Consider the following 57,671-nt stretch of genomic DNA (forward strand, 5'->3'; position numbering starts at 1 on the left):
GAGATGGGGTGGATGCCGCTCTCACCCTGACGGCATCGCGATGTGCCATACTCGTGGTGTCGAAGCACAAGCTGAAGGAGAGGGCATCCATGGAAGAAGTTAGCATTATCGGGGTCGATCTGGCAAAGAACGTGTTCCAGCTGCACGGGGCGGCAGCGGATGGGGTGGTTGTTTTCCGCAAGAAGCTGTCGCGACTGCAGTTTGCGCGATTCATGACGGACCATCCCGCATGCGACGTGGCGATGGAGGCGTGTCCCAGCGCGCACCATTGGGCGCGGGAATTGTCCGCCTACGGGCACAGCGTCCGGCTCATTGCGCCGCATTACGTCAAACCGTTCATCAAGCGCCAGAAAAACGACGCCGCCGACGCGGAAGCAATCGTTGAGGCAGCGATGCGTCCGACCATGCGGTTCGTCGAACCCAAGACCGAAGCCCAACAGGCCCGGGCGGTGGCGTTTCGCGCCCGCGAGCAGATCGTGAAGCAGCGGACCGAAGCGATCAACGCCCTTCGCGCGCACCTCTATGAATTCGGGCATGTGGCGCCGGAAGGGGTCGGATATATCCCGCGGCTGGCGAAGGTGGTCGAGGATCCTGGTTCGGGCCTGCCTGACCTGGCGCGAGACATCTGCCGCATGGTTCTGGAGCAGATCGAACTGTTGACGTCCCGCCTTACCGCAGTCTCGGCAAAGCTCGCCGCCGCGTCCAGGGCGGCCGCCATGCCCCGGCAGTTACAGACCATGCCGGGTGTCGGACCGATCACTGCGCTCGCAGTCGAAACCTTCGCGCCGCCGATGGACCAGTTCCGGCGTGGCCGCGATTTTGCAGCTTGGCTCGGGTTGGTGCCGCGGCAACATTCTTCTGGCGGAAAACAGAGGCTGGGGAAAACATCGAAGATGGGGCAGCGGGACATCCGGCGACTGCTTGTCACCGGCGCGATGGCGGTGGTCCGCTGGGCGCTGCGCCGTGGCGCACCGCAAAATCCCTGGCTTGAGCGCATGCTGGAACGCAAGCCACCGATGGTCGCAGCCTTCGCGCTGGCCAACAAGATGGCGCGCGGCATTTGGGCGATGCTGACGCGCGGCGAGGACTATCGCGATCCGGTGATGGCCACCGCCTGATCGGGCGCGTCGGCAGGAACGGAACGCAGAGTTGTGAGGAAGGCATGATCCGAATGGGCAAATGATCGACATGATCCGGGTTGGGCAAACCAGGAACCTTCTCAGAGCTTCGAGCTCGCTGTTGGAGATTTGGCCCCGGTCCGCGCATCACCATCCCGGCCAGCGGCATCTATCGGGCCGCACTAACAGGCCTGACAAGAGTCCGCACTCGATCACATGTCTAATGTTCAGAAATTCCTTGCAAATGAGGGCGGCATCCACAAGAGAAGGTTGGGGACAATCCCATTGAGGCGGCGCTGAATACGCTGCTGGAGGGTCTGGAGAAATAGGGGGTCTGCCGGAACCCTGGGGGCTCCGGCAGTAAAGTCGTGTGGATCAGCCGGTCAGGGACCAGCGTTCCATCCAGCGTTCGCCGTCCTGGTCGAAGTTGGAGGCCATGTCGCCGTGGACGACGCGGGCGCCGGTGGCGAAGACGAAGTTCGCGAACATGGGCAGGACCGTGCCGCCGTCGGTTGAGGCGATCTGCTGCATTTCGCCATACATCTCGCGGCGTTTCGCCTCGTCCAGTTCGGCGCGGGCCGCGACGAGCAGCTCGTCAAAGCGGTCGTTCTGCCAGTAGCTGTCGTTCCAGGCCGCACCGCCGGCATAGGCCGTGGTGAAGATCTGGTCCTCGGTCGGGCGTCCGCCCCAGTACACGGCGCAGAAGGGATCCTTCAGCCACACATCCGACCAGTAGCCGTCATTTGGCACGCGCTTGACGTTGACGTTGATGCCCGCGGCCGTGGCCGAGTTCTGGTAGAGAACCGCCGCATCCACCGCGCCGGGGAAGGCTGCGTCGGCGGCGGAAAGCTCGACATCGAGGCTGTCGAGACCGGCTTCCTTGAGGTAAAACTTCGCCTTGTCCGGGTCGTAGGGGGTCTGGGCCAGGTCCGGGTCGTGGAAGCGGTAGCTTGGGCCGATGGGCTGGTCCTTGCCCACGGTGCCGTGGCCGAAGAGGATTTTCTCGACCAGTTCCTCGCGGTTGATGGCGTGTTTCAGAGCCATGCGCACGTTCACGCTGTCGAGCGGGCTCACGTCGCAACGGGCGGCGAAGCTGTAGTACTGTGGACCGGCGATGGAGTGGATGCCGACGTTGGGGTTGCGGCCCAGAAGGCCCACGGTTTTCAGGTCCAGCTTGTCAATCGCGTCCACATCGCCGGAGGTCAGGGCCGTGGTGCGGGCGTTGAGGTCGACGACCGAGAGCATTTCCACGGTCTGGATGAAGCCGCGGTCCTGGTTCCAGTCATTCTCGAACCGCTCAAACCGTGCCACCACGCCGGGATCGAATTCCACGAGGCGGTAGGGGCCGCAGCCGTCGCCGGAGCGCCAGTCGATGCCGCCCGCGCCGTCGGAGGGGCAGATGGCCATGTGGTAGTCGGTGAAGACGAAGGGGAAGTCGGCGCTGCCGGTTTCAAGCTGGAAGACAACTGTGTCGGAGCCGTCCTTTGTGATCTCGACAATCGGGTCCACCAGAGGTTTGGCCACGGAGGTCGAGTTCTCGCCGCGATGGTAGTTCACGGAGTCGATCACGTCGTCGAGGGTGACCTCCTTGCCGGAATGGAACGTCGCGCCGGAGCGGATCCTGAAGCGCCAGGTTTTGGCGTCGGGGGTGGCTTCCCAGCTTTCGGCAATGTCGGGTTCGGCGGTGCCGTCCACGGCCACCTTGGTCAGGAAGCCCTGCATCCCGAGGGAGAGCGCCACGGTAAAGCCGTTGGTCCAGGTTGCCGGATCGAGCGTGTCGCTGGTGTTGCCGTGACCTTTTGCCACGCGGATGGTGCCGCCACGTTCCTGCGCCCGCGCGGGCCGGACGCCGAGCAGTGTCCCGGTCGAGGCGAGACCCGCGGCCGCGGCCGTCGCGCCCAAAAACGCGCGGCGCGTCGGCTGGGCAAAGGTTGTCGGTTTCCTGATCAGGGTCATGTTTCCCTATTCCTTCCTGTTTATCGGGAGCGGTGGGCGCTCCCTTTTCGTTGTGTTCCCGCGTCGCCGGTTTCACCGGTGGTAATCCCATTATCGCGGTCGGCAAATCCGCCGGCCCGAACCGGGGTTCGCCGGTTTTGGGCCCTGCATGACACAGCCGGAGATGTACGCTGTTGCGGTGGGATGGTTACAGACGGGGGCATGCGCGTCAATGGCGCAGGGGCGGCATCAGTCGTAGAGGCGGATCAGGAGGCGCGCGAGCTGATAGCCCTCGTCGGGGCTCAGCCGCGTGCCGATGACCTGGTGTATGGCGTTCTCGTAGATGGGCCAGACCTCCGTATCGACGGCCTTACCTTCCGGGGTGAGGTGAAGAACCTGGCCGCGGCCCTTGCCCGACGCGGCGCTGCGCGAGACCCAGCCGCGGTCCACAAGGCGGGAGACGTGACGCGAGAGGCTGTACTGGGGCACGTAGAGGTGCTTTTCCACGTCATGCATCCGCCGGCCCGCCTCACCCGCGCGGCCGATGTCGATCATGATCTCATGCCAGATCGGGTCCTCGATCCCCGCCTCGCGCAGGTGGCGCGCGACCTGGGGGTGCAGATGGCGGTGGACGCGAAGCAGGTTGAACCAGGCGCGGTTGTGCCCCATCCGCTCCGGATCGGCGTCCCCGGCGAAGGGTTGGGGCGGTCGTGTGGTGTCCTGCAAAGTGGTCTCCGGCTGGATCAGGTCTTTGGTCGGGCGGGCCAGTGTGCAGGGTGTATCCGTTTCCGCCCGCGGAGTGTATCGGGGAACGTGGAGGCTGTTGTTATTTTGTGCGGACTCAGAAAGACAGTGCGCCGTGGGCCGCGGAGGCCCGGCAGTCTTAAGGGGATAATATGGGTTTTCCGGTGATGCGCGTGCGCGAGCGGTTTCCGTCGCTTGCGGTGAGGGATGAGGGACGGGAGCGGGTCTATCTTGACAACCCCGCCGGGACGCAGGTGCCGCAGACGGTGGTCGAGGCCATCGGTGACTACTTCCTGAACCATTCCAGCAATTCCGGAGGCATGTTCGCGACGAGCCAGGCCACGGACCGGATCGCCGAAACAGCCCATGAGGACATGGCGCTGTTCCTCGGGGCTGCCTCCGCGCGGGAGGTGGTGATCGGGCAGAGCATGACCTCGCTCACCTTTCATCTGTCGCGCAGCATCTGCCGGGATTTCCAGCCGGGCGATGAGATCGTCATCACGCGCATGGAGCACGAGGGCAATGTCGGCCCCTGGCTGGAGGTGGCGAAGGAAAAGGGCCTGCGCATCATCTGGGTCGATTTTGACCGGGAGACCTGGCAGGTCAGACCGGAGGACCTGGCTGAGGTGCTGTCCGACCGGACGCGGCTCGTTGCGCTGAACTACGCGAGCAACATGACCGGGGCCATCAATGACGTGCGGGCGCTGGCGGAGGCGGCGCATGAGGCGGACGCGCTGGTCTATGTGGATGCGGTACAGCTTGCGCCGCATCACCTGGTCGATGTTCAGGGGCTGGGCTGTGATTTTCTGGCCTGCTCGTCCTACAAATTTTTCGGGCCGCATATGGGGATCGTCTGGGGGCGTGAGGCGCTTCTGGCGGAACTGCATCCCTACAAGGGCCGGTGCGTTACCGATGAGTTGCCTGGCCGGTTTGAGGCGGGGACGCCGCAATATGAGCTGTTGGCAGGTTTGTCGGCGACGGTGGCCTGGTTTGAGGAACTGGGCCGGATGTGTGGCGGGACCGGATCACGGCGTGGCCTGATCGCGCAGGCCTACGCGGCGGCGCGGGAACATGAGGAGGCGATGACCCTGCAGCTGATCGCGGGGCTTGAGGCTCTGGATGGCGTGATGGTCTATGGCATTACCGACCCGGCGCGGGTCGGGGAGCGTGTGCCGACCGTGTCGTTCCGCCATACGCGGGTGAAGCCGCTGGAAATTGCGACGGCTCTGGGCGGGCAGGGCATATTCGTCTGGCACGGCCACAACTATGCCTGGGAACCGGCGCGGGCGCTTGAGCTGCCGCTGGATGAGGGCGTGGTCCGGATTGGTCTGGCGCAGTACAATACCACTGGGGAAGTCACGCGGGTCGTGGATGCGGTTGCGGCGGCGATAGCGGGAGGCTGAGATGTCGGAGGCTTTGGAGACGGTCGCGGCCCGGTCCGTGCGGGCGCGGGAGAGGATCGCGGATCTGATCTACCGGACGCCGCTCCTGCCCTCGCGGGGCGTGGGAGAGGCCCTGGGCTGTGACCTGCGATTCAAGGCGGAGAACTTTCAGCTGACCGGATCGTTCAAGATGCGTGGCGCGGCGAGCCGGATGACGGCGATGGAGCCGGGCAGCCGGTTGATCACCGCGTCCTCCGGCAACCACGGCATCGCCTCGGCCCGTGCGGCGTCCCTGACCGGGCAGAACCTGACGGTGGTTTTGCCGACCACGGTGGCGGAGGCGAAGCGGTCGCGGATTGCCGGGTATGGCGTGGAGATCATCCAGCACGGTGAGGAATCCGGTCTGTCAGAGAAACACGCCCAGGACCTCGCGGCGGACGGGTCCTGGCGGTACGTGTCGCCCTACAATGATCCGGAGGTCATTGCGGGGCAGGGGACGATTGGCCTGGAACTGCTGGAGCAGGCGGAAAGGATCGACGCGATTTTTGTGGCGATGGGCGGTGGCGGGCTGATCTCCGGGATCGGGTCGGTTCTGAAAAGCTTCCGGCCGGGGACGCGGGTCTATGGTGTCGCGGCGAAAAACTCCGACACGCTCCGGGCGTCGCTGGAGGCGGGGCGCGTGGTTGAGACCGAGCATTTCGAGACACTGGCCGACGGGATTGCCGGGGGCATGGATGAGGACAGCCTGACCCTGCCTCTCGCCATGGAGGTCGTGGACGAGGTTGTCTCGTGCAGCGAGGCGGAAATTGCTGAGGCGGTGCGCCGGCTTGCCCAGGAGGAGCAGATGCTGGTGGAGGGCGCGGCGGCGCTGGCGCTGGCGGGGTTCCTGAAGGTGGCGGGAGATCTGCGAGGGAAGACGTCGGTGGTGGTTTTGTGCGGGGCGAATTTCGATCGCGCTAAAATACTCGGGCTTGCCGCCGGATAATGCTGGACGCGAAGCGGGACAGGCTCAAATATGACTGTGGTTGAAACTGGTCTGTAATTTCGGCGATTGGTTCTATTGGAACATTATCGACGGAAAAACGAACAAAAACGAAAATACCCTCTTCACATGACGACGGAATTTTGTCACATGTGTTGAGCCTGACCCCTCGGGAGTCGGGAAAAGAACAACGGGCGTCGGCAGGACACGGCATAAAGACGCCACGCAGGGGAGGCTGAATGACATTCGAACTCAAGGGTGTTTCCAAGCTTGTCGGGGGGGAGACGCATATCCACCCCACCGATCTGACTCTGGAAAAGGGCACGATGAACGTGCTGCTTGGTCCGACGCTTTCCGGCAAGACCTCCCTCATGCGGCTGATGGCCGGTCTGGATGCGCCTTCCGAGGGCAGCATTTTCCAGGACGGTCAGGACGTGACCGGCGTGCGGGTGCAGGAACGTAAGGTGGCAATGGTCTACCAGCAGTTCATCAACTACCCGTCCATGACGGTCTATGAGAACATTGCCTCGCCCCTGCGGCTGACCGGCGCGTCGAAGGCCGAGATTGAGGCCGCAGTGGGCAAGGCGGCGGAGCTGATGCAGCTCACACCGATGCTTCAGCGCAAGCCCTTGGAGCTGTCGGGTGGACAGCAGCAGAGATGCGCGCTGGCCCGGGCGCTGGTGAAAAACGCGGGGCTCGTGCTGCTCGATGAACCGCTGGCCAACCTCGACTACAAGCTGCGCGAGGAGTTGCGGGTCGAGATCCCGAAGATCTTCGAGGAGTCGGGCTCGATTTTCGTTTACGCGACAACCGAACCTGAGGAGGCGCTTCTGCTCGGGGGCAATACCGCGACGCTCTGGGAAGGGCGCGTGACGCAGTTTGCCCCGACGCCGACCGTTTATCGCCAGCCGGTGGATGCGACCACGGCGCGGGTGTTCAGCGATCCGCCGATGAATTTCCTGCCCATCACCAAAACGGGCGGGCATCTGGAATTTGGCGACGGGCTGAAAACGCCGGCCACCGGTGCGCTGGCCGACATCGCCGACGGCAAATACATGGCCGGGTTCAGGCCCAATCATCTGGAAATTTCGCGGCATGGCGATGAGGCCATCCGGTTTGACGCGAAACTCGTGGTGACGGAGCTGACCGGGTCGGAGACCTTCGTGCATCTCGACCACGGTGGCGCGCGTTGGGTTGGACTGGTGCATGGTGTGCATGACCTGAAGCCGGGCAGCGCTCTGCCGGTCTATCTCGATCCCGCGCATGTCTACGTGTTCAGCGAAACCGGTGAGCTTGTGGCGCCCGCGGCTTACGCGCTGGCGGCCTAGAGGGGGGATCATGGCAAAGATCACGCTGGACAACCTGGCCCATTCCTACCTTCCGAACCCGAAGGGCGAGGATGATTTCGCGCTCAAGGAACTTAACCACGTCTGGAATGACGGTGAGGCCTATGCGCTGCTCGGCGCGTCGGGTTGCGGCAAGTCGACGCTGCTCAACATTATTTCGGGGCTGTTGCACCCAAGCCAGGGGCGCATCCTGTTTGACGATGTGGATGTGACGGCGGCGACCACCGCGGACCGCAACATCGCGCAGGTTTTCCAGTTCCCGGTGGTCTATGACACGATGAGCGTGCGCGACAACCTGGCCTTCCCGCTGAAGAACCGTGGCTCCGACCCGGCCTACGTGGCGGAGCGGGTGCAGAAGATCGCGGAGATGATCGGCATGGAGGCCGAGCTGGATCGTCGTGCGCGCGGTCTGACGGCGGACGCAAAACAGAAAATCTCGCTCGGGCGCGGCATGGTGCGGGAGGACGTGAATGCGCTCCTGTTCGATGAGCCGCTGACGGTGATTGACCCGCACATGAAGTGGGAGCTGCGCACTCAGCTGAAATCGCTGCATCACGAGTTCGGGCACACGATGATTTACGTGACCCATGACCAGACCGAGGCTCTGACCTTCGCGGACCGGGTTGTCGTGATGTATGACGGCCGGGTGGTGCAGATCGGCACGCCGCAGGAGCTGTTTGAGAAACCCGCGCATACCTTCGTGGGCTATTTCATCGGCTCGCCCGGCATGAACGTGATCCCGGCGACGGTGGATGGCACGACCGCGACGGTGGATGGAAACGCCGTGCCGCTGGGCCGGTCCTATGGCGCGGTTCAGGGTGGTGCGACACTGGGCGTGCGGCCCGAGTTCGTGAGCCTGACCGATGAGGGCGGGCTGCCCGTCACGGTGCGGCGCGTCGAGGATGTGGGGCGGCACCGGATCGTGCGCGCCGATCTCTTTGGCAATGACATCAACATCGTGGTGGGCGAGGGCCGCGCCATTTCGCCGGACATGAACCGGGTGGTGTTCGATCCGGCGCATGTGAATGTCTACGTGAATGAATGGCGCCAGGAAGGGGAGGCGGTCTGATGGAGAAGACGGTCAATCAAAAGGCCTGGTTTCTGGTCCTGCCGGTTCTGGTTCTGGTGGCGTTTTCCGCGGTGATCCCGCTGATGACGGTTGTGAACTACTCGGTGCAGGACACGTTCGGGCAAAACCAGTTCTTCTGGGCGGGCCTGGAGTGGTTCAGGGAGATGCTGGAAAGCGAGCGCATGTGGAACGCGCTGGGGCGGCAGCTTCTGTTCTCCGGAATTATTCTGGCGATTGAGATCCCGCTTGGGATTTTCGTGGCGCTCAACATGCCCAAGAGCGGGTTCTGGTCGAGTGTGTGTCTGGTGCTTATGTCGCTGCCCCTGCTGATCCCGTGGAACGTGGTCGGCACCATCTGGCAGATTTTTGGCCGCGTGGATATTGGCCTGCTGGGCTATACGCTCGATGCGGTTGGCATATCCTACAACTATACGCAGGACGTCTTCGCGGCCTGGTTCACCATCATCATCATGGATGTGTGGCACTGGACCTCGCTCGTGGCGCTGCTGGCCTATGCCGGTCTGAAATCCATTCCGGACGCCTATTACCAGGCGGCCAAGATCGATCAGGCCTCGCGCTGGAACGTGTTCCGCTACATTGAGCTGCCGAAGATGATGGGCGTTCTGATGATCGCGATCCTGCTGCGCTTTATGGACAGCTTCATGATCTATACCGAGCCGTTCGTTGTGACCGGCGGAGGGCCTGGCAACGCGACCACGCTTCTGTCCATTGACCTGGTGAAGATGGCGCTGGGGCAGTTTGACCTCGGACCGGCGGCGGCGTTCTCGCTGATGTACAACCTTGTCATTCTGACCATGGCCTACGTGTTCTATACGGTCATGACGACGCTCGAGAAGCGGGGAGGGTGAGGCCAATGCGGATCAACAAAAGCGCAATCGTGATGGGGCTTTACCTGCTGTTCCTGCTCCTGCCGATCTACTGGCTTCTGAACATGAGCCTGAAGACCAACACGGAGATTTTGAACACCTTCACGCTCTGGCCGAACAGTCCGACGCTGGACAATTACCGGACGATCCTGACCGATCCGGCGTGGTACATGGGCTATGTGAACTCGCTGATCTATGTGGTGATGAACACGGTGATCAGCCTGGCGGTGGCGCTGCCCGCGGCCTATGCGTTCAGCCGTTACAACTTCATGGGTGACAAGCATCTGTTCTTCTGGCTGCTGAGCCAGCGGATGGCGCCTCCCGCGGTTTTCGCGCTGCCTTTCTTCCAGTTCTATTCCTCGGTGGGGCTCTTTGACACGCATATCGCGGTGGCACTGGCGCACTGCCTCTTCAACGTGCCGCTGGCGGTATGGATCCTGGAGGGGTTCATGCGGGGTGTGCCCAAGGAGATTGACGAAACGGCCTACATCGACGGGTATTCCTTCGGCCGGTTCTTCGTGAAGATTTTCATGCCGCTGATTGCCAGCGGGATCGGGGTGGCGGCGTTCTTCTGCTTCATGTTCTCCTGGGTGGAGCTGCTGCTGAGCCGCACGCTGACCACTGTGGATGCAAAGCCGATTTCCGCGATCATGACCCGCACCCAGGGGGCCTCCGGCATTGACTGGGGCGTTCTGGCGGCGGCCGGGATCCTGACGGTCGTGCCTGGTGCGCTCGTGATCTATTTCGTGCGGAACTACATTGCCAAGGGCTTCGCCCTGGGGAGGGTGTAAACATGGCATGGATGGCATGGACATGGCCGACGGCGGCGTTTTTCGCCTTCATCGCCTGCACGCTGATCGTGTTCTCGGTGCTGGCGATAAAGTATCCTGAGACGCCCCGACGGGGTATCCTGGGGACCGAGACGACCCGCGGGGACCGGGTGTTTATCTCGCTGCTCGGGTCGGCCTTTATCAACCTCGCGTGGCTGGGGATCGTGGGTGAGAACCAGCCCTGGGCGCTGGCGGTGTGCCTGGTGTACGCGGCGGCGGTGTTTCGGTGGGTGTAGGCATGGCCTTTCCCGCGTTTCCGCCAACAGACGAGGGCAGGGGCGACCGCGGGCGAAGCGGAGCGCCGCCCATTGGGGGCGGTCGGCGCTGCCCGGCGTAGCCGCCGGGCGGGACGGATGAACCTGATCCGCCACCCCCAAACAGAATTTCAAAGTCAACCAAAAGGGAGAGAAGAATGAGACCCAACCTTAGATCAACGACGGCGCTGGCGCTGTCGCTTGGGCTGCTGAGCGGCCCGGCGATGGCGGACATGGACGCCGCGCGTTCGTTCCTGGACTCGGAAATCGGTGACCTGTCCGTCCTGTCCCGTGAGGACCAGGAAGCGGAAATGCAGTGGTTCATTGATGCCGCCGCTCCTTATCAGGGCATGGACATCAAGGTGGTGTCCGAGACCATCACCACGCACGAGTACGAGAGCCAGGTTCTGGCCCCGGCCTTCACCGCGATCACCGGCATTCAGGTCACGCACGACCTTATCGGTGAGGGCGACGTGGTTGAAAAGCTGCAGACCCAGATGCAGTCGGGCGAGAACATCTATGACGCCTATATCAACGACTCCGACCTGATCGGCACCCACTGGCGCTATCAGCAGGTGCGCAACCTGACCGACTGGATGGCGGGTGAGGGCGCGGACGTGACCAACCCCGGTCTCGACCTTGAGGACTTCATCGGCACCTCCTTCACCACCGGCCCGGACGGCAAGCTGTACCAGCTTCCCACCCAGCAGTTCGCGAACCTCTACTGGTTCCGCTACGACTGGTTCAACGACGACAAAAACAAGGCCGACTTCCAGGAGCAGTACGGCTACGAGCTTGGCGTTCCGGTGAACTGGTCCGCCTATGAGGACATCGCCGAGTTTTTCACCGGCCGTGACCTGAGCCATATGGGCGTCGAGGGCGAGGTCTTCGGCAACATGGATTACGGCAAGAAGGACCCGTCGCTCGGCTGGCGCTACACCGATGCGTGGATGTCCATGGCCGGCATGGGCGACGTGGGTGAGCCGAACGGCCTGCCCGTGGACGAGTGGGGCATTCGTGTGAACGAAAACTCCCAGCCCGTTGGCTCCTGTGTGGCCCGTGGTGGTGCAACCAACGCCCCGGCCGCCGTCTACGCCGTGACCAAGGCGATCGAGTGGCTGCAGAAATACACGCCGCCCGCCGCTGCCGGCATGACCTTCTCCGAGGCCGGTCCGATCCCCGCACAGGGCAACATCGCGCAGCAGATGTTCTGGTACACCGCTTTCACCGCCGACACGGTACAGCCCGGTCTGCCGGTGATGAACGAGGACGGCACGCCGAAATGGCGCATGGCTCCGTCCCCGCATGGCGTTTACTGGAAAGAAGGTCAGAAGATCGGATACCAGGACGCCGGTTCCTGGACGCTGATGGAATCCACCCCGGTCGACCGCGCCCAGGCCGCATGGCTCTATGCGCAGTTTGTGGTCTCCAAAACGGTTGACCTCAAAAAGTCCGATGTGGGTCTGACCTTCATCCGCGAGTCCACCATCAACTCCGACCATTTCACGGAGCGTGCGGACAAGCTGGGTGGTCTGGTCGAGTTCTACCGCTCGCCCGCACGGGTCCAGTGGTCGCCGACCGGCACCAACGTTCCCGACTATCCTAAGCTGGCGCAGCTGTGGTGGCAGAACATCGGCGACGCCATGTCGGGTGCGAAAACCCCGCAGGAGGCACTCGACCAGCTCTGTGCCGACCAGGAGCGTGTGCTTGAGCGCCTTGAGCGTGCCGGTATCCAGGGCGATCTTGGCCCGGTCATGAACGAGGAAATGGACCCCGAGCACTGGTTCTCCCAGGAAGGTGCGCCCTATCCGAAACTGGAGAACGAGGACGAGGAGCCCAAAACCGTGTCCTATGACGAGCTGATCGCCTCCTGGCAGTAAGCCGTCCCTGACCACAGTTGATGGCCCGGACCGCGCCTGCGCTCCGGGCCATTTTTTTGTGTGCGGGCATGGACGCGGGAAGGCGCGTGGGAGTACGGTCCGTCGCAAACAAAAAACGGCCGCCGCGGCGGAAGGGTGAGGGCATGACAGACGCGTATGATCCAGGCCAGGACGGGGCCAAAATGTCCTTCCGGGAGGACATGAGCTATGGCGATTATCTGGGCCTCGACATGATCCTGGCCGCTCAGAAGCCCCTGTCCGACGCCCACGATGAGATGTTGTTCATCATTCAGCACCAGACCTCGGAGCTGTGGATGCGGCTGGCACTGCATGAGCTGTCGGCGGTCCGGGACTGTCTTGGCGGGGGCGATGCCCGGCCCGCGTTCAAGATGCTGGCTCGGGTGTCGCGCATTTTCGAACAGCTCAATGGGGCCTGGGATGTTCTGCGCACAATGACGCCGAGCGACTACACGACCTTTCGTGAGCAGCTTGGCGCCTCATCGGGCTTCCAGTCGCATCAGTACCGGCTGATCGAGTTCATGCTTGGCAACCGCAATGAGGCGATGATGCGGGTGCATGAACATCGCGCGGATCTGCTGGGGCTTCTGGAGGCGGAACTGGCGCGGCCCACGATTTACCACCTGGCGCTGCGGACACTGGAGACTGAACTGGATGTGCGGTTCGCTCCGGAGGTCTACCGGATGCGCGCGCCCCATGCGGCGGATGACGCCGTGACCCAGGCCTGGACGCGGGTCTACCGGGAGCCGGAGCGGCACTGGACGCTCTATGAACTGGCCGAGAAGCTGATGGATCTTGAGGATTATTTCCGGCGCTGGCGTTTCAACCATGTCACCACCGTGGAGCGGGTGATCGGGTTCAAGCGCGGCACCGGCGGGACGAGTGGCGTGAAATACCTGCGGCGGATGCTGGAGGTCGAACTGTTCCCGGAACTTTGGAACATGCGTGGAGGACTGTAGGAATGGCTTTGCCGCGAAAGGATCTGTTCGATTTGCCGGAGGGGGTGATTTATCTCGACGGAAACTCTCTCGGCCCTCTGCCGAAAGGCGTGGCGGAACGGGCGGCGGAGGTCGTCTCGCGTGAATGGGGCGGGGAGCTGATCCGGGGCTGGAACAGCTGCAACTGGATGGAGCAGCCGGCCCGTGTGGGCAACCGGATTGCCAAACTGATCGGTGCACCGGAGGGCAGCGTGGTGATGGGCGACACCCTGTCGATCAAGGTGTTTCAGGCCCTGTCTGCTGGCCTCGCCATGCGCCCGGACAGGCGGGTGATCCTGTCCGACAACGGCAATTTTCCGACCGATCTCTACATGGCCGAGGGTCTGGTGGCTATGAAGGGCGCGGGGTTTGAACTGCGCGTCGTGGACCCGGAGCAGGTGGCCGGGGCGATTACGGACGAGGTCGCGGTGGTGATGCTGACCGAGGTGGATTACCGCACCGGCCGAAAGCACGACATGGGTGCGCTGACGAAGCTGGCCCATGAGGCGGGGGCCGTGATGCTGTGGGATCTGGCGCATAGTGCGGGGGCGGTGGAGGTTGATCTGACCGCGTCGAACTGTGAGTTCGCCGTGGGCTGCACCTACAAGTATCTCAATGGCGGTCCCGGTGCGCCCGCGTTCATCTATGTGCGGCCCAACCTGTCGGAGGAGGCGGAGCCGGTTCTGTCGGGGTGGCTCGGGCATGGGGCGCCGTTTGCGTTTGAGCTGAACTATCGCCCCGCGCGTGGGGTGGAGCGGATGCGGGTGGGCACGCCGCCGGTCATTCAGCTCTCGGTGCTGGAGGAGGCCCTGAAGGTCTGGGACGGTGTGACCATGGCCGGGGTGCGTGCGGCCTCGGTGGCCCTGTCGGAGCGGTTCATTGCGGAGGTCGAGGCGCGGTGTCCGGAACTGACCCTGTGCAGCCCGCGCGATGCGGCGGTCCGGGGCAGCCAGGTGTCGTTCCGGTTCGAGCATGGCTACGCCGCGATGCAGGCCCTGATCGCGCGCGGCGTGATTGGTGATTTCCGTGCGCCGGACGTGATGCGGTTCGGGTTCACGCCGCTCTATCTGGATGAGGCCAACGTGGTTGCGGCGGTGGACGTGATGGCGGAGGTGCTCGACGGACGGCTGTGGGACCGGGAGGAGTACAGGCGCGCGAACCGGGTGACGTGAGGGTAGGGGGAGCACTGCGGGTTTTCCGCCTTTCCTCCGAGGGTTGCGACGACCGCGGGCGGTAGCGAAGCGCCGCCCAGGGGGGCGGTCGGCGCTGCCCGGCGTGGCCGCCGGGCGGGGGGTGTGAATTAAGCCCGAAACGTCCTAAACCGCCACACCCTTCCTCTCCGCCACGTAGGCGGCGACCGCGTCCTTATAAAGACCCCGGATGCGCTGCGTCACCGGACCGGCCCCTTCGCCTTCGCCGATGGGCTTGCCGTCGATTTCGGCCACGGGGGTCTGGGCGCCGAAGGTGCCGGTCAGGAACGCCTCGTCGGCACCATAGGTCTCATAGAGGGAATAGTTTTTCTCGCGCACCGGGATGCCGTTCGCGTGGCAGAGGTCGATGACCTTTTGGCGGGTGACGCCGTTCATGCAGTAGTCACCGGTGGAGGTCCAGACCTCGCCCCGGCGTACAATGAAGAAGTTGCAGGCGTTGGTGGTGTTTACAAAGCCATGCGGGTCGAGCATCAGCCCCTCATCCGCCCCGGCCTGTTCGGCCTGAAGGCAGGCAATGACGCAGTTCAGCTTGGAATGGCTGTTGTATTTGGCGTCCTGGCTCATGGGCAGACCGCGCACCTGCGGCACGGTGGCGAGGCGGATGCCTCGGGTGCGCAGGGTCTCGGCCGGTTTGGAATGCTCGATGATGGCGACAATTGTGGGCCCGAACCGGCTCAGGGAGGGATGCTGGAACGGTTTTGCCTTGCGTCCCCGTGTGACCATCAGCCGACAATGCGCGTCCGTGGTCATGTCGTTGGCGGCGGCGGTGTCATTGAGGATCTTCAAAACTCCGTCCGGGGTCAGGCCACTTTCGAGCGACACGGATTTCATCGAGTTGAAAAACCGGTCCATGTGCTCCTCGAAAAAGGCCCAGACCCCGTTATAGAGGCGCAGACCCTCCCACATTCCGTCGCCCAGCATGAAACCGCTGTCATAGACCGAGACCGTGGCCTCGTCCTTTGGCACGATGCGGCCGTTGACGTAGATTTTGATCGCGTCATTGCGGCCGTCATGCTCGGCGTCATGGGTGGTTGTCTGGGCGTTGTCGGGGGTCAAGTGGCACCTCGGCGCTGATCGTTGTAAGAACCTCTGCCGTTCGTCTTAGACCCGGATTGCGGGCGGTGCCACGGGTTTCGTGCAACATGACAATTCGAAGAACGGAACCGGAAGCCTGTTGCGTCCGTTACAGGTGCGGGGCATGCATTGAAAGACGCGAAAGGGTTGGGACGGACTTATGGCAAACGGTTCACTGGGCAGCGGCAACGCGCGGGTCTTACTGACCGCGGCGGAGGCATACCCGTGCCTTGAGGAACTGTTTCTTGAGGCGAAGGACCGCGTCGTGGCGGGCTTTCGCATTTTTGATCCCCGGACCCGCCTGCGCTCCAATGGCGGCTGGGAGGTTGGCAAGACATGGTCGGATCTCATCCGGGCAGTTATCGAGCGCGGCGTAGACGTGACGCTGATCCTCGCGGATTTCGACCCGGTCCACCGCCCCGGCCTGCACCGCACCGCCCACAGCAGTGTGCGCGAATTTCACAGAGCGGTCGAGGGTGTGGAAGGCGGCGGCAAGCTGACCGTACACGCCGCCATGCATCCCGCCCAGGTGGGCTACTGGCACCGGATCGCGTTTCGCGGCTTTGAGATCCGCACGCTTCAGCGTCATGTGGACATGCTTAATGACAAGGAAGCGGACGCGCGGGAATGGTGGCTGAGGGATGCACCCGGCATCCGAAAAATGATCAAGGCTGGACCTGACGGCAAGCTCGCCCTGCGGCGCGGTCTTTTGCCACGCATGTACCCGGCCAGCCATCACCAGAAGCTTGCGGTGATTGACGGCAAGACCCTCTTCGTGGGCGGCCTTGACGTGAACGAGCGCCGTTTCGACGGCCCGGACCATGACCGCCCGGCGGAGCAGACCTGGCACGACGTGCAGCTCTGCCTGCGCGACAGTGATCTGGCCCCCGTGGCAGAGGAGCACCTGCTGGCATTTGAGGATGAGTGCGCGGGCAAGCGCCCCGTGGAGGAACGGCAGGGGCTGCTGCGCACGCTGTCGACGGTAAACCACAAATGGGGCTCGCGCCTCGGCCCGCAGGAGGCCGTGCGCGACATCCGTGACCGCATCATTGAGGAGATCCGCCGGTCGGAAAAATTGATCTATCTCGAGACCCAGTATTTCCGGGATGAGGGTATCGCGCGGGAACTGGCGCAGCGCGCGCGTGAGGTGCCGGGGCTTCAGCTGATTGCCGTGCTGCCCGCTGCACCTGACGATGTGGCCTTTGAGGGCAGCACCTCGCTCGACGCGCGCTTTGGCGAGCACCTTCAGGCGGAATGCGTGGAGACGGTGCTTGCGGCCTTTGACGGGCGATGCGCAATTCTCTCACCGGGCCAGCCTGAAAACATCGAAGATCACGAATCCGACTTTGCCTTCTATGGATCACCACTGGTCTATGTTCACGCTAAGGTCGCGATTTTTGACGACCACTGCGCCATTATTGGCTCGGCCAATCTCAACGGGCGCAGCCTGAAATGGGATACGGAAGTTGCGGTGGCCCTGGAGGAACGGGAGGCGGTGCGCGACCTGCGCCGCCGTCTGTTCGAACACTGGCTGCCGGAGGATGCGGGCGAGGAGTTCACTGATCCCGATGGTGCGGCGAAGGCCTGGTGGGATCTGGCGGAGGCCAACACGAAACTGGAGCCGGATGAGCGCAGGGGTTTTGTGCTGCCGTTCCCGTTGCAGCGGGCAAAAGAGTTCGGCCGGCCCGTGCCGTTCGTTCCTCACGCGATGGTCTGAGGTTCAGACCCGCAGCGTTCCGAAAATCCGGTCCATGTGCCGCTCCATGTAGATGCGCAGCCAGGGCGTGTAGCGCTCCGGCTGTTCCTCCACCTCACGCGCAAGGTCGGGGAGGGCGATCCATCGCGTCTCTGCCACCTCATCGGGATTGGGCGTTACACTCATCCCGGACGTTGCCTCGGCGGTGAAAATATCGACAACCTCATGCTCGGTCATGCCGCCGCCCACATCGGCGCGGTATTCGACCTGATCGCGGTGGTGCAGGGTGAGCCCGGCGATGCCGAGCTCCTCGCGCAGCCGCCGGTGCCCGCAGTCCAGCGCCGCCTCACCCCAGTGCTGGTGGGTGCAGCAGCTGTTCGCCCAAAGGCCGGGCGTGTGGTATTTCGACAGCGCCCGGCGCTGGATCAGGGTCTCATCACCGCGCATGACAAACACCGAGACTGCAGGATGCCGCAACCCGCACCGGTGGACGTCAAGCTTGTCTGTAGGGGTCAGTTTTCCATCGACCCATGCGGGGATCAGTGTCGTCACGTGTGGTTTCGCCGTCAGTGTGGCACGTTTGCAGCGCCGGATGATTGGGGGCCAAATCCCCCGGATTGCAGTCAGATAGGTCAAATTTGTGCAAAACGTAAGGCGGTTGGCCCGATTAACCACGCCGTTAACCCAAATAAACGACAGGATGGCGCGCGGTTAACGAATTTGCGATAGTGGATGATGAATGGTGACGCGGCGATATTTTCGCACCATATAGGGGCCATTCGCCGTGATTTACCGGAACGGGACCATCCGATGACCAAGTTTTCTGTTGTTGCCACCAGTAGCCTTCTTGCCATTGCCCTGCCAGGGTTTGCGCTCGCGGAGGGCGATCCGGCCGCCGGCGCGGACAAGTTCAAGCGCCAGTGCACCGTCTGCCACGTTGTTGTGGACCCGGACGGCACCGTGATCTCCGGGCGTAAGGCCCGCACCGGACCGAACCTCTATGGCGTGGTCGGCGCAACCATGGGCACCCAGGAGGATTTCCGCTATGGCAAATCCATGGAGGAGGCCGGTGAGGAGGGGTACACCTTCACCGAGGAAAACTTCACGGCCTATGTTCAGGACCCGACCGGTTTCCTCTCCGAACTGCTTGATGACAAACGCGCCCGGTCGAAAATGGCATTTCGGGTGAAAACGCCCGAGGATGCCGCCGACATATACGCCTTCCTTGCGCAGCATGGGGCGGACGCCGAATAGGGAGTTTAGCGCGGCAGTTTTTCGACCCGGGCTATTCGTTCCATCCGGGGGAGATTGCGGTGGAAACCCGATGCCATGCTGGCGTACCCTTCGACCTGAAATGCCGGTATGGAGCAAAAATTTGATCAGATCGCTGATGATCCTGGCCGGGGCCTGTTTCGGCGCGCCAGTGCTGGCGCAGGAGGGGCCGTCCTTTGACTGTGCCGCGGCTGAAACCACCGCCGAAGAGCTTGTCTGCGGTGACGCGGACCTCGCGGCGCTCGACCGCCTGGTGGCCGAACGCTATGCCGCCGCCCTCGAGGTCGTGCAAAACCAGGAGGCGGGTGCCGTGGAGGCGGCGGACACCCTGCGCGCCAGTCAGCGCGGCTGGATCGGCGGGCGGGACGAGTGCTGGAAATCTGACGATCCCCGCGCCTGCGTCGAATGGGAATACCAGCGGCGGGAGGGCGATCTCGTGGCAAAATACATGCTTGAGGAGCCAACCGGCACGGCGTTTTTTCAGTGCGGGGAGAGCCCGGCCAATGAACTGGTGGCAATGTTCTTTGACACTGTCCTGCCGAGCGCCCGGCTGGAACGCGGCGACCGCGTCTCCACCGCTTCCCTGGCCCGCACCGCCTCCGGCTCCCGCTATGACGGGGATTTAGGCGAGTACCTCTGGATTCACGGCGAAGAGGCGACTTACCGGGAACCCGACCCGGACGGCACGGAACATGACTGCGTCCAGGTGAACTAGGCTGGGGTAATTCCCAGGCAAACACGATCCGCCTTTCCAAGCCCCCGCACTCCGTTTAAACGTTTTCGCAAACAATAACGGCCCGGCACCAGCGGGCCAAAATTATAACGGGGGAGGAACGGGATGCGGTCCATCGGCATCGGAATAATCGGCTGTGGCAACATCTCGGATGCCTATCTCAAAGCCGCGCCGGATTTCAAAATGCTGCGTCTGCTGGCGGTTGCCGATATCAATACCGCAGCGGCGGAGGCGAAATCCCAAGCTTACGGCGTCCCGGCGAAATCCGTCGAGGCGCTGCTGAACGATCCGGAGATCGGCATCGTTCTGAACCTGACCACGCCGCAATACCATGTGGAGGTCGGTCTCGCGGCGATTGCCCATGGCAAGCATGTCTATTCCGAGAAACCTCTGGCCGTGACCTTCGCGGAGGGGCAAAAGCTCGTCGCGGCGGCACGGGATGCGGGGCTGCGCGTGGGCTGTGCGCCCGACACGTTCCTGGGCGGCGCGCACCAGACCGCCCGCCGTCTGATTGACGCGGGCGCCATCGGCCGGCCCGTGGCGGCCAGCGCCTTCATGCAGGTGCCGGGTCATGAGCTCTGGCACCCCAATCCGGATTTCTATTACCAGGCCGGGGGCGGACCGATGCTCGACATGGGGCCCTATTACCTGACCTGCCTGATCAACATGCTCGGCCCCGTCACATCCGTCAGCGGCATGGCCGCCACGTCCCATCCCGAGCGCACAATCGCCAGCGGCCCACGGGCGGGCGAGACGGTCGCCGTGGAGGTGCCGACCCATATTTCGGGGCTGCTGACCTTCGCCAGTGGCGCCTCCGTGACCATCACCACGAGTTTCGAGGTCTGGAAGCACGGCCACAATCCGATCGAGGTCTATGGCTCCACCGGGTCGATGATCGTCGCCGACCCGAACCGGTTTGACGGCGACACCCAGGTGGCGGACGGCAAGGACGACTGGCAGGTGGCGGAGATGCATCACCACTACGGCGACGGGAATTACCGGATCATTGGCCTTGCGGATATGGCCGCCGCCATCCTCGACGACCGCCCGCACCGTGCCGATGACAGTCTCTCGCTGCACGTGCTGGAGGTAATGGAAGGCATCCTGGCCTCGGCTGAGCGCGGCGAGCGGCTGACCATGACAACGACCTGCGAGCGCCCCGCGCCGCTCGACCCCGCCCGGCCGTTCGGCGAATTTTGAGGAGAGAATATTATGACCAAAAAAGCTCTGATTGTCTGGGGCGGATGGGAAGGCCACACGCCGCTCGCCAGTGGTGAGGCCGTGCGCGACATGCTGCAAAACAACGGCTATGAGGTGGACCTGGAACCAGGGACCAGGGCTCTCGGCGACCCCGGTCTTGGCCGCTATGACCTGATCGTTCCGATGATCACCCAGGACGTGATTGCGAAGGATGAGCTGTCAAATCTCGTGGCCACCATCGCCGAAGGTACGGGGCTCGCGGGCTTCCACGGGACCATGGGCGACAGTTTCCGCCAGGAGCCGGACTACCAGTTCATGGTCGGCGGCCAGTGGGTTGCCCATCCCGGCAACATCATCGACTACCGCATCAACATCACCCGGCCCGACGATCCAGTGATGGAGGGCATCAGCGACTTCGACTACCATTCCGAGCAGTACTACATGCATGTGGACCCGGCGGTAGAGGTCCTCGCGACCACGACCTTCAGCGGGAAACATTGCGACTTCGTCGAGGGGGTCGTGATGCCTGTCGTGTGGAAAAAACGCTATGGCAGGGCGCGGGTGTTTTACTCAGCCCTCGGTCATGAGGCCAATGAGTTCAAGGTGCCGGAGATGTACCGCATTTTCGAGCGCGGTGCCCTCTGGGCCACGCGCTGAGGGCGCTACCCGCGGAACACCCGGCCAATTCCCATCAGAACGTCGCTCAGGTCCATGAGCCGGGCGACGTAGAGATCACAGGGCGAGAAGCCGGAATTCGGCTGGCGGTGAAACTCCTTCTCCATCACGTCGATGAGCGACATCAAACGTCGCTGATGCAGCCCCAACCGCCGTTGCACCGGATCGGATACAACACCGGCAAAGGCTGACACCACCGCCGCCGTGCCCATCAGACCGGCGGTTGAGCCGGCGATCAGAAGCGGCGAGGCCTGGACCGGAAACATGCCGTACCACACGCCGCCCACGCCGGCGCCCAGGGGAAAATTCGCAATCGCGCTGCTCTGCGCCAGGCTTCCGGCAAGAGCTGGCCCCAGCGCCACCATGCCCGGCGTTGCCTGCTTGTAGGCAATCGCCCCGGTGCCAATGGCCACGAGATTTGTTGTAATGTCCGCCGCTGCCGAACGCGTGCCCGCATAGTCGAGCAGGGCCGTGTCCAGCCGTCTGCGAAAATCCGGATCATCGTTGCGCGCGGCCACCTGGCGTGACGCGTCGAGGACCAGTTCCGCCACCTCCGGTCGGGCGAGGATAGCCTCGGCAAGGGCGTCATGGGTCGACACCCGCTCTCCGTCGCGGCAGGGCTGGCGCAGCAGATCCACCATCATCCGCCAGCGCAACTCCCGCGCCACCGCCGTCGTCAGGAAAATGTTCCGCGATCCGATCCGGTCGGCCGTCTTCCCAAACCCCGCCACTCTCGCGGAGAGCGCCCCGAGCTTCAGTCCCACCTGGGGCAGGGACAGCGCGAGGTTGGCAGGCGCCCGCACCACGTCCCAACCAAGCGCGTGCCGGTGCAGGCGCAGCGAACCTCCGAGGCTGAAATTGGTCTTTGTAAACGCCTCAACCCGCCCGCGGCAGTCCTGAAAGTAATCCCGTGCCGCCTCGGTAACGATGCGGTCCGCCGCAGCGGCATCGAGATGTTCAGACGTCATGCACGTGTCCACGCGAGCCACCCCCAGGGATCGGGAGGGTTCAGGTTGCACCCCCCGACCGCATTGCGCCATTGACGCCAGGGCCACCGAATTTAGCGGTAGATCAGCGTCGGCAGGAACATGGTGATGGACGGGATGAATGTCACCAGCAGCAGAACAATCACCAGCGGCACGAGGAATGGAACGGTGCCCACAACGCACTGCTCGAACGGGATTTTCGCAACCCGCGCAAGCACGTAGAGCACCATGCCAACCGGCGGCGTCAACAGTCCCAGCATCAGGTTCAGCACCATGATCACACCGAAATGCACCGGATCAATGCCCAGCGTCACGGCAATAGGCAGCAGGACCGGCACCATGATAGTAATCGCCGCAACCGTTTCCATGAAACACCCGACCGCCAGAAGGATCAGGTTGATCAGCAGAAGGATCACCCAGGGACGGTCCGACACGGCCAGAAGCCCCGTGGCGAACTGCTCCGGCACCCGGTTCGAGGTCAGGATCCACGCGAAAATCGCCGCCGATCCAACCACCAGCAGAACCACCGCCGTGGTCTCGATCGTGTCAAAACTCACGCGCAGGAAGCGCGGGATCGACAGGGTGCGGTAAACCACGAGGCCCAGGAACAGCGCCCAGGCGCAGGCGGCAACCGCGGCCTCCGTCGGAGTGAACGCGCCCGAGAGGATGCCGCCCACGATAATCACCGGCGTCAGGAGCGACAGAAACGCCCGCTGGAACGTCGACCACAGCACCGACCAGTAGAAGGTCTGGTCGCGGCCAAGACCCCTGCGGCGGGCAATGATCGCCACCAGCACCATCAGCGACGCGGCCATCAGAAGCCCTGGGACAAATCCGGCCACGAACAGCTGACCGATACTGGCACCGGCCACCACGCCATAGATCACCATGGGCAGGGAGGGCGGAATGATCGGTCCGATTGTCGAGGAGGCGGCCGTCACACCAACGGCAAATTTGGGGTCGTAATTCGCGTCGCGCATGGCCTTGATCTCGATGGCGCCAAGCCCACCGGCATCGGCCACCGCGGCTCCTGACATGCCTGCGAAAATCACGGAAGCACCGATGTTCACGTGCCCCAGACCACCGCGCATCCAGCCCACAATCGCCAGCGCGAAGTTAAAGATCCGCTCAGTAATTCCGGCGGTGTTCATCAGGTTCCCGGCCAAAATGAAGAACGGCACGGCCAGCAGCGGGAAACTGTCGACCCCGTTGATCATCCGGTGCGCCACCACCATTGGCGGCGGGGAGCCATTGAAAATAATGAAGATCGCCGAGGATCCGGCCAGGGCCACCGCCACCGGCATGCCGATCACCAGCATGACGGCAAGCATCACAAACAGCCAAATAATGTCCACCGGGGTGTGCTCCTAGTCGATCGCGCGGATTTCGTCCGCGTGGAGTTCAGGGTCAATAAGCTTGCTGGTCCCGGTGCGCAGATGCCGCCAGGTATTCCAGGCCGAATAGAGCGCCATGCAGACGAAAGCCGCGGTCACGATCCAGTAGATCGTCGATTTCGGGATGTCGAGCGACACCATTTTCTGCTTCGTCCGGTCCGCGATCTGGGCGCTGAACACGGCCAGCATGATGAAAAACCCCGTGGTCAGGACGTCGATCACCGTCTGGGCAATGCGCCGTCCCGCGCGGGGGATCCAGCGGTAGACGAACTCAACAGCGATATGGCTCTGTTTTCGGGTCGCCATGATCGAACCGATGAAGGCCACACCGATCAGCAGAAACCGCGCCACCTCTTCCGTCCAGGCAATCGAATCGTTGAGGATGTAGCGGGTAAAGAACTGAAGAAAAACGACAACCGCCAGAATCCAGAACAGGATGAGCACAACCGCATCATCCCACCGCAGATCCGACAGATCGATTTTATCCTCTTCAAGCGAAATCAGCTCCGATGCGGCGCTGTCATGCGCTTCCGGTTCGCTCATGGCCTATCCTTCCGGGAATGGAATGCGGGCGGGCACATGTGCCCGCCCGACGTAACGGTCAGTCTTATTCGATGGACTGAAGACGGTCGTAGGTTTCCTGGTCCCAGGAGGCCATTTCGCCGTTATGCATGGTCTTCACCGCCTCGATGAACGGGCCACGGTCAACCTCGTTGACATTGACGCCCTCACCACGGAACCAGTCGGCCAGTTCAGACTCGGCCTTCAGGATCGCATCCGTCGCGCAAACGGCGGTTTCCTTTGTCACGTCGGAAAGCGCCTGCTGGTCGGCCTCATCCATCGAATCCCAGGCCGGACCACCCACGATGGTCAGCAGCGCGTCGGTGATGTGACCGGTCAGGTTGATGTCGCTCTGAACCTCATAGAACTTCTTGGCCTGAATGGTCGGAAGCGGGTTCTCCTGGGCGTCAACCGTACCCTGCTGCAGGGCCAGATACACCTCGGCAAACGCGATCGGAGCGGGGTTCGCACCGGTAGCTTCCGGGAACATCATATAGAGCGGCGCGTTCGGCACGCGGATCTTCAGACCTTCCATGTCGGCTGGCGACTGGATCGGCTTGTTCGAGGTCACGTGGCGTGCGCCGTAATAGGTCATCGCCGTGATGTGGTGGCCGGTCGCATCGGTGTAGCCCTGGGCCAGTTCACCGAACAGATCGGAGTTGCGGAACTTGTCCCAGTGGTCCCAGTCACGGAACATGAAGGGCGCGCCGCCAATTGCGATGGGACCGTAGGAAAGGCCTGCAAACAGCTGACCGGTATAGATAATGTCAACGGTGCCGAAACCCAGGCCCTCGTTGATGTCAACTTCCTTGCCGAGCGAGGATGCCGGGAAAACCTCGATGCCGTAGCGGCCTTCGGTGGCTTCCATCAGCAGGTCGTTCGCGGCAACCGCACAGGTGTGATAGGGCTCGCTCGCCTCATAGACATGTGCCCATTTCAGCTTGGTCTCGGCCGACGCCATCGCCGGGGCCAGGCCAAGCAGGATTGCTGCGGACACGGTGGTGCCCAGAATGGTTCTGGTGTTCATGTATTCCTCCCTCGGAAAATTTAAGGTGACTGTTATTTGTCACGTTCCAGGCGCCACAATAGAAAATCAGACGTCCATGACAAGCCCTATATCGCCCGGATTGAAAATACCTCAGGTATCGGAAAACAATGCCTTTTTTTATGGCGTTTGGCTCAACTGCGGGTAGATTATACTAGTCTTTCAACATAACGTTGAATATCTGAATCCCGGCTAGTGCCCCGAAATCCCGGCCACCGCCTCCGAAAATTCACCTGCGGCGACGGCCAGACTCGCTGTTCCGGACGGGCCGCCAACGATGCTCGAAAACACGCCCGCCACGGTATAGCCATCGTCACCCACCGCAAGCAGAGGCCCACCGGAATCCCCCGGCATGGCCGAACAGCTTTGTACCAGCACGCCGGACAGATCCGCCCGCGGCGCACCGCAGTCATGGGCCACCGACAAAACATTTGGCCGCACACCCGCATAACCGGCCAGGACATACGCATCGGCACTCTCACCGGTCAGGTCCAGATAGCCGACCTCCGCTCCAATCGGCTCCTCCAGGACCAGCAGAGCCCAGTCCTGGTGCGACCGCGACCTGAAATCCCGGGTTGCCGCGTCCTCCGCCGGATTGAGGACAAACCGCACCCCCCGCGAGACCGCAAGCCCCGTGCCACGCTGAAACCCGGCCACGAAGGTCACGCTGCCGGGCTTCATCCAGGCCTTGCGCGCGAAACTGTAGAGACAGTGCGCCGCCGTCAGCACCACATCCTCCGCCACCAGCGTCCCGGTACAGTGCTGCCGCGTCCGCATACCGGCGAAGTTCACCCGGCCCACGGCCCGCCAGGGCTCGGCCGCCGCGTCGACGATCTCACGCTCGCGGATCGCGTCACACCCCGCCGACATGGTCTGGCCAAGGCCACAGACCCCGTCCAGGTCCGGCACAAAATCCCGCACGTCCAGCATCCCCGCATCCGGCACCCGCTCCTGGGCGTCGACCTGCGTCCATGCCAGCATACCGACGGTCACGGCCGCCGCGAGTTTCACAGTCCATTCCATGCCCGCCTCCTGTTCAGTCCCGGGCAATTCACACGGGATACGATCAGCAACCGTACACGTCCTGTCGCGATGGTCCAGCCGACATCATCAGACAGTTGCCGGCGGGAAAACAAAAATAAGATTATTATAATTTTTTTCAGTTACTTGGAATCCATTCCTCACATGGCACACAAGCCAACACATCCTAACCCACCTCAAACAAACCCCAGCGGCGGGATGTCCGCCGCGCGAGGCCCGAGAGCACAAAGCAAGTCAGGCATAAAAGGCAAAGTTCCGCAACAGGACCAGCAGCCCAGATGCCCGCCTCACCAAAGACACCTGCGAACACAAACGTCAGGGGCAGTGCGAACAGATACGGCTTCGACAGCCCCAGCAGCCCCGCCCGCGCCGCATCGCCCGTCGCCTGGAAATGCATGGCAATCATCATCAACGGCCCGGACAAGGTGAAGGCCAGCGACATGACCGGCAGGATGCGACCGACTTCCGCGATGGTCACGGAATCATCCACGAAAGCCCCGCCGATCTCCCGCGCGAACAGTGTCACTACAGTCTGCACCACCGCGCAGTAGACCGTGGCCGCAATCATGGCAAAGCGCAGGCTGCCATTCGACCGCTGCCACAGTGCCGCCCCGTAATTGTTGCCGGTGATCGTCTGCATCGCATGGCTCAACCCAAGCAGCGGCAGGAACGCGAAAGTAATGATCCGCGTGATGATGCCATAGGCCGACACTGTTTCGTCATAACGGGGTGTGTCCACCATCTGCAGCGCCGCAATAATCGCGGCGGAGCCCAGCGACAGGCCAATGAAGTTCAAACTCTGCGGCGCCCCGAGCGCCAGAATGCGCGTCCACGCATAAGTCATCCGCCCAGGCCGCAGGATCGACACCGGTAGCACGGTCCCGCCACGCAGCCGAAATCCGAGGATGATGCAAAAGGCCAAGGCCTGCGCGAGCGCCGTCCCCCAGGCCGACCCGGCCACGCCAAGCTCAAATCGGGCGATCAGAACCCAGTTGAACGCGATATTTGCCAATGAAACCAGCAGACTCATGGACGCCATGAACCCGACCCTGCCCTCATTGCGCAGGGCATCGGAATTCACCGACAAAACAAACAAAAGCGGCGAGCAAAATACTGTAATGCCGAGATAAACCAGGCCCAGATCAGCAAGTTTCACCGACCCCGCCGCCGCGAGCAGTACAAATGGCCGCCCAACCAGCACAAAGAGGACGATCAACGCCCCACCGGCCAGAAGGGCAAGCCCATGCGCCCCGGCAAACACCGCCTGCGCCTCCTCCAGCCGTCCGCCGCCCAGATGCCGCGCGAGCAGGCTCGACATGCCACTGGAGACCAGCGTCGACAGCGACACGATGAGCATGTAAACCGGAAACATCAGTGTCACGGCGGCCAGGGCCTCCGGGCCCACGTAATGCCCCAGGAACAGGGCATCGGCCACGGCCAGAAGCCCGTTCATGCCCATCACGAAAATGATTGGTAGAGCCGTCCTCGCATAGGTCACACCCAGAGGGTCGTGCAGAAAACGGTTGTTGGTGGTGTCGGTCATGACCTGTCATCCTTCCACAAGGATCGCGCCAGTATCAGGACAGGGACCCGCATTGCCATCCGCGCGATATGCGTGAAATGAAACAGTATCAGTCGGAAACCGAACTTCACCGGGACTTGCGTCTGCGGGAGGCGGGCGTCGGCGGCCCTGCCCGCTCCATAGCCACCGCACCCGCACCGGTCAAGCTTTACGCGTCCCGCGCCGTCTTGTCTCCACCCCGGGTTTCCGCAATGTTGCGCGCGAATAAAAACCGGGAGGGATCATGAGTGAGCTGAACGTCCGCAAGGAAATCATTGAATACTGTCTGGAAATGAACGCGCTCGGGATCAACCAGGGCACCTCCGGCAACATCTCCGCCAAATACGGCGACCGGATGCTGATTTCCCCCTCCGCGACACCTTACAGCAAATGCAAACCGGAGATGATCGCCTCCATGCCGCTCGACGGGGACGGCGAATGGGACGGCCCGCGAAAGCCCTCGACCGAGTGGCGCTTTCACCTCGCGCTGCACTCCACCCGCGAGGACGTTCAGGCCGTGGTCCATGCCCATCCGATCTACTGCACAACGCTCGCAATGGCCCGCAAGACCATCCCCGCCTGTCACTACATGATCGCGGCCTTTGGCGGAAACACGATTGAGCTGGCCGACTACGCCCTGTTCGGCAGCGCCGAACTGAACCGCCACGTGCTCAAGGCCATGAAGAACCGCACCGCCTGTCTGATGGCCAATCACGGCATGTGCACCGTCGGCGAAAGCCTCGAAAAAGCCATGTGGCGCGCCGTCGAACTCGAAACCCTGGCGCACCAGTATTTCAACACGCTCCAGATCGGCGGCCCCGTCCTGCTGAGCGACCGCCAGATCGCCGCCACCGCCAAAAGCATGTCAGGCTACGGCATCCAGGACTGATCGGTCCGGCACACTTAACAGGTCCGTAACCGTCCCGGCGCTAGGTCAGGCTGCATGTTGCGGACCGTTCAGCTTCTGCTGCCGGCGGTGATCCCGTCCTGGCAGTTTTTCAAATCCATCGAGCCGTCCCCGCGGGTCGAATGGGCGATGGCGGCCACGGAAACCGAACAGCCCAGGGACTGGCGAGAATTTCGCCCCCGTCCGGACCACCTGAATGCCCTGACATTCATCCGGCGCATGTTCTGGAACCCGCGCTGGAACGAGTCGCTTTTTCTCGTCAGTCTTTCCGAGCGCCTGATGGAAGAGCCAACGGATCACAGCGTCGACGAAATCTTCCACCGCGTCATCGCGGAAATCCGGCGCAGCGTACCGCCGGAGAGCCGCCTGCCATACTGCCGCTTCCGTGTCGTCTTCGTTTACCGCGAGAGCGGGCGCATCTCCCGTGACGTCACACACATGTCCGGCGCCCGCAAAACCGACGGGTCTGCCCCATGACCTTTGAGGCCGCCCTGCGAGCGACCGAGGTCATGATGGCCCTCGCCCTGATCCAGCACAGCGCCGAACACCTTGCCGGCCCCCGCTCCGGGCGCCCGCTGTTTGCCGTTCGCATCGCGCTCTGCGCCCTTGTGGCCCTTGGCCTCTGGACCCAATGGGCACTGCTTGGCCTTTTCATCGTTGGCCTGGTAATCCTCCACCGCTTTCAGGGGCCGTATAACGGTGGCAGCGACCGCATGGGCCTTCTGATCCTCACCTGCCTCCTGCTCACCCATTTCGCGCCAACGCCGATCCTGCGCGAAACCGCCTTCGGCTACCTTGGCGTGCAGCTTGTGCTCTCCTATTTCATTTCCGGCCAGGTGAAGATCGTGAATCCCGAATGGCGCAGCGGCCGCGCCCTTGGGGACGTGTTCCGCTTCTCCGCCTACCCGGTCAGCGAAAACATGCGCCAGTTGGCCGACCGCCCGCGCCTGCTCTGGATCATGTCCTGGGCGGTGATGCTGTTCGAGGTGATCTTCCCGCTTCTGCTGGTCCAGCGCGAACTGCTGATCGGCGGGCTGATGCTCGCGGCCCTGTTTCACCTGTCGAACGCCTGTTTCTTCGGCCTGAACCGCTTCTTCTGGATCTGGATTTCAGCCTACCCGTCCATCCTCTGGCTTCAGGCGCGGCTGCTCAGCGCGCTCCTCTAACCCTTCGGCCTGTCCTCCGGCTTCTGCGGTGGCGCCGGGCGGATCAGGGCCAGCACCACGGCCAGCACCCGCGCAAACACAACCACAAAACAGATCACCGTCGCCACGAGCAGAATTTTCCCGTTGAGCGTCACCGGCTGAATGATCGCAATCGCCACCAGCCCGATCAGAAACCCGACCAGCGCCGGCACACCAAACTTCGCGAATGTCCCGAAAATACTCACTGTGCCGCACTCACCGCTGTGAGGATTTCCCCGTTGGAGTCAAAAAACTTCCGAATTGCCGCGATCAGACCGCCCTCGACCGCGTCCTCCTTCCACAATTCCTGGTCCCCCTGGATCCTGTCACGCCAGAGTGTGAAGGTCTCGGCCGCCGCGTCCGGCGTATCCACATCGGACATATCCACCATCAGGGCCACCGTGCCCGGCTCGGTGATTTTCGATCCCGGCGTCCAGGCAATCAAAAACGGCCCCCGCCCGCCGGTGTCATATGTCCCGCCATCCGGCGACTGGTAGTGCTCCAGAATTTTCAGGGCATTATGCGCATGCACGAGCCCGTAATTCTCCACTGCCACCGAACAGACATCCCCGGAGGCCGCGTTGATCTCATCGGCCACCGCGTCGTTACTGACGGGCCAGATCGTGACCATCTGCTCCTCCGTCGGCGCGTTCATCTCCGTCACGTGTACCAGCGCACTGGTATAGGCCTCACAGATCAGCAGGTGCCGGTCTTCATCAAACCGCGAGGCCCGCGTCTTGAACACCACGACCCCGTAAGCCTGGAACGCCTCCGGAGGCATCTGCCCCGGCCCCGCGAAACTGCGCGACGCCATCGCCCATTGCGGCAGCATCCGGGTGGCCTCGTCCGCCTCGAGCTTCGTAAACGGATTGGCCGTCTCCACCCAGGCCCGGGTGCCCTCCACCACGGTCTCCCCGTCGCGACAGGCGCAGATCCTGCCCTCAGCCTCCGGGTCGGAGATCTCACACCATCCGATTTTACTCTGACAGACCGGCAGGGCCTGCGCCGCCACCTGGAACGGCGCGCTCAAGGCCAGCACCGTTAACGCAATTCGACAGTCCCGCATGTTTCCCCCCTGGGCATCCTCAGGTTTCAGCGACGTGTCTTCCCATCGCCATGAGCGTAGCAGCTTCCCGACACCGTTCAAGCGTCGCGCATTCTCCGGCGCGGCGGCACCGCCGGGCAGCGCCACCCTACTCTGCCGCCTCCACCACATCCCCCCATTCCTCGCGGATCTCCTCCCAGGCGGCCTCAACCGCCGCCGCGGCCTCCACGGGCGACAGGTCCCCAAGCGCGACCGCAACGGCCGCGTCGTCCATGACACCACCGGCATAGGGGCCCAGCACCTCGTTGAGGTAAAGCTGATGATATTCACTGAGCGTCAGTTCCCCCGCCACCTCCGCCAGCATCGCATCCCCGATCGCCGTGTCCGCGCCCGCGATTGCGGGAATGCCAAATCCCATCCCTGCAATCGCCGTCTGACTCTCCAGCCCGGCCAGAACGCTGACGAAATCCACCGCGGCCTCCGGCGCCTCGTCATTGATGACCCAGCTGTCGACCCCGCCATAGGTCAGCGCACCATCCACGCCCAAATCCCGCGGCGGGAACGACACCCGCACCAGTTCCTCCGCCATGGCTTCCGCCCCACCGGGCCAGTTGCGTGCGGCCCTGGCCCGCAGCCAGTCCCCATTCAGACTCATGGCCGCATTGCCGCCCACGAACATCCCCGTGGCCTCGCTCTCGGACGTACCGGTCAGGTCAGGCTGAAACGCATTCGCCCCGGCCAAATCCGCCAGCATTCCACCCGCGCGCAAAAACGCGTCCGCCCGGAAGCCCTCACCGCGTCCCGCCAGCGCGTCGTCCACAACCCCGCGGCCGCCGAGCGCCTGCGCAAACATGCCCCAGTAAATCCCCACGGGCCAGGCGTCTTCCGCCCCCGCGGCCAGCGGCGTGATCCCCGCCGCCCGCAACGCCCGCACGGCATCCACAAATCCCTCCCACGTCTCCAGGTCCTCCGGCACAACCCCGGCCTCCGCCAGAAGCCGCCGGTTGGCCCAGAGGCTGATCAGCGTCATGCGCATGGGAACCGCGAAAATGCGGTCGCCCACCATCAGATTGGTCAGGGCCCCCGGCTTGTAGCGCAGCGCCAGGCCCGCGCCCATTTCCTCCGTCAGGTCCCGCGCAAACCCGGCCTCCGCAACCGACCGCAGATGCCCGCCCCCATAGGTCAGGTAAATGTCTGGCGGTGTTTCCGAACCCAGCATCAGGAGCAGATCCTCCTTGTACTGAATGTCCGGTCGCACGTCGTATTCGATCATCGTGCCGGGATGCTCCGCCTCATAGGTATCGGCGATCCCGCGCCAGTAGTCGTGGACCTCCGGAAACCGTTGATGCGTCGCCACCCGGATCACCTCCGCTTCGGCCCCCGGCCCCTGCTGCGCGATGGCTGCCAGCCGGTGGATCGCCCCACGATGGGTCCTGCCGGCTTCCGACCCCAGCGCCGCACCCGCCGTCAGGCCAACCAGGCGCAGCAGCGTCACGTCATCGAGATACCCGGATGGCAGAAACCCGTTCGCCTCCTGAAACGCCGCCAGCCCGCCCCGGCTTCCGGCCCCGATCAGCCCGTCAATGGGCCCCGCGTAATACCCCGCCTGGGCCAGCAGCACCTGAAACCCGCGCCAGTCCGCTCGGTCGAGCCCCAGCGACGCCTCCGTCGCCGCCAGCACCGCCTGATCGACCTCCACCGCCGCCGGGTCCTCCGGCACATCCGGCAGGCTCGGCGGCACCTCCACCTCCCCATCCGTCAGCCCGGCGATGCGCTGTTCGGCCAGAGGCACAAACAGACTGTTGGGATACTCAGCAATGAAGGACCGGAATATCTCGTGATCCGAGCTCTCCCGGATCGACAGCCACACGAGGCTCTCCTGATCCGGCGGCCGTTCCATCGACAGGTTGTCGACCTCAAGGGCGGCCAGCGTGAAATCCGTCCCGGAAAAATCCACCCCGGGCAGAAGCCGCGTATAGACCACGACCGCCGCATGACGCTCCACCGGATGCTCAAACGCCGCGATCGTTGTGGTCAGTAGCTCCGCCAGTTCCCGTGTCGCCCGGTCCACCTGTTCCAGACGCGGGCCCAGATACACGTCGTCGATCAGCGACTCCTCAACCCACGGGATCTGACTGCCATTGGTCAGGTTCCAGACCGTCTGCCGCACCCGCCGCACCATCGGACCCACCTCAAGATCCGGCTGGTCAATCCACTGCAGCAGGGCCGTGGTAAACGGGCTGTTCCCGTCCTCACCGTCCCGCGCCACCGCACCGGGCGCCGCGGAAAACACGATCAAAAGCCCCGCGCTGCTGCGGATGCGCCCCAGCTCATGGCTGGCCGCATTCCCACTCGACAGGCCCGGACTGCCCGGCAACCCATGCCGCGACGGATCGGTCCGGCAGGCATCAAGGATCAGAACCGCCACATCCGGCTGGGAAAACGCAAATGCCGCATGCAGTTCCGCCTCGCGCAGGGACGACGACACAACCGCATCCGGGTTCTCCACCCTGCTGTCCACGGGCAGGAGGTAGTTCTCCCCGTTCATCTGCATCCCGTGACCGGCATAGAACACCAGGGCCACCTCCGCCCCGTAACTGGCCCGCCCAAACTCAATAATCGCGTCGCGGGTCGCCTCCAGACCCAGGTCGGTCCGCTCGATGACCCGAAACCCCAGCGCCTCCAGCTTGTCCGAAATCGCTTCCGCATCATTGCGCGGATTGGCCAGCGCCGGCACGCTGACATAGTCGCTGTTCCCTATAACCAGCGCGATCCGGTCGGTTTCCCCATCCTGCGCAAACGCCCGCCCGGCCACCATCAGGCAGACCAGCAGACCACGCAAAATCGTATAAGGAACACCCGAATACTGCATGAGCTTTTAATCCGGCATACAGATACCATCCACCTTTACAGTACCCTGCCCAGCGTTTTGCGGCAAATCAACTGTTTGATTATTTCGCGTTGCACCACGCCCCGACCGTTCCCGCGCCGAACAACTCAACAATAAAGTGTGGAAATTTGAGGAGTTTTGGAGTAGCGTAACTGTGAACAGGGGGGCTCTGTTGACCGTGACACACAGGGACGAAGGTAAAAAACCATCGAGACTCACGCGGTTACTTGTCGCGGGTGCCGCGATGGGCACCATTCCCCTGCTACAGGTCGGCTGCGCCCCGGCCGACGACCAAAGTTTCACCCCCGCATCCGGCACACCCGCAACCGCCTCCGTCAGCGCCGCCGAGCAACAGCAGCTCTGCGCCCGCGCCATGGAGACTGAGGATCCCCGAGATGTCGAGGCGCTGCTCCTGGCCGATCCGTCCGGCGGCTGCGTCAACGCCACGCTCATCGCCATGCCCGCAGCGACCCTCACCCAGGTCTCTCCAGCCGTACTCAACCAGCTGCCAGCAAGCGTGCAGCGGAACCTGCCAAACCGCGCCAAGGTCTACCTGCGCCTCCCCGACCGCAGCAGCAGTAACAGCAGCAGCGGTGGAGGTGGTGGCGGCAGCGGCGCCTACTGATGCCCCATCCCACCTGAGCCCTCCCGTGAACACGCAGCCCACATGACGGTTGACCCCAAACCCCGGAGGACAGCCGCCCATGTCGCTCGATAACCGCCATTTCACGGAAGCGGACACAACCACCGCCCAATCCCCACGGCCACCGCCCGACGATGCCGCGCTGCCCAGCACCACCGTCATCATTACCAGCTTCAATTACGGCCATTTCCTGCGCGCCTGCATCTACAGCGTCCTGAACCAGACCCGCCCCGCCGATCAGATCATCATCGTCGATGACGGCTCAACCGACGCCTCCCGCGACATCCTAGCGGAATACCAGGACGGCCCCGAAATCATCCTGCGTGAAAACGGCGGACAGGCTGCGGCCTTCAACGAGGGCTTCGCCCGCGCCACCGGCGAGGTGGTCTTTTTCCTCGACGCCGACGACCTGCTCCACCCCCACGCCCTGCAAACCGTGCTCGACTTCTGGAACCCGCAGGCGTCGCTGATGTCCTTCGGGCTTGAGATGATCGACGCGGACGGGCGCAGCATCGGCACGCATCCCTTTTCGCTCAACGCCAATGATGGAGACAACCGCCCGCGTCTTCTGCGCAGCGGCGCAATCTCCGGGCCCTTCGCCTTCGCGCCCACCTCCGGCAACGCCTTCAACCGCGAATTTCTCAAGTCCTGTCTGCCCATGAACGAGGAGGACTGGCGCATCTGCTCCGATGCCCTGCTGGTCCGCGCCGCCGCGCTGCATGGCCGCATCGGCTCCATTCCCCGCGTTCTGGGCAGCTACCGCATCCATGGCGGCAACAACTATTCCCGCAGCGACAGTTTCGACAGCTGGTCCACCCGCCGCGGCCTGCGCGACATGGACATCTCCGCCTCCGCCCTGGAAACCCTCGCGACGGACCCGCTGACCTTGCACCAGGACCCCGACCGCGACGCGCTCAAACTCATGCTGCTCCTGCGCGCCCTGGAAATCCGCGCGAACATCGCCATCTGGACCCGCGATTTCGCCACCTACCGCGCCCAGGCCCGCCGCGCCATCGCCACGATCCTGACCGGCGAAAGCCCCCTGCGCCAGCGCCTCGCCGCAGCCATCGGCATCCTGCACGCGGTCATCGCCACCCACAGGAAGCCGCCCATAGACCCCACATACGAACCCGGCGCCGACACCATCACCTGCCGCCCGGCGTTCCTCTTTGGCCGCGACGGCGCACGCAGCTTCGACCGCCTGATGCGCCCGCGCTTTACGGAAGTTTTGCACTGGAATACCGACTTCCTGTTCGACCAGAGAGGCATCCACCAGAACACCCTGGCCGAGGGCTGGTCCGCCTCCACGCTCGACGGCTGCTGCACCAGTCTCGGCCACCGCGCCGCGCTGGAATTCGCGCTCGACCCCGGCCCTGGCCCCATCGACTTCACCCTCTCCCTCAGCCCGCATCACCACGACCACCCGCTCCGTTTCGAAATCCGCAGCGACGGCAAAACCCTGTGGCGCGGACCGGAAGAGGCCTGCCACGACATCCGCTTCGCCCTCGACCGCGACCCCTGGGAACCGCAGCAGAAATTCCGGCTCGAAATCTCCTGCACGGAAAGCCCGCCCCCCTGGTACCGCCGCCTGAAACGCCGCCGCCCGCCGACCTTCAACCTCTGGAAGCTCCACGCCGCCACCCGCAGCGACAACGAGGCCTGGCCGCTCATTCCCACCGGACACCACGCTCCCATGGGTGACATCGTAGGTGCGGACCCCGCCTCCGAAGGCTGGTCCGCCACCCCCAACGGAGCGGCCTCAATGATCGGCGACACCGCCATCCTTCGCCTGACACTCCCGCCCGGCCCCCGCCGCTACGACGTCGAACTCATCATTGAGCGCGACAGTCCACCCGAATGGCTCCAGGTCAGTTGCGGCGACCAGAACCTGTTCACCGGCCAGGCCGCGCCCGGCAGGGCGATCCGCCTCCCCCTGCCCCGAAATGGCGATTATGCCGCCACCCGCTTCGCCCTTAACCTGTCCCTCTCCAACCCCGACACCGACCGGCCCTTCACCGTCTCGCGCATCGGCCTGGTGGCCAAAAGTGCCGCGACCATGTCCCCCGCGGCAGCCCATCTCACCGGCTACGGCGCGCCCCGTCTCACTCCCGGCCAGGTACTGCACATCGCCGACAACCTCACCGCCCCGCGTTTCATGCCCGGCGGTTGGGACGCAATCGATGGCAACGGCATCCGCAACACCGATGCCGAAGCGGAGATCGCCTTTTCACTTCCCCCCGGCACGCGGAAACCGGCCCTGCGCCTCACCCTCCGCCCGGTCCTTCCGCCCTCACCGGCCCGGCGTCACGTCATCGGCATCTCCCGCGACGGCGACATGCTGCAATCCGCCGAGCTTCTCGGCCCCGGCGAAATCACCGTCCCCCTGCCCGAAGATGACACCGACATAATCCTCACCATCCACTCGGTCCTCACCCCGCGCGACGACGCGACAGGAGCCGAAATCACCCCCGCCGTTTTCGAACTCACCGCCCTCGCCCTCGACGGCACCGCTGCGCCGCTGCCGCTCACCCCGGCGCAACCGCGTGGCACCGACCGGCCCTCGGTCCTCGATCTGCTGGCCCGCGTCACCACCCTGGCCGTCAGTGACCCCGGCGGGACAATCGACGACCGCCTCGACCTCCGCGCCCGCCTCGCCAGCGCCCTGTGGCAGTCGGACACCCGCGTGCTTGAGGGCATCGTCACACAACCGAGCGCCCTGGCCGATCTTGAACGCTTTAGCGCCACCATCTCCGCCGCGCCCCTGACCGACCCGGAGCACGCCCTCGTCTCCGCCATGCACGCCACCTGGGCCGACACACCGACCCCGCAAAACCGCCTGCGGATCTTCCTTGTCTCGCTCCTGCTCATCCCCGCCTTCAAATGCCCCGTCCTGCCCGATCTTGCCAGCACACCCGCCCTGCTGCTGCGCCGCTCCGACACCGTCGCGGCCTGGCTCGGGCGGGAGCCGGATTTCTCCCACGCTGGCGAGTCCGCGCCTTACATCCGCTATCTGGAAACCCTGTTTGAGCAGATCGACACACTGCTGGCCGAGGAACGCCCCGGCACCGCCCTGCACGACTTTGCTGCTGAAATCCTCATGGGCCTGCACAACACCAAGGCCCTGTTCGTCACCGGCAATCTCCGCCGCATGATCCGTCTGCGCAGCCGCTGCATCGAGCGCCTGCTCACCCTCTCCGGCGCGACCCTCGCCCATCCCCGCACACCACGCCCCAACGCTGACAAACTTCGCATTGGCGTCTTCATCCGCAGCCTCTCGCCCAACCCCGAAACCTGGTCCGCCAAAGCCATGTATCACGGTCTCGACCGAAGCCGATTCGAGCCCGTTCTTATCCTGCAAAACGACGCCGAAGACGCGGTGGATACCGGGGATATTTTCGCGCAAACGATCATTCTCAATGATCACTCCGTCGAGGCCGCCGTGGCTCAAATCCGCGCCCTCGACCTCGATCTGTTCGTACCCGGCGCCTACATCGCGAACTGGGAAACGGTCACCTCCATCGTGGCCCACCGCCTCGCCCGGCTTCAGATCACCACCTGCTTTAACTGCCCCACGACGCTGGGCTTCAGCAGCTTCGACCACGTCATCGCATGGCAGGGCACAGAAAGCCCGGAAATCCAGGCCCAGTACACCGAGCCCATGGCCTGGATCGCCGAGCCGCTGCAATGCTGCTTCGATTTCAGCGACATCCCCAAACCCGACGATCCGCCGGAGCTTGTACGTACCGGCTTCGGTCTGTCCGAGACAGCCACGCTCCTCACCTCCGGCGCCATGATCCACAAGATACAGCCCGCCCTGATGGACGCCTGGGCGCGCATCCTGGCAGCCAGCCCGGACAGCCATCTGATCCTCTACCCCTTCGCCCAGGTCTGGGCCATGTCCTGCGCCCCCGACCTGTTCCGCCGCGCCCTGAACGCGCGCCTCGCGGAACACGGCGTCAGTTTCGACCGCGTCACCATCCTGCCTCGGCAAACACCCTACGAGATCCGTCGTATCCTCGCCGCCAGCGACATCTATCTCGACAGTTTCCCGTATTCCGGCGCCACCACCGTCTGCGAGGCCTATGCCTGCAACTGCATCGTCGTGGCGCTGTTCGGCGAAACCCTGCGCGAACGCACCGGCGCGGCCTGGCTCCTTGAGTACCGCACGCCCGAACTGATCGCCCGCACCCCCGACGACTATGTCGATATTGCCACCCGCCTCGTCCGCGACGCGGATTTCAGCACCACGATGCGGGCGCGTATCAGCGACACCCTCGCCTCCGGCCCCGCGCCCCATGCCGATTTCGCCCGCTTCGGCACGACCTATTCCGACACGCTCTGGTCACTGGCGGACACCTGCGGCCTCTTCCCCGGCCTCGGCACACAACCGCCAGACACATCCGACCCCACCTGGCCGGAATTCCGCAGCGCGCCGCCGCCCAAACGCCGCCGCAAGACCGGCGCATCCACCACACAACAGCGCCTCGTCGTCATGGGCCTCGCCCGCACCGGCTCCACACTGCTCTGCGAAATCATATCCCGCGGCAAAGATACCCTGATCGACCACGAGCTTTTCCACCACGAGGAAATCCAACTCCGCAGCGGTGTCCTCCGCGACCCAACCGCGCTCGCCCTGCGCGACGCCGACCCAGTTTCCTGGCTGGAAAACCACATCGCCAATGGCCTCGCCCTCGGCTACCGGATCGTCGGCTTCAAACTCTTCCCCCACCACGATCCCCGCGTCATCGACCACATCCTCGACAGCGACAGCTGTTTCGTCATGGTCATCCGCGAGAACATGCTCGCGCAGTACTCGTCCTTCCGCCTCGCCGAACGCACACAGCGCTGGGTGCGCCACCGGTCGGAGGACAGAACCGGGGACCGCATCGACTTCGACCCCGCCGATTTTGAGACGTTTGAGCGCTCCATGCTCCGCTACCGCGACGCCTTCCTCACACCCCTCTCGCGCCGGGGCCATCAGGCGCTCATCCTCGACTACCCGAGCCTGACACACCCCGCGACATGCACCCGGCTCTCGGAATTTCTGGGCCACGAGATACCCCACCGCGACACGCCGGAGATCCTCAAACAGAACACCAGCCACATCGCCGACCGCTTCTCAAACCCCGACGATGTCTTCCGCTACCTTGAAACCCGCGACCTCACCCGCTGGGGCGGCGACGAGATGAATACACAACCCGACTAAACGACCTGTCAGTTTTGCATTTGTGTTAAGTTGCTCACAGTTCGGCTCAACCAATACGTGTTGAATGCCGAACAGCACGGGGGATCCAGTCCATGGCCTACAGTGAAATCCACCTCAGCGACCTCGACGGCGACAACGGCTTCCGCCTTCCAGGCCTCGATCATTCCGATCAGGTCGGGTGGTCCGTTTCCGGCGCGGGCGACGTCAACAACGACGGCATCGCCGACCTCGTCATTGGCGCGCCCAACATCGCCGCAGGCAAGAGCTACGTCGTCTTTGGCACAGCGGAGGGCTTCGACATCAGCTTCGACCTCGCGTCCCTCGACGGAACCAACGGCTTTCGTCTCGACGGCGCCACCGCAGGCGATGACAGCGGCCGTGAGGTCTCCTCCGCCGGTGACGTCAACGGCGACGGGATCGACGACCTGATCATCGGCTCCCCCTTCTCCGACCCCGCCGGTTCGGCCCATGTGGTGTTCGGCTCGGAGAACGGCTTCGACCCAACCCTCGCCCTGGCCGACCTCGATGGCACAAACGGCTTCGCCATTGAGGGCGTCGATGCGGGCGACAACACCGGCTTCTCCGTCTCCGGCGCGGGGGACGTGAACGGCGACGGTATCGGCGACATGATCATCGGCGCCCGCTACGCGAACCCGCATGATGACGGCCCCTATGGCGAGGCCCATGTGGTCTACGGCTCCGACGCGGGGTTCGAAGACACGCTCAAACTCTCAGACCTCGACGGCACCAACGGCTTCACGCTTCAGGCCACCGGGACCGTCGACAATACCGGCTGGAGCGTCGACGGGGCAGGCGACATCAACGGCGACGGCATCGACGATTTCATCGTCGGTGCAATGGGCGTGACCTACCCCTATGAAGAGGTCGCGGGCGAAAGCTACGTCGTGTTTGGCACCGAAAGCGGCTTCACCGACACCTTCGACCTCGCCAGCCTCGACAGCACCAACGGCTTCCGCATCCACCGCGAGGGCAGTTCACAGCACAATGTCACCTCCGTCTCCCGAGCCGGTGACGTGAACGGCGACGGCTTTGACGATGTTATCATCGGCACCATCGGCCCCCGCGACTACGACGTGTTCGACCCGATCTCCCGCGGCGACAGCTACGTGATCTTCGGAAGCGACGCGCCCTTCGACGCCACCATCAGCCGCGACGATCTCGATGGCACAAACGGTGCCGCGTTTGGCGGGGTTGCGGATGGTGAGGCCGGTCGCTCCGTCTCCGCCGCGGGGGACGTGAACGGCGACGGCATCGACGACCTCATCATCGGCGCCCCGCGCGTCGGCTTCTACGGCTATCCCGGCGTTCCCAACAAGGGCGCGAGCTACGTCATTTTCGGCTCCACCGATGGCTTCGACGTCACCGGGCTTGAAAACTACGCCAACGGCGTGGACGGTTTCGCTATCCGTGGCGATGAGAGAAACGCGCTGAGCGGCCGCTCGGTCTCCGGCATTGGTGACGTCAACGACGACGGCACCGATGACCTGATCGTCGGCGCCTGGAAAGCCGATGGCGATGCCCTTTTCAACTCCGGTGCGGCCTATGTCATCTACGGCGTGCCCGACAATTACCGCCCCACTGCCGTCGATGACGTGGCCTCCATCGCGGGACAGACCGCGCTCACCATCGACGTGCTCGACAACGACACCGACCGGGAGGACGACCCGCTCAGTGTCACCTCCTGGACCCAGGGCGAAAAAGGCACCGTCAGCCAGGCCGCAAATGGACAGCTCATCTACCGCCTCAATGACGGCGCGGAGGGCCGCGACAGCTTCAGCTACACCATCGACGACGGCAACGGGAACAGTCACTCGGCCACCGTCACCGTGCGTGGCCTTGGGTCCGGCGTGAACCTGATCGCGGATTCCGACGCCAACGTCCTGCCCGGCTCCCAATTCGATGACACCATCACGGGCGGCGGTGGCAACGACATCATCACCGGCCGCGATGGCGATGACATCCTCAAGGGCGGCTTCGGCCGGGACGCGATCAGCGGCGACGGAGGTAACGACAAAATCCGCGGCAATAACGGCCATGACCAGCTCTACGGCGACAGCGGCAGGGACAGCGTTTATGGTGGCCGGGGCGACGACTTTCTCGATGGAGGCGGCTCCCGCGACCGCCTGCGCGGCGATGACGGCGAGGACACGATGCGTGGCGGCAATTCCCGCGACGACCTCTCCGGCGGCGACGATGACGACAAACTCTACGGCGAGAAGGGCGACGATACGCTCGCCGGCGACCGGGGCGATGATACGCTCAAGGGCGGCTCCGGCGACGACGTGTTCGAGTTCACCGGCAAAACCCGCGACGGCCAGGACATCATCAGGGATTTCGGGGACGGCGCGGACCTGATCCGCATCGGCAATGACCTGAAATTCCGCGACCTCGACATCAGCGAAGACTCCGGCGGCGTGCTCGTGGAGTGGACCTCAAAGGGCGGTGTCCTTCTCAAGGGTTTCGACATCGCCGATCTCGGCAGATCCGACTTCGACTTCATCTGACGGAACGCCACTCAGCCCGCCGCCAGACGCTCCCGCTGCGCGAGCGCTGACTGCCGCACGACCTCGGATATCCCCGTGAGCTGCTCGGTCAGAGGGCTGGTCCGGCGCCAGATCATGCCAATCGTCCGGGACGGCCTTGGCGGCGGAAAACGCGACACCGACACCTCCGCCGACCGGGTCTCCACATCCACCGCCATTTCCGGGATCAGCGTCACGCCAAGCCCCGTGGACACCATCTGCACCAGCGTCGACAGCGAGCTTCCATCCATGCTCTCCCGCGGCAGGGTCGAGCGCATCCCGCAAAACGCCAGCGCCTGATCACGAAAACAGTGCCCCTCCTCCAGCAACAGCAGCCGCATCTCCGACAGGCTGGACGGTTTCGGCACGGGCAGGTCGCCCTCGGCCACGCTGCGCACCAGAACGAAATCCTCCTCAAAGAGCGGCACCTCGGTCAGCTCCGGCTCCGACACCGGCAGCGCCACAATCGCCGTATCGAGCCGCCCCTCCAGCAGATCCGCGATCAGCCGGTCGGTCTGCGTCTCGCGCACGTTCACGTCGAGATCCCCATGGGACAGCGCCAGGTTCCCGATGATCCGGGGCAGCAGATAGGGCGCGACCGTGGGAATGATCCCTATTCTCAGCTTGCCCACCAGCGCCCCACGCGACGACCGCGCCAGATCCCCGAGATCATCCACCGCCCGCAAAATCTCCCGAACCCGGCCCGCGAAAACCTCCCCAAACGCCGTCAGCCGGATCTGCCGCGCGCCCCGTTCAAACAACGGCGTGCCAAGTGTTTCCTCCAACTCCCTGATCTGCACCGATATCGCGGGCTGGGAGATCGCGCACATGTCCGCCGCCCGCCCAAAATGGCCGCAGGCGGCCACCGCCTCGAAATATCTGAGCTGTCTGAGCGTGAGTCCCTGCATAGGAAAAAATTATCACGCCGATAGGAAAATACAACTTAAACGTATGGAACCCACGTGGTATTGAGCCCGCGTAACGACTTCACACCGGAGAGGAATAATGGACGGAAATGATACCGGCGGCTGCCCGGTCATGCATGGTACGAGCATTGCCGCACGCAACCAAACCCGCGGCAACCGTGACTGGTGGCCCAACCAGCTCAACCTTAAAATCCTCAACCAGAACACTCCGACAACCGACCCGTTCGGCCGGAGTTTCGACTACGCCGAGGAATTCAAAAAGCTCGACCTCAAGGCGCTCAAGGCCGACCTGACCGCCCTGATGACCGACAGCAAGCCCTGGTGGCCCGCCGACTACGGCCATTACGGTCCCCTCTTCATCCGCATGGCCTGGCACAGTGCTGGCACCTACCGCACCGGTGACGGCCGCGGCGGTTCGTCCTCCGGACAGCAGCGTTTCGCACCGCTCAACAGCTGGCCCGACAATGGCGGCCTCGACAAGGCCCGCCGCCTGCTCTGGCCGATCAAACAAAAGTACGGCAACCGCATCTCCTGGGCCGACCTGATGGTTCTGGCCGGCAATGTCGCAATGGAATCGATGGGCTTCAAAACCTTTGGTTTCGGCGGCGGACGCGAGGACGTGTACGAGCCCGAGGAGGACGTCTACTGGGGCGGTGAAACCGAATGGCTGGCCACCTCCGACCGGCCTAACAGCCGCTACTCCGGCGTGCGCGAGCTCGAAAGCCCGCTGGCCGCCGTGCAGATGGGCCTGATCTACGTGAACCCCGAGGGCCCGGACGGCAACCCCGATCCGATGGCATCCGGTCGCGACATCCGTGACACCTTTGGCCGCATGGGCATGAACGACTACGAGACCGTCGCCCTCACCGCCGGTGGCCACACCTTCGGCAAATGCCACGGTGCGGGTGATGCCGCCCTCGTTGGTCCCGAGCCTGAAGCCTCCCCGATGGAGCAGATGGGTCTGGGCTGGAAAAACAGTTTCGAATCCGGACTTGGCGCCCACACCACCGTCAGCGGCATCGAGGGCGCCTGGACGCCGACACCGACCAAATGGGACATGACCTATCTCGAGACCCTGTTTGGATACGAGTGGGAACTGACCAAGAGCCCCGCCGGCGCCCACCAGTGGACGGCTATTGGCGGCGAAGGCACCGTTCCGGACGCCCACGATCCGTCCAAAAAACACGCTCCTATGATGACCACCGCCGACATGGCGATGCGCACCGACCCGGAATACAAGAAGATCGCCAAACACTTCCTGGAAAACCCGGAAGAGTTCGCCGATGCCTTCGCCCGCGCCTGGTTCAAACTGATCCACCGCGACATGGGACCGAAATCCCGTTATCTGGGTGAGGAGGTTCCGGCCGAGGACCTGATCTGGCAGGATCCGCTTCCCCCGGTTGACCACGACCTGATCGACCAGGCCGACATCGCGGACCTCAAGATCAAGATCATGGCATCGGGCCTCTCGATCCGTGAACTGGTCGCAACCGCCTGGGCCTCCGCCGCGACATACCGTGGCTCGGACCATCGCGGCGGCGCAAACGGTGCGCGCATCCGCCTGGCTCCGATGAAGGACTGGGCCTGCAACGATCCGGAGCAGCTGTCGAAGGTGCTCGAGACCCTTGAGACCATCCGCGAGGGCTTCAACGCCGCGCAGTCGGGCAACAAGGCCGTCTCCATTGCCGACATGATCGTTCTGGGTGGCTGTGCCGCCGTCGAGGAAGCCGCGAAAGCGGGCGGTTACGACGTGACCGTGCCCTTTACGCCGGGCCGCACCGACGCCACCGCCGAGCAGACCGACGCGGAAGGCATGGAGGTTCTTGAGCCGGCCGCGGACGGGTTCCGCAACTGGATGAAAGCGGACTACACCCTTTCCGCCGAGGAAATGCTGGTGGACCGGGCTCAGCTTCTGACGCTGACCGCCCCGGAAATGACCGTTCTCATCGGCGGAATGCGCGCGCTCGACGCCAATGTCGGCCATGCACAGCACGGCGTCCTGACCGACCGTCCGGGCACCCTGTCCAACGACTTCTTCGTCAACATCCTCGACATGAACACCACCTGGACCCCGTCCACGGAAGAAAACAACGTGTTCGTGGGCAAGGTGGGCGACGAGGTCAAATGGACCGGAACCCGTGTTGATCTGGTCTTCGGCTCCAACTCCCAGCTCCGCGCCCTGTCCGAGGCCTACGCCCAGGACGACAGCGCCGAAACCTTCGTCCAGCAGTTCGTAGACGCCTGGACCAAGGTCATGAACCTCGACCGCTTCGACGTGAAGTAAGCGGGTTCAGACCGATCAAAACACAGAGGGGCGCGCCGGTTGGTGCGCCCTTTTTTGTAAACTAGTCAGCCCTCGCTCTGATCTACGGGAAAAGCCGTGCCAGCGCCGGACCGGGGGCTGGCGCGCCCAACGACGGCGCAACGCAATTTTATGGCGTCCCGTACCCTTCCGGCACCACCAGCGCGAACCACCTGAGTGCGCCGGCCCTCCCGGACCGGTCCGGCGCAGGCACGGCGGGGCTGAAGCCCCTCTGTTCCGTGCCACCCGCTCAAATGCCCGTGATGCCCCACGCTCCGGGCACGGCCCGCGCCCCGCCACGATTGTTTTTCCCAAAACACACCTCTAAATTCAATCGGATGGACATTTTGCGGCGCGGCCTGATTGTGATGATTGCGGTGCTCCTCCTTCCCTGGGGGGCCTGGGGCGCGACCGTCAAAGCCCAGGGGCCACGGGTCATGCCCGACCACGCCGTCTCCGCTGATGCCGCCACTCTGACAACCCCTGCCAAAAAATGCCGGATTGCCGCCCTCGCTGGCATGGTCTGCGGCCCCGATATGGTGGCCTCGGCCACCACCCTGGACATCCGGACCCGCACCACAGTGGCCGAGCCGTTCCGCACGGACACCTGGCGCGCCGCCAACCGGCCCCAGGCTCCGCCAACCGACCCGCCCCGGTTTTCATAGCCAAAGCGGCGCATGACGCGCCTTTTGTGCAACAAAGACCAGGACACCCCCGTGCTGACACGACGAAAACTTCTCTCCCTTGCCGCCGCGGCAGGTCTCACCGCCTGTGCGCGCCCGGAGCCCGAACCCGCGGCACCCGAAACACCGGCCGCACCTCAATACCCTCCCGTGCCGGATTTTTACCACGCGATCACCGACGAGCCCCATCCGGTTCCGGCAGTGCCCGATGGTTCACTCGCACCCGAATACTGGCGGCAGGAGGTTACAAACCCCTGGCCGGAACACCCCCGCGGCACCATCGTCATCGACCCTAACGACGCTTTGCTGCACTTTGTTGAGAGCCCGGAGCGCGCCATGCGCTACGGCGTCAGCGTCGGTGCCGCCGGGTTCGACTGGGAGGGCACGGCCCGGCTTCAGTTCACTCGCGAATGGCCAGTCTGGAAAGTGCCGGAGAGCATGATCCTGCGGCGACCCGAACTGGAACCCTACTCGGTGGCAAATGGCGGCATGGACCCAGGTCCCGACAACCCGATGGGCGCCCGCGCGCTCTACCTGTTCCAGGACGGCGTCGACACGCTCTACCGCATCCATGGCGACGCCTCGCCCTGGGAGCTGGGCCGCGCGGTGTCCTCGGGCTGCATCCGCATGCTCAACCAGGACGTCATCGACCTGAACGACCGCTCCGTCCACGGCGCGGCCGTCATCGTCCTGCCCTCGCAAAAACCGGAGCTTCTGACCAGCGTCTACTGACCCCGCTCAGGCCATCGCCGTGGCCTCGATCTCAAAGAGCAGCCCCGGCAAGGCCAGACGGGTGACCCCCAGCAGTGTCATCGGCGGGGCGACCTGATGGGGGCCAAACCTCATCCCCATCAGGTCAAAATTCCTCAGCGCCTCATCCACGTCGAGGGCATAAACCCCAAGCCGGATGACATTGGCCGGGCTCATCCCCGCCTGCGCCAGCACGGCCTCCAGATTGTCGAGCGCCAGCGCCATCTGCGCCCGCATGTCACCAGGGTGCTGCGGCACGCCATCCGCGTCCACCGCCGTCTGCCCGGAACAGATCACCTGGCGCGTCGCGCCGTCGATGATTTCCCCCTGGTTGTAGCCAAGTCCCACCGACCACTGCCAGGGATTCACTGCCGTCCGTTCCATGTCGCAATCTCCTTTTTTTGTTGCTGAAACGGGTATGACGCATAACAGTGCCAAAAACTGGCACCATTTGTGATAGCATGGCCACATGAACATCAGACCCCGACACGACGCCATTGTGCGCAGCCTCCGTCGCAACGGCACCTCGACCATCGACACGCTCGCGTCGGAGGTCGGTGCGTCACGCCGCACCATCCTGCGCGACATCAGCGCGCTGCGCGATGAGGGCTACGTGATCCATTCCGATGTCGGGCGCGGCGGCGGTCTGCAACTCGACCCCCGCTCGGTGCAGACCACCACCCGCCTCTCGGTGCAGGAGGTCTTCGCCCTGCTCATCAGCGTCGCGGCCATGCGCGCGGCCGGAACCCTGCCCTTTTCCGAACTCGCCGACGCGGGCCTCGCCAAAATCGAAAAATCCCTGCCCGCCGACAGGGTCCGGGACCTGCGCGCCTTTCTCGACTGCCTCCATGTTGGACAACTCTCACCACTACAGGACCTCTCCGACATGGGCCGGATGGAGCCCGAACTTCTCCCCGCCTTCGAGGCCGCCTTCCTCGGCCGCCAGCTCATGCGCTTCGACTACCGCGATGCGAAATCCCGCGTCACCCGGCGCGAGGTCGAACCCCAGGCCATGCTCATCCTCCCGCCCCTGTGGTATCTCGTCGCCTGGGACCCAATGCGCGACGGCTTCCGGCACTTCCGCATGGACCGGATCAGCAACCCTGCGGCCATCCCCGACACCAGCTTCCGACGGCGCCACGTGCCGTTCGAGAACGATGTCTGCCCCTACAGCGAGCTGCAATAGTGACCCTCCAGACCCTCGCGGATGTGATCCGAACACCCCACGACCCGATGGCGCGATTTCCGCAATCTTGCTAAACTGAATACCGGATCGACACGCAGGGATTCAGGAAGGACACCGGATGAGCTGGAACCCCAGACAGAACCCCGAATGCCCGCTGAGCAGTGACGGCGCGCTTGAGACGCTGATCATCCCGCGTGCCCGCGACATCGGCGGCTTCGAGGTGCGCCGCGCCCTGCCTTCCCCGAAGCGCCAGATGGTGGGACCCTTCATCTTCTTCGACCAGATGCGCCCGGCCGAGTTCATCACCGATGGCGGCATCGACGTGCGCCCCCACCCGCATATCGGGCTTGGCACCGTGACCTACCTCTACCAGGGCGAGTTCGAACACCGCGACAGTCTCGGCACACACCAGATGATCTACCCCGGCGAGGTCAACTGGATGGTCGCGGGCCGTGGCGTCACCCATTCCGAGCGCACCAGCGCCGAGACCCGCGCCACCCGTCACAGCCTCTTCGGCATCCAGACCTGGATCGCCCTGCCGGAGGACCGCGAGGACATGGCACCCGATTTCGAACACCACAAACAGACCGCCCTGCCCGAGATTGACGACGCGGGCATTGCGGCCCGGCTGATCCTCGGCTCCGCCTTTGGCAAAATGAGCCCCGTCACCATGCAGTCCGAGACCTTCTACCTCGACGTGGTCCTGCAACCCGGCGCCCATTTCCCGCTCCCCGACGACCACGAGGATCGCGGGATTTACGTCACCGAAGGCTCCGTTGAGATCGCGGGCGACAACTTTGAGGCGGGCCGCATGATGGTCTTCCGTCCCGGCGACGCGATCAGTGTCCGCGCCGGCGAAGCGGGCGCACGGCTGATGGCGCTCGGCGGCGCGACCATGAACGAGGGCCGCTACATCTGGTGGAATTTCGTCTCGTCATCCCGCGACCGGATCGAGGAGGCGAAGGAAGCCTGGAAAGCCGCCGACTGGGAAAGCGGCCCCTTCCGCCTCCCGCCCGGCGACGATCAGGAACACATCCCGATCACCCCGGACCTTGAACGCGGCATACCGCGAAACCCCAAAGCGAACTGATCCGAGGCCCCCTCGGCACCCTACTCCGCCGTGGGCCGGATCCAGAACCCGGGCATCGCCGCCGCGCGGCAGCGGTCGTCAATCTCCATCGACGGGTCGTTGATAAACGCAACCCCCATGTCGATCACGCAGGACTGGTAGATCGCCGCCCCGTGCCCCGCCTCCGGAATGATGATCGCCTGCCCGTTCGGCAGCGTCTCAACCGCCGTTTCCGCCCAGCTTGCCGCCGTCTGAATGTCCCAGCCCGACCCGATCGACAGGGTCGGAATGTCGCTCACCACCGGCTCGTGAAACCCCTCACGCTCCACCGGCTCAAACGCCCCGCACATCTCGTAAAACGTCCCAATCTCCGGCGCCCATAAATCGCGCAGCACCGGGAACCGCCCCGTTGCCGTGGTTTCCTCAAACCCCTCGAACGAGTTGTAGGGTATGTCCTCCTGGCAGGCATAGACCGCCAGATGCAGGTTGCCGAGATACTCATGCTCCGGCCGGTCCGCGGCCACGGCAATGATGCGGTAGACCTGCTCCAACTCCTCCCCGTTCATCGCCTCAATGAGGGCCAGCAGCCGTTCGTCATCCTCGAAATGCCGCGCGACAAAGGCCGCCAGGCGCACCTTGCTCCGCCGCCCGGTCTGCAACTCCAGGTAATCCCGCGCAGCCGCCAGCGCGGCCTCCGGGTCCTCCCGCCACGCCCCACCGGCCCGCTGCAACTCCCGGTCAAACAATGCCCCCAGCGGCCCGAGGTCACGGTCCCGCTGCAGCGCCACATGCAATTGTTCCAGTGAATGGTGCAGGGCCATCGACGCGGCCTTCGTCTGATCGGCCTCCGCCATCACCGTCTCCGCCGCCCGCTGCGGATCGCCCTCCAGCTCCGCAATCCGCGCGCGCACCTCTTCCGCCCGCACGTCGCTCAGCGTATCGGGCTGCAACCCGTCGGCCAGCAGAGCGTCCCAGGTCGGCGTCACCCCCTCGCTCAGTTCATACATCAGCGCCGGAATAACCGGGGTCAGGCTCTCCCGCCGATAGGCCCCGTTGCGGACCATAATGGGCGCCAGCACAAACTCGAGCGGCACCGGCTCGCCATTCATCTCCAGCTCCCCCGCCGCGGCCTTCTCCAACACCCCGGTAATCACCCCGCCCAGATCGGGATAGGCGGCGTCACAGGCCGCATCCGCCGCGCACAGGTCGACCACCATCCCGATCGCCTCGTCGAGCGGCGTCGCGATTGTGTCGTAGAGCTTCACATGCGGCGGCGCGACCCCGTCCAGGATCACCGCCCGCAACCCCTCCGGCGCCGAGCGCATCACCTCGAGCGTCAGCTTCGTGCCATAGGAAATGCCGTAGAGGTTGTACGCCTCATACCCCAGCCCGGTCATCACCGCCCGCACGTCCCGCGCGTTTTCCAGCGTGTTGTATTTCGACAGATCAACGTCGCGCGTGCCCAACTCCCCGACACAGCGCTCCGTGAGGCCCGGGCCGTCGCCGATCTCCTCCGTCCCGTATTCCTCAAACTCCGGATCGATCAGCAGGTCGATATGCGCCCGCATCGCCTCGAAACAGGAGGTGCTCGCCCCCGACAGCCCCGCCGCCCGCTGGTCGAACATCACCACGTCGCGGGTCCGCCGGAACGGCTCAAAGAGCTGCGCAAACCCGGCAAAACTCCCCAGAATCCCACCGCCCGGCCCCCCGTGCAGATGCACCAGGGGGTCCGGCGCCGGATAATCCGTGTCCGCCTTCAGCACCGTGAAAAACAGCGGAATGCGCCGCCCCTCCGGCGCCCCGTGATCCTCCGGCACCGAAATGGTCCCACAGACCACCGTCTCGCCCTCAATCTCCTGCGGCAGCAGCGGCCGTGGACAGGGCGCGATCTCCACCGGCAGGGCGGGATCAAATCCCCCCTCAGCCAGTTCCGGGAACCCGCTGGCAACAGGCCCCCCGGCCAGAAGCCCCGCGACGGTGGCAACGATCTGATCGAATGTCATGGCTGGGCTCCCGCTCTGCTGCGTGTCAGCCTAACCGGCAGAGCCGCCTCCAACCAAACCCTTTTCCCCCCGGCCCCTTAAAGCCCGTAGAACCGCTGCGCCGTGCCGCCGAACACCTCTTTCTGCTCCGCCGACGACAGTCCTTCGGTCAGCTCCCAGGCTGTGTCGAGCCAGGTGTCGTACTCCGTGACCATCTCGGCCACCGGCCAGTCGCTGCCCCACATCAGTTTCGACGGCCCGAACGCGTCGAGCACCACATCCGCGAAGGGGCGCAGATCGTCGATTTTCCAGTCCCGTCCGGCCTCCGTCGCCATGCCCGACAGCTTGCAGTACACATTGGGCAGCGCCGCCAGGTTCCGCATCCCCCGCTCCCAGGCCGGATCGGGCAGAGCGCCATTGCCCATGACCGGCTTGGCCACATGGTCCACAACGATCTGCAGCTTCGGAAAACGCTGCGCCACCTCCAGCAGCACCTCCAGATGCCGCGGCTGCACCAGCGCATCGAACCGCAGCCCCACCTCCTCCAGATGCGCGAGGGATTTCAGAACCGGCGGCATCAAGATCCAGTCCGTGTCCTTAATGTCCTGCAACATCGGGCGCAGGCCCTTCAGCGTCGACTTCGCGCGCAGCCTGTCGATCATGGTAATGGAATCCCGCTGATCCAGCCCGACCCAGCCCACCACACCGGCCACAAACTCGGCCTTCGCCGCGATCTGAAGCATGAACTGCGTTTCCGCAATACTGTCAGCCGCCTGCACCAGAACCGTCTTGCTGACACCCCCTTTGACCAGATGCCCCCGCAGATCATCCGGCCCGTAATCCCGGTAAATCCGCCCCAGATCCGGGCTCATCCAAAAATAATCCCCCCGGTCCAGCTTCCAAAAATGCTGATGCGCATCAATAATCATCGTCCACCCTTCCGAACAATTCCGCATACCCTGGACATTTTAGAAAACCTGCCCACCCCGCGTCCACCGGGGCGCTTCAACCATCTACTCTCACAGAAACAAGTCTGTATATAATATTGATATGAATGATAAAATTAATTGTCTTCCTTTCCAAATGCCTCCACTTAACCCAAAATCGCAACAAACCCTCTCAGGTTCCGGCAATTAGTCTACAGTTCCCGGCTCAGCACAACACAAATCGCCACAGGCCGGGACAGCCCACGCTTACGAGACCATTTACACAACGCCGGGAACACGCCTGTTTTCACGAAACTTTTGCCCAAAGCCCAAAACCCACCATCCCGCGCTCCCCCGCCTGAGCAGGGCCATACCCGTAAAGCTACAAAAATGAGCGAAAAACGTGTATAATATAGAGGGGAGCGGATTTGACTTCTCATATTTTGCGGGGGCGGCGTGGCACAGGTTTGTAGCGACCAACCGGTATTTGATATTCTGAATTTTGCTGACTGCGATACGGGAAAAGCGTTTGCGAGAGATGTCGACACCCTGGGCTACGGGACCAGGGTCCATAACGGCGGCACATGGTTGAAACAGGCGGCGTCCCCACGCGGGCCGAAGCTTGTGGTATTGAACGGCCAGCGGGACCCCGGCAATCACGACATACTTGAGAAACTTGGGGCAACGCCCTGGATTTGCGTGGTAAACCGCCGTGGCGGTGACGGCACCGACCGCATGATGCGCGCGGCCACCGACTTCCTCGAAGCCCCCTGGAGCACCAGCGAGCTTGGCGTCCGGCTGGAACATTTTGTGGCCGGATTGAACGCACGCCGCGAGACCGTCCAGGTCTGCCGCGCCGAGGCCGGAATCGTGGGCAACGCCGCCAACTTCACCCGCGTCCTCGACGAGGCCGAACGCATCGCCGCCAGCGCGGCCCCCGTGGTGATCGAGGGCGAAACCGGCACCGGCAAGGAACTCGTCGCCCGTCTCATCAACCGTCTGAGCGGCCGCAGGGGCGCCTTCGTGGCGGTGAACTGCGGCTGCATTCCCTCCGAACTGGTGGAAAACGAACTCTTCGGTCACGAGGCCGGCGCCTTCACCGGAGCCACCTCCGCCCGCACCGGCCTTGTGCAGCAGGCCGATGGCGGCACCCTCTTCCTTGACGAGATCGACACCCTCGGCCCCCGGGCCCAGGTCGCCCTCCTGCGCTTCCTGCAACAGGGCGAGGTGCGCCCCGTTGGCGGCGGCCAGGCGGCCCAGGTGGACGTGCGCATCCTCACCGCCTCGAACCGGCCACTGGCCTCCGTGGTCGCAGCGGGGCAGTTCCGCGAGGACCTGTTCTTCCGCCTCAACGTCCTGGCCCTCACCCTGCCCCCCCTGCGCGAACGCCTGGGCGACGTGACCGAACTGGCGCGCCACTTCATCACCGTCTTTCGAGGCACCTACAACCGCTCCGAAATGGTCCTCTCACCCGATGCGGCCCGCTGGCTCGAACAGCACGACCTGCCCGGCAACGTGAGACAGCTTGAAAACCTCATCCACCGCGCCGTCCTCAACGCACCCGCCGACACGATCAGGCTGGCCGACATCCTGCCCCCCGGCACCACCGCCCCCGCCACGTTCGACACGGCCATGGGCGATTTCGACACGGCCAGATCCCAGGCCCTCGCCCGCTTCGAGCGCCGCTACCTCCAACGCCTCATGGAGGAAAACGGAGGCAACGTCACCGCCGCCGCCGCCCGCGCCGGCAAGGAACGCCGAACCCTCGGCCGCCTCCTCAAAAAACACCGCATCGGCCCCCACTGGGAAACCGGATCACACCCCGGATAGCGTCAGGGGCCAACCCCGTTGCCTCTCCGGATAAAATCAACCAACAAAACGTAGTTCCTGGCAAGCGACGCCGAGACATGCGGCGAGGCCAACATCAGGGCGTGCAGGAGTTTCCGGATCAGCCCCTCGAGGTCCAGAACCCGTATCGCCGCCCTGTCCACCTGGACCTCAGTACCAGGCAGCACGGATGACCCGCCCGAGGGCCCGTCCCATTCGGTCGGATGCCCCGGCCGGGCGGTAATGGAATTGCCGTTTACGTGATCGGCGAGCACCGTGATGCGGTCCTTGACCGCCGCAATGGAATTGATATCCGCGTCATCGGTGTGGCCCGCGGGACTGCTCAGGCTGATGGCCGGGCTAAAATGCCTGTGGATGTGCTGGTATATGTCCTCCCCAAAAAGCCCTGACCAGTTCTGTGTTCTGGCCTCCATGACACTGTTGAACACGTCGATCATCGTCAGACTGGACGAGTCGAGCCATTTGGCCATGCGGGCGAGTGCCTCCTCCACCTTCGGACGTTCACTGCGCCGGAACGCGGAGACATCATCGACGAAATCCGGCTGGATCGTGTTCGGCCCGCCATGGTTCACCTCATGCACGAACAGCGCCAGAATATCCGCGCTGTCGGTCCGCTCGCTCTGCGTGAGGAATTGCACGGTTTTTTCGCCAACATAGAAATCATCCTGCGTACCGGTCCCGCCTGTTCCGAGTCCGGTCGTGCAATGGGAGGCTTCATGAACCAGGGTTATCACCGCATCCTGCATCGTTCCCTCCAAAACGGACTGGCAAATCTTAATATCACAGTCCGAGCTTCCGCCATCGGTCAGCGCATCCGCATCGTCGCACAGATTGTTGCATTGCGTTCCGCAGCGGAACCCGTTCCCCGATACCGGGCCGTCACCAAAATCGGTACGGGACACGCGGCTGATCTGCTCACCAAGGATGCCGTAGTCCGAAATCAGCGCGTCCACATCCGCCCCCGCCCCGAAGAAGCGGGTCACGAGCGCCCGGGTCGAGACATGGGACCGCGGGCTGTCCCGCAACCCCTCAAGCGCCGTGACGGTCGCGGAAACGGCCCCCGTGGCATTGCCAAACGCCGTATGAATGTCGATCGCCGCAGTTGGCGGCGTCGGGCAGCCCGCATGGTATTCCGCAGCGCTTGGAGGACAGGGTGTTTGTGTCGAGGCGGGCGTGTCCTCGACGAGGTCCGCGCGTCGGGCATTCCGATAATCATATCTGTCCTGAAATGATGTCGGATTACCCTGAGCACTTACATTAAGAAGACGGTTTCGGTTAAGGAGGGCAAGGCGAACCTCGTCGGCCCTTTGCAGGGCCAGGTCACCTGGCTCATCGCGGGAGCGAAATCCCTGAACGCGCACATCAGCGACACCAACCGCCGGCATTGGCGGGACAATCCGATCGAGTTTTGTGTGTTCATGCGCATCAATCATGAATGAACCCTGCTCAAAAAATACACTGAGCTGTCGGTCCTCCACCTCATACTGCACCCCCCCAATCTCATCATCCGCCGGAACCCGCTGAACCGAAGCCTGCCCCTGCCGCTGCTGGATCACATGGGTCAGCTCATGGGCGAGCAGGTGATCGCCCCGGCGCGTCCCAGGCGCAAACTCACCCCGCGCGAAGACAATATCGGACCCGCTGGTATAGGCGCGGGCGTTAATCGCCATGGCCGAGGCATGGGCGCCCGGCCCGTCATGGATGCGCACACCACTAAAATCCTGCCCAAACCGCCCCTCAAAGAAACCACGCGACGGTCCCGCCAAAGGCCGCCCCGGACCTGGATGCGGCACGGGCCCTGGCGTCAGACCACCCCCCGCCTCCTTCGCCTGAACCGGCGGCGGCGTGGCGGTCACAGCGCCCGGCGGCCGGTTGGCGAGAATGTCATCGGCAACCCGGTCGGCCTCATTTTCCGCCCGCTTCTCCGCCTGACAGGCCGGACATCCCCCACCACAGGAACAGCCCCCCTCCTTCCGCTGCACCGGACGCACAGCCGCGCGTGGCTTTGGCCGGGCGGCGGGTCCGCCTGGGCTGGCGGTCTGTTTGGCGGATCTGGAATGAACCTGGCTCATTCCGGCTGCTCCTCCGCACCATGCCAGTCGGGCACACGCAGGGCTTTCGGAATCAGATACTCATTCGCGCTGTCGCAGTATCCCGACCAGTCCGGACCGCCAAAATGGGACGGGATACGGCCGCAGGACCGGCAGCCATCAAGAGGAAAAATCGTCCCGTGAGAGATCTGGTTCTGGCTCAAATACAGGAACAGATCGGCGATCAGGTCCCCAACCTCCGCCACCTTCTCCACCAGAACCACCCGAGCCAGAACGGCAATCACGGCGCCCAGGACCGCACCCCCGCCCGCGCCGACCGGTCCGCCAGGTGAGCCCGCGGCACCGCCCTCGATCACCAGCAGCTCAAACAGCAGGTCTCCAAGTTGGTCCATCACCCAGTTGCTGATGGTCTGCGAAAAACAGTCCGCGATGGTCGCGGTGAAAAATCCGACGGTGCGGGCGAAATCCGAACTGTCGTAATTCTCAAACGCCCAGCAGCCGCCATCCGACCCGGTCTCATAGACCAGCTGAAGCCAGTCCCAGAAATTGCAGAGACAGTCCGCAATCTCGATCAAAACAGCCAGCCGCTTGGGAAAAATCCCCGACGCCACCAGCTGCGCGATGGATTCCATCACATCCGCGAGCTTGATGAACTCACACAGGCATTCGGTGACATCGCCCAGAAGCGTCGGGTCGATGTTGAGCACCGTGCGCACAACCCAGGTCTCGAAGTCACCGCACTGAACGGGGTCGGGCGCGGGGGTCTCCCGGTCCTCCTCAACCGGCACCGGCTCCGGCACGGGCGCCGGTTCCGACCTCGGGTCCAGCACCACACTCCGGCGTTCCGCCGCCTCACCAGGAACCCCGCCATGGGAATGCAGCGCCACAACCGCCAGGCCAACATCGCGCAGGATCTGCGCCGCCCGGTTGGCACGCATGCAGGACAGATCCCTGTTGAAATCCGCAGCCCCGTCCTCGCTAGCAAACCCGTGCACGCTGACCGTCGCCGCCGAGCCGAGCAGATCACGGGCGGCACCGCGCAGCCGGTCCTCCTCACCAGGCCGAAAGGTGTCGCAGTTCACATTGAACAGAAACGGCTCCCCAAAGATATCACCGCCCGTGTCGACACAGCCCGGAACATCGCCAATCTCCGACGGCCCACAGAGCCGCTGGATACTCCGCGGCGCGGGAGAAAGCGGCTTCGCCACCCCGCCCGGCACGGCGGGGGCATGACCCTGCTGCACAACATGGGCCACCTCATGGGCGATCAGGTGACGCCCCTCCGCCGCGGCCGGCGCGTATTCCCCAGGCGCGAAGACAATGTCACGCCCCAGTGTCCAGGCCCTCGCGCCCAACTGACGGGCCGACCGCCCCGCCGCCGTATCGTGATGCACCCGCACCCCCGAAAAATCCCGGCCGAAATGCCCACCAAGCGACGCAGCCAGTTCCCGCGGCAAAGCCTCACCCGCGCCCGGATCCGCCAGGGGCACCTCCCCTCCCCCGGCCCCGCCGTCACGGCTCTGCATCGGCTCCTCCTCTGCAGGGGAAAGATCCGGCGCGGCCTTTCGCTGCACGAAGCTGTCCGCTGCGGCCTCCGCCTCATCCTCAAGCCGGCTGGTCTTCGCGCTGCAATCCGGGCAGCCACCGCCACAGGAACAC

The 57,671-nt window shown here is 63.9% G+C and carries 47 protein-coding genes (1 of these 47 running past the window's edge); 28 read left to right on the forward strand and 19 right to left on the reverse strand.

Annotated elements, in window-relative coordinates:
• Window positions 1-89 precede the first annotated feature (89 nt).
• Entirely contained in the window at window positions 90-1,118 is a 1,029-nt protein-coding gene (locus ACP15P_RS17675; RefSeq protein WP_028720250.1) for an IS110 family RNA-guided transposase, read from the forward strand.
• Between the two features lie 375 nt (window positions 1,119-1,493).
• On the opposite strand, the gene ACP15P_RS17680 is transcribed toward ACP15P_RS17675, so the two are convergent.
• Together ACP15P_RS17680 and ACP15P_RS17685 are read right to left on the reverse strand one after the other, a co-directional pair.
• Window positions 1,494-3,074 carry an ABC transporter substrate-binding protein gene (locus ACP15P_RS17680; RefSeq protein ID WP_424929793.1) on the reverse strand — a complete coding sequence of 527 codons (1,581 nt, stop codon included), beginning with the start codon at window positions 3,072-3,074 and terminating at the stop codon, window positions 1,494-1,496.
• A gap of 228 nt (window positions 3,075-3,302) precedes the next feature.
• On the reverse strand, window positions 3,303-3,779 hold the full coding sequence (locus tag ACP15P_RS17685) for a MarR family winged helix-turn-helix transcriptional regulator (RefSeq protein WP_424929794.1): 477 nt from the start codon (window positions 3,777-3,779) through the stop codon (window positions 3,303-3,305).
• 170 nt (window positions 3,780-3,949) lie between these two features.
• Between ACP15P_RS17685 and ACP15P_RS17690 the strand changes: the two genes are divergently transcribed.
• From ACP15P_RS17690 to kynU, 10 genes are all read left to right on the forward strand, one after another.
• Window positions 3,950-5,200, forward strand: coding sequence for a cysteine desulfurase-like protein (locus ACP15P_RS17690; RefSeq protein WP_424929795.1), 1,251 nt, complete (start codon window positions 3,950-3,952; stop codon window positions 5,198-5,200).
• 1 nt (window position 5,201) lies between these two features.
• On the forward strand, window positions 5,202-6,164 hold the full coding sequence (locus ACP15P_RS17695; protein ID WP_424929797.1) for a threonine ammonia-lyase: 963 nt from the start codon (window positions 5,202-5,204) through the stop codon (window positions 6,162-6,164).
• Between the two features lie 236 nt (window positions 6,165-6,400).
• On the forward strand, window positions 6,401-7,489 hold the full coding sequence (locus ACP15P_RS17700; protein ID WP_424929798.1) for an ABC transporter ATP-binding protein: 1,089 nt from the start codon (window positions 6,401-6,403) through the stop codon (window positions 7,487-7,489).
• A gap of 10 nt (window positions 7,490-7,499) precedes the next feature.
• Entirely contained in the window at window positions 7,500-8,576 is a 1,077-nt protein-coding gene (locus ACP15P_RS17705) for an ABC transporter ATP-binding protein (protein ID WP_424929799.1), read from the forward strand.
• The gene (locus ACP15P_RS17710; RefSeq protein ID WP_424929800.1) at window positions 8,576-9,445 is read left to right on the forward strand and encodes a carbohydrate ABC transporter permease; all 870 of its coding nucleotides are present in this window, start codon (window positions 8,576-8,578) and stop codon (window positions 9,443-9,445) included. Before ACP15P_RS17705 ends, ACP15P_RS17710 begins: the two co-directional genes overlap by 1 nt.
• Window positions 9,446-9,450: 5 nt before the next feature.
• Window positions 9,451-10,254 (forward strand): carbohydrate ABC transporter permease, encoded by an 804-nt coding sequence (locus ACP15P_RS17715; RefSeq protein WP_424929801.1) that lies wholly within the window; start codon window positions 9,451-9,453, stop codon window positions 10,252-10,254.
• A 2-nt stretch (window positions 10,255-10,256) separates the two neighbouring features.
• Window positions 10,257-10,529 carry a DUF2160 domain-containing protein gene (locus ACP15P_RS17720; RefSeq protein WP_424929802.1) on the forward strand — a complete coding sequence of 91 codons (273 nt, stop codon included), beginning with the start codon at window positions 10,257-10,259 and terminating at the stop codon, window positions 10,527-10,529.
• A gap of 176 nt (window positions 10,530-10,705) precedes the next feature.
• Window positions 10,706-12,427: an ABC transporter substrate-binding protein gene (locus ACP15P_RS17725; protein ID WP_424929803.1), complete on the forward strand. Its 1,722-nt coding sequence runs from the start codon at window positions 10,706-10,708 to the stop codon at window positions 12,425-12,427.
• A gap of 143 nt (window positions 12,428-12,570) precedes the next feature.
• Window positions 12,571-13,404 carry a tryptophan 2,3-dioxygenase gene (locus ACP15P_RS17730; protein ID WP_424929804.1) on the forward strand — a complete coding sequence of 278 codons (834 nt, stop codon included), beginning with the start codon at window positions 12,571-12,573 and terminating at the stop codon, window positions 13,402-13,404.
• Window positions 13,405-13,406: 2 nt separating this feature from the next.
• Window positions 13,407-14,594 carry a kynureninase gene (gene kynU / locus ACP15P_RS17735; protein WP_424929805.1) on the forward strand — a complete coding sequence of 396 codons (1,188 nt, stop codon included), beginning with the start codon at window positions 13,407-13,409 and terminating at the stop codon, window positions 14,592-14,594.
• Window positions 14,595-14,738: 144 nt separating this feature from the next.
• Here the strand turns inward: kynU and ACP15P_RS17740 are convergent, their stop codons facing one another.
• Window positions 14,739-15,689 carry an aminotransferase class IV gene (locus ACP15P_RS17740; protein ID WP_424929806.1) on the reverse strand — a complete coding sequence of 317 codons (951 nt, stop codon included), beginning with the start codon at window positions 15,687-15,689 and terminating at the stop codon, window positions 14,739-14,741.
• A 178-nt stretch (window positions 15,690-15,867) separates the two neighbouring features.
• Between ACP15P_RS17740 and ACP15P_RS17745 the strand changes: the two genes are divergently transcribed.
• Window positions 15,868-17,424, forward strand: coding sequence for a phospholipase D-like domain-containing protein (locus ACP15P_RS17745; protein ID WP_424929807.1), 1,557 nt, complete (start codon window positions 15,868-15,870; stop codon window positions 17,422-17,424).
• Window positions 17,425-17,427: 3 nt separating this feature from the next.
• On the opposite strand, the gene ACP15P_RS17750 is transcribed toward ACP15P_RS17745, so the two are convergent.
• On the reverse strand, window positions 17,428-17,955 hold the full coding sequence (locus ACP15P_RS17750; protein ID WP_424929808.1) for an isopentenyl-diphosphate Delta-isomerase: 528 nt from the start codon (window positions 17,953-17,955) through the stop codon (window positions 17,428-17,430).
• 258 nt (window positions 17,956-18,213) lie between these two features.
• Between ACP15P_RS17750 and ACP15P_RS17755 the strand changes: the two genes are divergently transcribed.
• The 4 genes from ACP15P_RS17755 to ACP15P_RS17770 all read left to right on the forward strand — a co-directional run bounded on the left by ACP15P_RS17755 (window position 18,214) and on the right by ACP15P_RS17770 (window position 21,265).
• On the forward strand, window positions 18,214-18,657 hold the full coding sequence (locus tag ACP15P_RS17755; RefSeq protein WP_424929809.1) for a c-type cytochrome: 444 nt from the start codon (window positions 18,214-18,216) through the stop codon (window positions 18,655-18,657).
• A 121-nt stretch (window positions 18,658-18,778) separates the two neighbouring features.
• A complete protein-coding gene (locus tag ACP15P_RS17760; protein ID WP_424929810.1) occupies window positions 18,779-19,390 on the forward strand; it encodes an MliC family protein in 612 nt (203 codons plus the stop codon).
• Window positions 19,391-19,513: 123 nt separating this feature from the next.
• Entirely contained in the window at window positions 19,514-20,608 is a 1,095-nt protein-coding gene (locus tag ACP15P_RS17765) for a Gfo/Idh/MocA family protein (protein WP_424929811.1), read from the forward strand.
• Between the two features lie 12 nt (window positions 20,609-20,620).
• Entirely contained in the window at window positions 20,621-21,265 is a 645-nt protein-coding gene (locus ACP15P_RS17770) for a ThuA domain-containing protein (protein WP_424929812.1), read from the forward strand.
• Window positions 21,266-21,270: 5 nt separating this feature from the next.
• Here ACP15P_RS17770 and ACP15P_RS17775 read toward each other — a convergent pair whose 3' ends face one another.
• The 6 genes from ACP15P_RS17775 to ACP15P_RS17800 form a co-directional block, all read right to left on the reverse strand.
• Entirely contained in the window at window positions 21,271-22,251 is a 981-nt protein-coding gene (locus tag ACP15P_RS17775) for a DUF6635 family protein (protein ID WP_424929813.1), read from the reverse strand.
• A gap of 92 nt (window positions 22,252-22,343) precedes the next feature.
• Window positions 22,344-23,624 carry a TRAP transporter large permease gene (locus ACP15P_RS17780; protein WP_424929814.1) on the reverse strand — a complete coding sequence of 427 codons (1,281 nt, stop codon included), beginning with the start codon at window positions 23,622-23,624 and terminating at the stop codon, window positions 22,344-22,346.
• Window positions 23,625-23,636: 12 nt separating this feature from the next.
• On the reverse strand, window positions 23,637-24,206 hold the full coding sequence (locus tag ACP15P_RS17785; protein WP_424929815.1) for a TRAP transporter small permease: 570 nt from the start codon (window positions 24,204-24,206) through the stop codon (window positions 23,637-23,639).
• Between the two features lie 64 nt (window positions 24,207-24,270).
• Window positions 24,271-25,251, reverse strand: a complete 981-nt coding sequence (locus ACP15P_RS17790; protein ID WP_424929816.1) for a sialic acid TRAP transporter substrate-binding protein SiaP — start codon at window positions 25,249-25,251, stop codon at window positions 24,271-24,273.
• A gap of 210 nt (window positions 25,252-25,461) precedes the next feature.
• Entirely contained in the window at window positions 25,462-26,292 is an 831-nt protein-coding gene (locus ACP15P_RS17795) for a trypsin-like serine peptidase (protein WP_424929817.1), read from the reverse strand.
• Window positions 26,293-26,476: 184 nt separating this feature from the next.
• On the reverse strand, window positions 26,477-27,853 hold the full coding sequence (locus ACP15P_RS17800; RefSeq protein ID WP_424929818.1) for an MATE family efflux transporter: 1,377 nt from the start codon (window positions 27,851-27,853) through the stop codon (window positions 26,477-26,479).
• A gap of 262 nt (window positions 27,854-28,115) precedes the next feature.
• Between ACP15P_RS17800 and ACP15P_RS17805 the strand changes: the two genes are divergently transcribed.
• The 3 genes from ACP15P_RS17805 to ACP15P_RS17815 are packed head-to-tail and all read left to right on the forward strand — an operon-like array spanning window position 28,116 to window position 29,944.
• Window positions 28,116-28,760 carry a class II aldolase/adducin family protein gene (locus ACP15P_RS17805; protein WP_424929819.1) on the forward strand — a complete coding sequence of 215 codons (645 nt, stop codon included), beginning with the start codon at window positions 28,116-28,118 and terminating at the stop codon, window positions 28,758-28,760.
• A gap of 54 nt (window positions 28,761-28,814) precedes the next feature.
• On the forward strand, window positions 28,815-29,255 hold the full coding sequence (locus tag ACP15P_RS17810; protein ID WP_424929821.1) for a hypothetical protein: 441 nt from the start codon (window positions 28,815-28,817) through the stop codon (window positions 29,253-29,255).
• Window positions 29,252-29,944, forward strand: a complete 693-nt coding sequence (locus tag ACP15P_RS17815) for an HTTM domain-containing protein (RefSeq protein ID WP_424929822.1) — start codon at window positions 29,252-29,254, stop codon at window positions 29,942-29,944. Before ACP15P_RS17810 ends, ACP15P_RS17815 begins: the two co-directional genes overlap by 4 nt.
• Here the strand turns inward: ACP15P_RS17815 and ACP15P_RS17820 are convergent.
• The 3 genes from ACP15P_RS17820 to ACP15P_RS17830 form a co-directional block, all read right to left on the reverse strand.
• Window positions 29,941-30,168 carry a hypothetical protein gene (locus ACP15P_RS17820; protein WP_424929823.1) on the reverse strand — a complete coding sequence of 76 codons (228 nt, stop codon included), beginning with the start codon at window positions 30,166-30,168 and terminating at the stop codon, window positions 29,941-29,943. The two genes, ACP15P_RS17815 and ACP15P_RS17820, sit on opposite strands and share 4 nt — an antisense overlap.
• A complete protein-coding gene (locus tag ACP15P_RS17825) occupies window positions 30,165-31,028 on the reverse strand; it encodes a hypothetical protein (RefSeq protein WP_424929824.1) in 864 nt (287 codons plus the stop codon). The genes ACP15P_RS17820 and ACP15P_RS17825 overlap by 4 nt, the downstream gene beginning before the upstream one ends.
• A 127-nt stretch (window positions 31,029-31,155) precedes the next feature.
• A complete protein-coding gene (locus ACP15P_RS17830) occupies window positions 31,156-33,879 on the reverse strand; it encodes an extracellular solute-binding protein (RefSeq protein WP_424929825.1) in 2,724 nt (907 codons plus the stop codon).
• A 262-nt stretch (window positions 33,880-34,141) separates the two neighbouring features.
• Between ACP15P_RS17830 and ACP15P_RS17835 the strand changes: the two genes are divergently transcribed.
• The 3 genes from ACP15P_RS17835 to ACP15P_RS17845 all read left to right on the forward strand — a co-directional run bounded on the left by ACP15P_RS17835 (window position 34,142) and on the right by ACP15P_RS17845 (window position 42,271).
• A complete protein-coding gene (locus ACP15P_RS17835; protein ID WP_424929826.1) occupies window positions 34,142-34,522 on the forward strand; it encodes a hypothetical protein in 381 nt (126 codons plus the stop codon).
• Between the two features lie 79 nt (window positions 34,523-34,601).
• On the forward strand, window positions 34,602-39,746 hold the full coding sequence (locus ACP15P_RS17840; protein ID WP_424929827.1) for a glycosyltransferase: 5,145 nt from the start codon (window positions 34,602-34,604) through the stop codon (window positions 39,744-39,746).
• Window positions 39,747-39,838: 92 nt separating this feature from the next.
• A complete protein-coding gene (locus tag ACP15P_RS17845) occupies window positions 39,839-42,271 on the forward strand; it encodes an Ig-like domain-containing protein (protein ID WP_424929828.1) in 2,433 nt (810 codons plus the stop codon).
• Between the two features lie 11 nt (window positions 42,272-42,282).
• Here the strand turns inward: ACP15P_RS17845 and ACP15P_RS17850 are convergent, their stop codons facing one another.
• Window positions 42,283-43,197: a hydrogen peroxide-inducible genes activator gene (locus ACP15P_RS17850; RefSeq protein ID WP_424929829.1), complete on the reverse strand. Its 915-nt coding sequence runs from the start codon at window positions 43,195-43,197 to the stop codon at window positions 42,283-42,285.
• A 97-nt stretch (window positions 43,198-43,294) separates the two neighbouring features.
• On the opposite strand from ACP15P_RS17850, the gene katG reads away from it, so the two are divergent.
• From katG to ACP15P_RS17865, 3 genes are all read left to right on the forward strand, one after another.
• The gene (gene katG, locus ACP15P_RS17855) at window positions 43,295-45,499 is read left to right on the forward strand and encodes a catalase/peroxidase HPI (protein WP_424929830.1); all 2,205 of its coding nucleotides are present in this window, start codon (window positions 43,295-43,297) and stop codon (window positions 45,497-45,499) included.
• A 365-nt stretch (window positions 45,500-45,864) separates the two neighbouring features.
• Window positions 45,865-46,182, forward strand: a complete 318-nt coding sequence (locus tag ACP15P_RS17860; RefSeq protein ID WP_424929831.1) for a hypothetical protein — start codon at window positions 45,865-45,867, stop codon at window positions 46,180-46,182.
• Window positions 46,183-46,233: 51 nt separating this feature from the next.
• A complete protein-coding gene (locus ACP15P_RS17865; RefSeq protein ID WP_424929832.1) occupies window positions 46,234-46,932 on the forward strand; it encodes a L,D-transpeptidase in 699 nt (232 codons plus the stop codon).
• 6 nt (window positions 46,933-46,938) lie between these two features.
• Here ACP15P_RS17865 and ACP15P_RS17870 read toward each other — a convergent pair whose 3' ends face one another.
• Window positions 46,939-47,334, reverse strand: a complete 396-nt coding sequence (locus tag ACP15P_RS17870; protein WP_424929833.1) for a RidA family protein — start codon at window positions 47,332-47,334, stop codon at window positions 46,939-46,941.
• Between the two features lie 85 nt (window positions 47,335-47,419).
• Here ACP15P_RS17870 and ACP15P_RS17875 point away from each other — a divergent pair, with 85 nt between their 5' ends.
• Window positions 47,420-48,136, forward strand: coding sequence for a helix-turn-helix transcriptional regulator (locus ACP15P_RS17875; RefSeq protein ID WP_424929834.1), 717 nt, complete (start codon window positions 47,420-47,422; stop codon window positions 48,134-48,136).
• Between the two features lie 118 nt (window positions 48,137-48,254).
• Window positions 48,255-49,226: a pirin family protein gene (locus ACP15P_RS17880; protein ID WP_424929835.1), complete on the forward strand. Its 972-nt coding sequence runs from the start codon at window positions 48,255-48,257 to the stop codon at window positions 49,224-49,226.
• A gap of 20 nt (window positions 49,227-49,246) precedes the next feature.
• On the opposite strand, the gene ACP15P_RS17885 is transcribed toward ACP15P_RS17880, so the two are convergent.
• The gene (locus ACP15P_RS17885; protein WP_424929836.1) at window positions 49,247-51,208 is read right to left on the reverse strand and encodes an alpha/beta fold hydrolase; all 1,962 of its coding nucleotides are present in this window, start codon (window positions 51,206-51,208) and stop codon (window positions 49,247-49,249) included.
• Between the two features lie 77 nt (window positions 51,209-51,285).
• Window positions 51,286-52,116: an amidohydrolase family protein gene (locus ACP15P_RS17890; protein ID WP_424929837.1), complete on the reverse strand. Its 831-nt coding sequence runs from the start codon at window positions 52,114-52,116 to the stop codon at window positions 51,286-51,288.
• A 453-nt stretch (window positions 52,117-52,569) separates the two neighbouring features.
• Here ACP15P_RS17890 and ACP15P_RS17895 point away from each other — a divergent pair, with 453 nt between their 5' ends.
• A complete protein-coding gene (locus ACP15P_RS17895; protein ID WP_424929838.1) occupies window positions 52,570-53,943 on the forward strand; it encodes a sigma-54 interaction domain-containing protein in 1,374 nt (457 codons plus the stop codon).
• 2 nt (window positions 53,944-53,945) lie between these two features.
• On the opposite strand, the gene ACP15P_RS17900 is transcribed toward ACP15P_RS17895, so the two are convergent.
• Together ACP15P_RS17900 and ACP15P_RS17905 are read right to left on the reverse strand one after the other, a co-directional pair.
• Window positions 53,946-56,033: an eCIS core domain-containing protein gene (locus tag ACP15P_RS17900; RefSeq protein ID WP_424929839.1), complete on the reverse strand. Its 2,088-nt coding sequence runs from the start codon at window positions 56,031-56,033 to the stop codon at window positions 53,946-53,948.
• A protein-coding gene (locus ACP15P_RS17905) for an eCIS core domain-containing protein (RefSeq protein ID WP_424929840.1) crosses the window boundary here: on the reverse strand, window positions 56,030-57,671 show its 3' portion. 104 nt of this gene lie beyond the right edge of the window; the window shows 1,642 of its 1,746 coding nt (coding positions 105-1,746); its start codon lies off the right edge, out of view; the stop codon is at window positions 56,030-56,032. Before ACP15P_RS17905 ends, ACP15P_RS17900 begins: the two co-directional genes overlap by 4 nt.

This window comes from Amaricoccus tamworthensis (assembly GCF_049800875.1).
GTDB classification, from domain to species: domain Bacteria; phylum Pseudomonadota; class Alphaproteobacteria; order Rhodobacterales; family Rhodobacteraceae; genus Amaricoccus; species Amaricoccus tamworthensis.

Bases quoted from the DNA above. Each gene is read 5' to 3' on its own strand.
- ACP15P_RS17815 (WP_424929822.1), top strand. From the start codon at position 29,252: ATGACCTTTGAGGCCGCCCTGCGAGCGACCGAGGTCATGATGGCCCTC.
- kynU (WP_424929805.1), top strand. From the start codon at position 13,407: ATGGCTTTGCCGCGAAAGGATCTGTTCGATTTGCCGGAGGGGGTGATT.
- ACP15P_RS17755 (WP_424929809.1), top strand. From the start codon at position 18,214: ATGACCAAGTTTTCTGTTGTTGCCACCAGTAGCCTTCTTGCCATTGCC.
- ACP15P_RS17690 (WP_424929795.1), top strand. From the start codon at position 3,950: ATGGGTTTTCCGGTGATGCGCGTGCGCGAGCGGTTTCCGTCGCTTGCG.
- ACP15P_RS17745 (WP_424929807.1), top strand. From the start codon at position 15,868: ATGGCAAACGGTTCACTGGGCAGCGGCAACGCGCGGGTCTTACTGACC.
- ACP15P_RS17885 (WP_424929836.1), bottom strand. From the start codon at position 51,208: ATGACATTCGATCAGATCGTTGCCACCGTCGCGGGGCTTCTGGCCGGG.
- ACP15P_RS17800 (WP_424929818.1), bottom strand. From the start codon at position 27,853: ATGACCGACACCACCAACAACCGTTTTCTGCACGACCCTCTGGGTGTG.
- ACP15P_RS17870 (WP_424929833.1), bottom strand. From the start codon at position 47,334: ATGGAACGGACGGCAGTGAATCCCTGGCAGTGGTCGGTGGGACTTGGC.
- ACP15P_RS17705 (WP_424929799.1), top strand. From the start codon at position 7,500: ATGGCAAAGATCACGCTGGACAACCTGGCCCATTCCTACCTTCCGAAC.
- ACP15P_RS17795 (WP_424929817.1), bottom strand. From the start codon at position 26,292: ATGGAATGGACTGTGAAACTCGCGGCGGCCGTGACCGTCGGTATGCTG.
- ACP15P_RS17840 (WP_424929827.1), top strand. From the start codon at position 34,602: ATGTCGCTCGATAACCGCCATTTCACGGAAGCGGACACAACCACCGCC.
- ACP15P_RS17710 (WP_424929800.1), top strand. From the start codon at position 8,576: ATGGAGAAGACGGTCAATCAAAAGGCCTGGTTTCTGGTCCTGCCGGTT.
- ACP15P_RS17785 (WP_424929815.1), bottom strand. From the start codon at position 24,206: ATGAGCGAACCGGAAGCGCATGACAGCGCCGCATCGGAGCTGATTTCG.
- ACP15P_RS17775 (WP_424929813.1), bottom strand. From the start codon at position 22,251: ATGACGTCTGAACATCTCGATGCCGCTGCGGCGGACCGCATCGTTACC.
- ACP15P_RS17875 (WP_424929834.1), top strand. From the start codon at position 47,420: ATGAACATCAGACCCCGACACGACGCCATTGTGCGCAGCCTCCGTCGC.
- ACP15P_RS17845 (WP_424929828.1), top strand. From the start codon at position 39,839: ATGGCCTACAGTGAAATCCACCTCAGCGACCTCGACGGCGACAACGGC.
- ACP15P_RS17890 (WP_424929837.1), bottom strand. From the start codon at position 52,116: ATGATTATTGATGCGCATCAGCATTTTTGGAAGCTGGACCGGGGGGAT.
- ACP15P_RS17680 (WP_424929793.1), bottom strand. From the start codon at position 3,074: ATGACCCTGATCAGGAAACCGACAACCTTTGCCCAGCCGACGCGCCGC.
- ACP15P_RS17765 (WP_424929811.1), top strand. From the start codon at position 19,514: ATGCGGTCCATCGGCATCGGAATAATCGGCTGTGGCAACATCTCGGAT.
- katG (WP_424929830.1), top strand. From the start codon at position 43,295: ATGGACGGAAATGATACCGGCGGCTGCCCGGTCATGCATGGTACGAGC.
- ACP15P_RS17825 (WP_424929824.1), bottom strand. From the start codon at position 31,028: ATGCGGGACTGTCGAATTGCGTTAACGGTGCTGGCCTTGAGCGCGCCG.
- ACP15P_RS17700 (WP_424929798.1), top strand. From the start codon at position 6,401: ATGACATTCGAACTCAAGGGTGTTTCCAAGCTTGTCGGGGGGGAGACG.
- ACP15P_RS17790 (WP_424929816.1), bottom strand. From the start codon at position 25,251: ATGAACACCAGAACCATTCTGGGCACCACCGTGTCCGCAGCAATCCTG.
- ACP15P_RS17810 (WP_424929821.1), top strand. From the start codon at position 28,815: ATGTTGCGGACCGTTCAGCTTCTGCTGCCGGCGGTGATCCCGTCCTGG.
- ACP15P_RS17850 (WP_424929829.1), bottom strand. From the start codon at position 43,197: ATGCAGGGACTCACGCTCAGACAGCTCAGATATTTCGAGGCGGTGGCC.
- ACP15P_RS17770 (WP_424929812.1), top strand. From the start codon at position 20,621: ATGACCAAAAAAGCTCTGATTGTCTGGGGCGGATGGGAAGGCCACACG.
- ACP15P_RS17900 (WP_424929839.1), bottom strand. From the start codon at position 56,033: ATGAGCCAGGTTCATTCCAGATCCGCCAAACAGACCGCCAGCCCAGGC.
- ACP15P_RS17830 (WP_424929825.1), bottom strand. From the start codon at position 33,879: ATGCAGTATTCGGGTGTTCCTTATACGATTTTGCGTGGTCTGCTGGTC.
- ACP15P_RS17715 (WP_424929801.1), top strand. From the start codon at position 9,451: ATGCGGATCAACAAAAGCGCAATCGTGATGGGGCTTTACCTGCTGTTC.
- ACP15P_RS17835 (WP_424929826.1), top strand. From the start codon at position 34,142: ATGGGCACCATTCCCCTGCTACAGGTCGGCTGCGCCCCGGCCGACGAC.
- ACP15P_RS17880 (WP_424929835.1), top strand. From the start codon at position 48,255: ATGAGCTGGAACCCCAGACAGAACCCCGAATGCCCGCTGAGCAGTGAC.
- ACP15P_RS17695 (WP_424929797.1), top strand. From the start codon at position 5,202: ATGTCGGAGGCTTTGGAGACGGTCGCGGCCCGGTCCGTGCGGGCGCGG.
- ACP15P_RS17675 (WP_028720250.1), top strand. From the start codon at position 90: ATGGAAGAAGTTAGCATTATCGGGGTCGATCTGGCAAAGAACGTGTTC.
- ACP15P_RS17805 (WP_424929819.1), top strand. From the start codon at position 28,116: ATGAGTGAGCTGAACGTCCGCAAGGAAATCATTGAATACTGTCTGGAA.
- ACP15P_RS17725 (WP_424929803.1), top strand. From the start codon at position 10,706: ATGAGACCCAACCTTAGATCAACGACGGCGCTGGCGCTGTCGCTTGGG.
- ACP15P_RS17730 (WP_424929804.1), top strand. From the start codon at position 12,571: ATGACAGACGCGTATGATCCAGGCCAGGACGGGGCCAAAATGTCCTTC.
- ACP15P_RS17720 (WP_424929802.1), top strand. From the start codon at position 10,257: ATGGCATGGATGGCATGGACATGGCCGACGGCGGCGTTTTTCGCCTTC.